Source organism: Pseudomonas sp. MAG733B, assembly GCF_036884845.1.
In the GTDB taxonomy this organism is placed as follows: Bacteria; Pseudomonadota; Gammaproteobacteria; order Pseudomonadales; family Pseudomonadaceae; genus Aquipseudomonas.
Window position 1 is genome coordinate 1,608,902 of record NZ_CP145732.1, and the last position, 56,416, is coordinate 1,665,317.

General features: G+C 58.0%; 56 protein-coding genes and 1 tRNA gene (2 of these 57 cut by a window edge). 43 read left to right on the forward strand and 14 right to left on the reverse strand.

Annotation, left to right across the window (positions count from 1 at the left end):
* Positions 1–115, forward strand: partial view of a PH domain-containing protein gene (locus V6Z53_RS07270; protein WP_338584874.1) — the 3' portion only. Its footprint begins 254 nt before the window's first position; 115 of the gene's 369 nt are visible here — the last part of the coding sequence; its start codon lies beyond the left edge, outside the window; it ends in the stop codon at positions 113–115.
* A gap of 126 nt (positions 116–241) precedes the next feature.
* Here the strand turns inward: V6Z53_RS07270 and V6Z53_RS07275 are convergent, their stop codons facing one another.
* The 4 genes from V6Z53_RS07275 to V6Z53_RS07290 are packed head-to-tail and all read right to left on the reverse strand — an operon-like array spanning position 242 to position 5,365.
* Complete coding sequence (locus V6Z53_RS07275) at positions 242–463, reverse strand: formate dehydrogenase subunit delta (RefSeq protein WP_338584875.1); 222 nt, start codon at positions 461–463, stop codon at positions 242–244.
* A complete protein-coding gene (gene fdhF, locus V6Z53_RS07280) occupies positions 460–3,336 on the reverse strand; it encodes a formate dehydrogenase subunit alpha (protein ID WP_338584876.1) in 2,877 nt (958 codons plus the stop codon). Before fdhF ends, V6Z53_RS07275 begins: the two co-directional genes overlap by 4 nt.
* Positions 3,333–4,889, reverse strand: a complete 1,557-nt coding sequence (locus V6Z53_RS07285; protein WP_338584877.1) for an NADH-ubiquinone oxidoreductase-F iron-sulfur binding region domain-containing protein — start codon at positions 4,887–4,889, stop codon at positions 3,333–3,335. The genes fdhF and V6Z53_RS07285 overlap by 4 nt, the downstream gene beginning before the upstream one ends.
* On the reverse strand, positions 4,889–5,365 hold the full coding sequence (locus V6Z53_RS07290) for a formate dehydrogenase subunit gamma (protein ID WP_095061763.1): 477 nt from the start codon (positions 5,363–5,365) through the stop codon (positions 4,889–4,891). The genes V6Z53_RS07285 and V6Z53_RS07290 overlap by 1 nt, the downstream gene beginning before the upstream one ends.
* Positions 5,366–5,949: 584 nt before the next feature.
* Between V6Z53_RS07290 and V6Z53_RS07295 the strand changes: the two genes are divergently transcribed.
* The 3 genes from V6Z53_RS07295 to V6Z53_RS07305 all read left to right on the forward strand — a co-directional run bounded on the left by V6Z53_RS07295 (position 5,950) and on the right by V6Z53_RS07305 (position 8,907).
* The gene (locus tag V6Z53_RS07295) at positions 5,950–6,438 is read left to right on the forward strand and encodes a type VI secretion system tube protein Hcp (protein ID WP_338584878.1); all 489 of its coding nucleotides are present in this window, start codon (positions 5,950–5,952) and stop codon (positions 6,436–6,438) included.
* 11 nt (positions 6,439–6,449) lie between these two features.
* Complete coding sequence (locus tag V6Z53_RS07300; RefSeq protein ID WP_338584879.1) at positions 6,450–7,421, forward strand: hypothetical protein; 972 nt, start codon at positions 6,450–6,452, stop codon at positions 7,419–7,421.
* A gap of 739 nt (positions 7,422–8,160) precedes the next feature.
* Positions 8,161–8,907, forward strand: a complete 747-nt coding sequence (locus V6Z53_RS07305; RefSeq protein WP_338584880.1) for a hypothetical protein — start codon at positions 8,161–8,163, stop codon at positions 8,905–8,907.
* A 441-nt stretch (positions 8,908–9,348) separates the two neighbouring features.
* On the opposite strand, the gene V6Z53_RS07310 is transcribed toward V6Z53_RS07305, so the two are convergent.
* Positions 9,349–9,660: a DUF3077 domain-containing protein gene (locus V6Z53_RS07310; protein WP_338584881.1), complete on the reverse strand. Its 312-nt coding sequence runs from the start codon at positions 9,658–9,660 to the stop codon at positions 9,349–9,351.
* 811 nt (positions 9,661–10,471) lie between these two features.
* Here V6Z53_RS07310 and V6Z53_RS07315 point away from each other — a divergent pair.
* The 3 genes from V6Z53_RS07315 (at position 10,472) to V6Z53_RS07325 (ending at position 13,211) form a co-directional block, all read left to right on the forward strand.
* Positions 10,472–11,668 (forward strand): reverse transcriptase family protein, encoded by a 1,197-nt coding sequence (locus V6Z53_RS07315; protein ID WP_338584882.1) that lies wholly within the window; start codon positions 10,472–10,474, stop codon positions 11,666–11,668.
* A complete protein-coding gene (locus V6Z53_RS07320) occupies positions 11,652–12,389 on the forward strand; it encodes a retron Ec48 family effector membrane protein (protein WP_338584883.1) in 738 nt (245 codons plus the stop codon). The genes V6Z53_RS07315 and V6Z53_RS07320 overlap by 17 nt, the downstream gene beginning before the upstream one ends.
* 366 nt (positions 12,390–12,755) lie before the next feature.
* The gene (locus V6Z53_RS07325) at positions 12,756–13,211 is read left to right on the forward strand and encodes a hypothetical protein (protein ID WP_338584884.1); all 456 of its coding nucleotides are present in this window, start codon (positions 12,756–12,758) and stop codon (positions 13,209–13,211) included.
* Between the two features lie 49 nt (positions 13,212–13,260).
* Here V6Z53_RS07325 and V6Z53_RS07330 read toward each other — a convergent pair whose 3' ends face one another.
* A complete protein-coding gene (locus tag V6Z53_RS07330) occupies positions 13,261–13,590 on the reverse strand; it encodes a hypothetical protein (protein WP_338584885.1) in 330 nt (109 codons plus the stop codon).
* 159 nt (positions 13,591–13,749) lie between these two features.
* Positions 13,750–13,834: transfer RNA gene (locus V6Z53_RS07335), tRNA-Leu, on the reverse strand.
* Between the two features lie 108 nt (positions 13,835–13,942).
* Here V6Z53_RS07335 and queA point away from each other — a divergent pair.
* The 6 genes from queA to V6Z53_RS07365 all read left to right on the forward strand — a co-directional run bounded on the left by queA (position 13,943) and on the right by V6Z53_RS07365 (position 20,048).
* A complete protein-coding gene (queA, locus tag V6Z53_RS07340; protein ID WP_150718723.1) occupies positions 13,943–15,007 on the forward strand; it encodes a tRNA preQ1(34) S-adenosylmethionine ribosyltransferase-isomerase QueA in 1,065 nt (354 codons plus the stop codon).
* 14 nt (positions 15,008–15,021) lie between these two features.
* Complete coding sequence (gene tgt, locus V6Z53_RS07345; protein WP_160387208.1) at positions 15,022–16,137, forward strand: tRNA guanosine(34) transglycosylase Tgt; 1,116 nt, start codon at positions 15,022–15,024, stop codon at positions 16,135–16,137.
* A gap of 43 nt (positions 16,138–16,180) precedes the next feature.
* On the forward strand, positions 16,181–16,519 hold the full coding sequence (gene yajC / locus V6Z53_RS07350; RefSeq protein WP_305498975.1) for a preprotein translocase subunit YajC: 339 nt from the start codon (positions 16,181–16,183) through the stop codon (positions 16,517–16,519).
* A 64-nt stretch (positions 16,520–16,583) separates the two neighbouring features.
* Entirely contained in the window at positions 16,584–18,452 is a 1,869-nt protein-coding gene (secD, locus tag V6Z53_RS07355; RefSeq protein ID WP_338584888.1) for a protein translocase subunit SecD, read from the forward strand.
* Between the two features lie 9 nt (positions 18,453–18,461).
* Positions 18,462–19,376 (forward strand): protein translocase subunit SecF, encoded by a 915-nt coding sequence (gene secF / locus V6Z53_RS07360; protein ID WP_338584889.1) that lies wholly within the window; start codon positions 18,462–18,464, stop codon positions 19,374–19,376.
* A gap of 120 nt (positions 19,377–19,496) precedes the next feature.
* Positions 19,497–20,048: a glycine zipper 2TM domain-containing protein gene (locus V6Z53_RS07365; RefSeq protein ID WP_338584890.1), complete on the forward strand. Its 552-nt coding sequence runs from the start codon at positions 19,497–19,499 to the stop codon at positions 20,046–20,048.
* A gap of 255 nt (positions 20,049–20,303) precedes the next feature.
* Here the strand turns inward: V6Z53_RS07365 and suhB are convergent, their stop codons facing one another.
* Positions 20,304–21,122: an inositol-phosphate phosphatase gene (gene suhB, locus V6Z53_RS07370; RefSeq protein WP_016984379.1), complete on the reverse strand. Its 819-nt coding sequence runs from the start codon at positions 21,120–21,122 to the stop codon at positions 20,304–20,306.
* Between the two features lie 146 nt (positions 21,123–21,268).
* Here suhB and trmJ point away from each other — a divergent pair, with 146 nt between their 5' ends.
* The 21 genes from trmJ (at position 21,269) to V6Z53_RS07475 (ending at position 40,351) form a co-directional block, all read left to right on the forward strand.
* Complete coding sequence (trmJ, locus tag V6Z53_RS07375; protein ID WP_008025492.1) at positions 21,269–22,039, forward strand: tRNA (cytosine(32)/uridine(32)-2'-O)-methyltransferase TrmJ; 771 nt, start codon at positions 21,269–21,271, stop codon at positions 22,037–22,039.
* Positions 22,040–22,041: 2 nt separating this feature from the next.
* Positions 22,042–22,818, forward strand: a complete 777-nt coding sequence (gene cysE, locus V6Z53_RS07380; protein ID WP_338584891.1) for a serine O-acetyltransferase — start codon at positions 22,042–22,044, stop codon at positions 22,816–22,818.
* A gap of 238 nt (positions 22,819–23,056) precedes the next feature.
* Entirely contained in the window at positions 23,057–23,548 is a 492-nt protein-coding gene (iscR, locus tag V6Z53_RS07385) for a Fe-S cluster assembly transcriptional regulator IscR (protein ID WP_007903581.1), read from the forward strand.
* A gap of 50 nt (positions 23,549–23,598) precedes the next feature.
* A complete protein-coding gene (locus V6Z53_RS07390) occupies positions 23,599–24,813 on the forward strand; it encodes an IscS subfamily cysteine desulfurase (protein WP_338584892.1) in 1,215 nt (404 codons plus the stop codon).
* Positions 24,814–24,914: 101 nt separating this feature from the next.
* Entirely contained in the window at positions 24,915–25,301 is a 387-nt protein-coding gene (gene iscU, locus V6Z53_RS07395; protein ID WP_007974006.1) for a Fe-S cluster assembly scaffold IscU, read from the forward strand.
* Positions 25,302–25,328: 27 nt separating this feature from the next.
* On the forward strand, positions 25,329–25,652 hold the full coding sequence (gene iscA / locus V6Z53_RS07400) for an iron-sulfur cluster assembly protein IscA (RefSeq protein ID WP_003227904.1): 324 nt from the start codon (positions 25,329–25,331) through the stop codon (positions 25,650–25,652).
* A gap of 8 nt (positions 25,653–25,660) precedes the next feature.
* Positions 25,661–26,182, forward strand: a complete 522-nt coding sequence (gene hscB, locus V6Z53_RS07405) for a co-chaperone HscB (protein ID WP_110660597.1) — start codon at positions 25,661–25,663, stop codon at positions 26,180–26,182.
* Between the two features lie 51 nt (positions 26,183–26,233).
* Complete coding sequence (gene hscA / locus V6Z53_RS07410) at positions 26,234–28,096, forward strand: Fe-S protein assembly chaperone HscA (RefSeq protein WP_338584894.1); 1,863 nt, start codon at positions 26,234–26,236, stop codon at positions 28,094–28,096.
* Between the two features lie 2 nt (positions 28,097–28,098).
* Positions 28,099–28,440, forward strand: coding sequence for an ISC system 2Fe-2S type ferredoxin (gene fdx, locus V6Z53_RS07415; RefSeq protein ID WP_338584895.1), 342 nt, complete (start codon positions 28,099–28,101; stop codon positions 28,438–28,440).
* Positions 28,441–28,454: 14 nt separating this feature from the next.
* On the forward strand, positions 28,455–28,655 hold the full coding sequence (iscX, locus tag V6Z53_RS07420; RefSeq protein ID WP_162438249.1) for a Fe-S cluster assembly protein IscX: 201 nt from the start codon (positions 28,455–28,457) through the stop codon (positions 28,653–28,655).
* An 88-nt stretch (positions 28,656–28,743) separates the two neighbouring features.
* The gene (gene ndk / locus V6Z53_RS07425; RefSeq protein ID WP_007916882.1) at positions 28,744–29,169 is read left to right on the forward strand and encodes a nucleoside-diphosphate kinase; all 426 of its coding nucleotides are present in this window, start codon (positions 28,744–28,746) and stop codon (positions 29,167–29,169) included.
* Between the two features lie 28 nt (positions 29,170–29,197).
* Positions 29,198–30,340, forward strand: a complete 1,143-nt coding sequence (gene rlmN / locus V6Z53_RS07430) for a 23S rRNA (adenine(2503)-C(2))-methyltransferase RlmN (RefSeq protein WP_150701938.1) — start codon at positions 29,198–29,200, stop codon at positions 30,338–30,340.
* Positions 30,341–30,356: 16 nt separating this feature from the next.
* Positions 30,357–31,115: a type IV pilus biogenesis/stability protein PilW gene (gene pilW / locus V6Z53_RS07435; protein ID WP_338584896.1), complete on the forward strand. Its 759-nt coding sequence runs from the start codon at positions 30,357–30,359 to the stop codon at positions 31,113–31,115.
* Positions 31,115–32,155: a RodZ family helix-turn-helix domain-containing protein gene (locus V6Z53_RS07440; RefSeq protein ID WP_338584897.1), complete on the forward strand. Its 1,041-nt coding sequence runs from the start codon at positions 31,115–31,117 to the stop codon at positions 32,153–32,155. Before pilW ends, V6Z53_RS07440 begins: the two co-directional genes overlap by 1 nt.
* 3 nt (positions 32,156–32,158) lie before the next feature.
* Positions 32,159–33,268 carry a flavodoxin-dependent (E)-4-hydroxy-3-methylbut-2-enyl-diphosphate synthase gene (ispG, locus tag V6Z53_RS07445; protein WP_103394292.1) on the forward strand — a complete coding sequence of 370 codons (1,110 nt, stop codon included), beginning with the start codon at positions 32,159–32,161 and terminating at the stop codon, positions 33,266–33,268.
* Between the two features lie 37 nt (positions 33,269–33,305).
* A complete protein-coding gene (gene hisS, locus V6Z53_RS07450) occupies positions 33,306–34,595 on the forward strand; it encodes a histidine--tRNA ligase (RefSeq protein ID WP_008057744.1) in 1,290 nt (429 codons plus the stop codon).
* 42 nt (positions 34,596–34,637) lie between these two features.
* Positions 34,638–35,279, forward strand: coding sequence for a tetratricopeptide repeat protein (locus V6Z53_RS07455; RefSeq protein ID WP_338584898.1), 642 nt, complete (start codon positions 34,638–34,640; stop codon positions 35,277–35,279).
* On the forward strand, positions 35,272–36,423 hold the full coding sequence (gene bamB / locus V6Z53_RS07460; protein ID WP_338584899.1) for an outer membrane protein assembly factor BamB: 1,152 nt from the start codon (positions 35,272–35,274) through the stop codon (positions 36,421–36,423). The genes V6Z53_RS07455 and bamB overlap by 8 nt, the downstream gene beginning before the upstream one ends.
* A gap of 239 nt (positions 36,424–36,662) precedes the next feature.
* Positions 36,663–38,132: a ribosome biogenesis GTPase Der gene (gene der / locus V6Z53_RS07465; RefSeq protein ID WP_017340309.1), complete on the forward strand. Its 1,470-nt coding sequence runs from the start codon at positions 36,663–36,665 to the stop codon at positions 38,130–38,132.
* Positions 38,133–38,423: 291 nt separating this feature from the next.
* Positions 38,424–39,572: a pyridoxal phosphate-dependent aminotransferase gene (locus tag V6Z53_RS07470; RefSeq protein ID WP_338584900.1), complete on the forward strand. Its 1,149-nt coding sequence runs from the start codon at positions 38,424–38,426 to the stop codon at positions 39,570–39,572.
* Positions 39,560–40,351 (forward strand): amidohydrolase, encoded by a 792-nt coding sequence (locus tag V6Z53_RS07475; protein ID WP_338584901.1) that lies wholly within the window; start codon positions 39,560–39,562, stop codon positions 40,349–40,351. Before V6Z53_RS07470 ends, V6Z53_RS07475 begins: the two co-directional genes overlap by 13 nt.
* A gap of 185 nt (positions 40,352–40,536) precedes the next feature.
* Here the strand turns inward: V6Z53_RS07475 and leuA are convergent, their stop codons facing one another.
* Positions 40,537–42,216 carry a 2-isopropylmalate synthase gene (leuA, locus tag V6Z53_RS07480; protein ID WP_338584902.1) on the reverse strand — a complete coding sequence of 560 codons (1,680 nt, stop codon included), beginning with the start codon at positions 42,214–42,216 and terminating at the stop codon, positions 40,537–40,539.
* Between the two features lie 387 nt (positions 42,217–42,603).
* On the opposite strand from leuA, the gene V6Z53_RS07485 reads away from it, so the two are divergent.
* On the forward strand, positions 42,604–42,960 hold the full coding sequence (locus V6Z53_RS07485; protein ID WP_338584903.1) for a hypothetical protein: 357 nt from the start codon (positions 42,604–42,606) through the stop codon (positions 42,958–42,960).
* Between the two features lie 108 nt (positions 42,961–43,068).
* Here V6Z53_RS07485 and V6Z53_RS07490 read toward each other — a convergent pair whose 3' ends face one another.
* Both V6Z53_RS07490 and xseA read right to left on the reverse strand, forming a co-directional pair.
* Positions 43,069–43,890 (reverse strand): peptidoglycan DD-metalloendopeptidase family protein, encoded by an 822-nt coding sequence (locus V6Z53_RS07490; RefSeq protein ID WP_338584904.1) that lies wholly within the window; start codon positions 43,888–43,890, stop codon positions 43,069–43,071.
* 3 nt (positions 43,891–43,893) lie between these two features.
* A complete protein-coding gene (gene xseA / locus V6Z53_RS07495; RefSeq protein WP_338584905.1) occupies positions 43,894–45,273 on the reverse strand; it encodes an exodeoxyribonuclease VII large subunit in 1,380 nt (459 codons plus the stop codon).
* Positions 45,274–45,459: 186 nt separating this feature from the next.
* On the opposite strand from xseA, the gene V6Z53_RS07500 reads away from it, so the two are divergent.
* Complete coding sequence (locus V6Z53_RS07500) at positions 45,460–46,227, forward strand: sulfite exporter TauE/SafE family protein (protein ID WP_338584906.1); 768 nt, start codon at positions 45,460–45,462, stop codon at positions 46,225–46,227.
* Between the two features lie 115 nt (positions 46,228–46,342).
* Here V6Z53_RS07500 and V6Z53_RS07505 read toward each other — a convergent pair whose 3' ends face one another.
* The 3 genes from V6Z53_RS07505 to V6Z53_RS07515 are packed head-to-tail and all read right to left on the reverse strand — an operon-like array spanning position 46,343 to position 48,722.
* On the reverse strand, positions 46,343–46,735 hold the full coding sequence (locus tag V6Z53_RS07505; RefSeq protein WP_338584907.1) for a DNA polymerase III subunit chi: 393 nt from the start codon (positions 46,733–46,735) through the stop codon (positions 46,343–46,345).
* 8 nt (positions 46,736–46,743) lie between these two features.
* A complete protein-coding gene (locus V6Z53_RS07510) occupies positions 46,744–47,172 on the reverse strand; it encodes a DNA polymerase III subunit chi (RefSeq protein WP_338584908.1) in 429 nt (142 codons plus the stop codon).
* A gap of 59 nt (positions 47,173–47,231) precedes the next feature.
* Entirely contained in the window at positions 47,232–48,722 is a 1,491-nt protein-coding gene (locus tag V6Z53_RS07515) for a leucyl aminopeptidase (RefSeq protein ID WP_338584909.1), read from the reverse strand.
* A gap of 309 nt (positions 48,723–49,031) precedes the next feature.
* Between V6Z53_RS07515 and lptF the strand changes: the two genes are divergently transcribed.
* The 7 genes from lptF to recO all read left to right on the forward strand — a co-directional run.
* A complete protein-coding gene (lptF, locus tag V6Z53_RS07520) occupies positions 49,032–50,150 on the forward strand; it encodes an LPS export ABC transporter permease LptF (RefSeq protein ID WP_338584910.1) in 1,119 nt (372 codons plus the stop codon).
* Complete coding sequence (gene lptG / locus V6Z53_RS07525; protein WP_338584911.1) at positions 50,143–51,204, forward strand: LPS export ABC transporter permease LptG; 1,062 nt, start codon at positions 50,143–50,145, stop codon at positions 51,202–51,204. Before lptF ends, lptG begins: the two co-directional genes overlap by 8 nt.
* A gap of 171 nt (positions 51,205–51,375) precedes the next feature.
* The gene (gene lepA, locus V6Z53_RS07530; RefSeq protein ID WP_338584912.1) at positions 51,376–53,175 is read left to right on the forward strand and encodes a translation elongation factor 4; all 1,800 of its coding nucleotides are present in this window, start codon (positions 51,376–51,378) and stop codon (positions 53,173–53,175) included.
* A 5-nt stretch (positions 53,176–53,180) separates the two neighbouring features.
* Complete coding sequence (gene lepB / locus V6Z53_RS07535) at positions 53,181–54,035, forward strand: signal peptidase I (protein WP_338584913.1); 855 nt, start codon at positions 53,181–53,183, stop codon at positions 54,033–54,035.
* A 184-nt stretch (positions 54,036–54,219) separates the two neighbouring features.
* Positions 54,220–54,909, forward strand: a complete 690-nt coding sequence (rnc, locus tag V6Z53_RS07540; protein ID WP_338584914.1) for a ribonuclease III — start codon at positions 54,220–54,222, stop codon at positions 54,907–54,909.
* Positions 54,902–55,804 carry a GTPase Era gene (gene era / locus V6Z53_RS07545; RefSeq protein WP_008056597.1) on the forward strand — a complete coding sequence of 301 codons (903 nt, stop codon included), beginning with the start codon at positions 54,902–54,904 and terminating at the stop codon, positions 55,802–55,804. The genes rnc and era overlap by 8 nt, the downstream gene beginning before the upstream one ends.
* 133 nt (positions 55,805–55,937) lie before the next feature.
* A protein-coding gene (gene recO, locus V6Z53_RS07550) for a DNA repair protein RecO (RefSeq protein ID WP_338584915.1) crosses the window boundary here: on the forward strand, positions 55,938–56,416 show its 5' portion. It continues 205 nt past the right edge of the window; 479 of the gene's 684 nt are visible here — the first part of the coding sequence; it begins with the start codon at positions 55,938–55,940; the stop codon falls past the right edge of the window.

Below are 56,416 nucleotides of genomic sequence, written 5' to 3' on the forward strand. Positions count from 1 at the left end.
TCTGGATTCCGAACTGGAAATCTATTTTTCGTCGTTGGGGAAAGTGAAGTTCGAATTCACCGGGAAGACCTCGATGGTCGAGGTCTCCAAGCTGATCTCCCAGCACCTGCTCTGAGCAACACACAGCTTTTGTAGGAGCTGAGCTTGCTCGCGATGAGGCCAGTACATTCAGCATCAATGTTGCCTGAACTGACGCTATCGCGAGCAAGCTATGCTCCTACAGGTTTTTCAACCAGCAGGCCTAAGCCTCCCAACCTGCCCCACTCACCGCCGCCTGCACCAACGGATGCAAATCCGCCCCGTTGTGCTCCGTCTGCCACGCCAGCAACTCCTTGCGCATGCTCGGCGCCCAGAACATTTGCAGATGATTACGCACACTAAGTACCGCCTGTTCCTGGTCCGGTTGCGTCGCAAAGTACTGGCCGATCTGGTTGGCCATCTTGATCAGGTTGTCCGTACTCATTTACGCACCTCGGCTTTCTCGGGATGCCGACGTTCCTTCAGCAAACGATGCTGCTCATCACTGAACTCCTGAAAGCGTTTTTGCCACTCCGAAGGGTGATAAACGCGGCTGACCTCCACGGCCGTGACCTTGTACTCCGGACAGTTGGTGGCCCAGTCCGAGTTGTCGGTGGTGATCACGTTGGCCCCCGATTCCGGGAAGTGGAACGTGGTGTACACCACGCCCGGCGCAACCCTTTCGGTAATCCGCGCACGCAACACGGTCTGCCCGGCGCGGCTGCCGATGCCGACCCAATCGCCCTCGTTGATGCCACGGCTCTCGGCGTCGGTCGGGTGGATTTCCAAGCGGTCTTCGTCATGCCAGGCAACGTTGTCGGTACGCCGGGTTTGCGCGCCGACGTTGTACTGGCTGAGGATGCGCCCGGTGGTCAGCAGCAGCGGATAGCGAGCGTTGACCTTCTCCTCGGTCGGCACGTAGCCGGTGAGCATGAAGCGCCCCTTGCCGCGCACGAATTCTTCGATGTGCATGGTCGGCGTGCCGTCCGGTGCCGCCGCGTTGCATGGCCATTGCAGGCTGCCGTGGCGGTCCAGTTCGGCGTAGCTGACGTTGGTGAAGGTCGGCGTCAGGCTGGCGATTTCATCCATGATTTCCGACGGATGTTTGTAATTCATCGGGTAGCCCAAGGCATTGGCCAGGGCCACGGTGCCTTCCCAGTCGGCCTTGTCTCCCAGCGGCTCCATGACCTTGCGCACCCGAGAGATGCGTCGTTCGGCGTTGGTGAACGTGCCGTCCTTTTCCAGGAACGAACTGCCCGGCAAAAACACGTGGGCGAATTTGGCGGTTTCGTTAAGGAAAATATCCTGCACCACCACGCACTCCATGGCCGAGAGGGCCGCAGTCACGTGCTGGGTATTCGGATCGCTCTGGGCGATGTCTTCGCCCTGGCAATACAAACCTTTGAAGCTGCCGGCCAGTGCCGACTCGAACATGTTGGGAATGCGCAAGCCCGGCTCGGATTGCAGGGTGACGTTCCAGGCCTGTTCGAACTGCGTGCGCACAACTTCGTTGGAGATGTGCCGGTAGCCGGGCAGCTCATGAGGGAAAGAGCCCATGTCACAGGAACCCTGCACGTTGTTCTGCCCACGCAGCGGGTTCACGCCCACGCCTTCGCGGCCAATGTTGCCGGTGGCCATGGCGAGGTTGGCGATACCCATCACCGCTGTGCTGCCCTGGCTGTGTTCGGTAACGCCCAATCCGTAGTAGATCGCCGCGTTGCCGCCAGAGGCATACAGACGCGCAGCGGCACGGATGTCGGCAGCGGGCACGCCGCAGATCGCGCCCAGCACTTCCGGCGAGTTTTCCGCGCGGCTGACGAACTCGCGCCAGTTAGCGAAATCGCTACCCTCGCAACGGGCATCGATAAAGGCCTGATTGAGCAAGCCTTCGGTGACAATCACATGAGCCAGCGCATTGAGCATGGCGACGTTGGTGCCGGGACGCAGCGCCAGGTGCACTTCGGCGCGGGCGTGCACCGAGTCCACCAGATCAATGCGACGCGGATCGATAACAATCAGCCGCGCGCCTTCACGCAGTCGACGTTTGAGCTGCGAAGCGAACACCGGGTGAGCGTCGCTAGGGTTGGCGCCCATCACCAGAATCACGTCGGCCTGCATCACCGAGTCGAAACTCTGCGTACCAGCAGACTCGCCAAGTGTTTGTTTCAGGCCATAACCGGTCGGCGAGTGGCAGACCCGCGCACAGGTGTCGACGTTGTTGTTGCCGAACGCGGCGCGCACCAGTTTCTGCACCAGATAGGTTTCTTCGTTGGTGCAACGGCTGGAGGTAATGCCACCAATGGAATCGCGGCCATATTTTTGCTGCAACCGACGGAATTCGCTGGCGGCGTAAGTCACCGCTTCATCCCAGCTGACTTCCTGCCACGGGTCGCTGATGTGCTTGCGGATCATCGGTTTGGTGATGCGATCCGGGTGGGTGGCGTAGCCCCAGGCAAAGCGCCCTTTGACACAGGAGTGGCCGTGGTTGGCCTGGCCGTTCTTGTCCGGAACCATGCGTACCAGTTTGTCGCCCTTCATCTCGGCACGGAACGAACAACCCACACCGCAATACGCGCAAGTGGTGATCACGCTGCGTTCCGGCTGGCCCAGTTCGACCACGCTTTTTTCCATCAGCGTCGCGGTAGGACAGGCCTGCACACAGGCGCCGCAGGACACGCATTCCGAATCGAGGAAGTTATCCCCACCAGCAGCCGAAACACGGGACTCAAACCCGCGCCCGGTAATCGTCAGGGCGAAGGTGCCTTGGGTTTCTTCGCAGGCGCGCACGCAGCGGTTGCAGACGATGCACTTGCTCGGGTCGTAGTCGAAGTAGGGGTTGGACGTGTCCTTCACGTCGGCCAAATGGTTGTCGCCTTCGTAGCCGTAACGCACTTCCCGCAGGCCGACCTGACCGGCCACGGTTTGCAGCTCGCAGTTACCGTTGGCCGAGCAGGTCAGGCAGTCCAGCGGGTGGTCGGAAATGTACAACTCCATGACGTTGCGCCGCAGCGTCGCGAGCTTCGGCGTCTGGGTGTGCACGCTCATGCCTTCGCTGACCGGCGTGGTGCAGGACGCCGGATAACCGCGCATGCCGTCGATCTCCACCAGGCACATGCGGCAGGAGCCGAAGGCTTCCAGGCTGTCGGTGGCACAGAGTTTTGGAATGGTGGTGCCCAGCATCGCGGCGGCGCGCATCACCGAAGTGCCTTCGGGCACGCTGATGCTGCGGCCGTCGATGTTCAGGGTGACTTGCACCTGGCTGTCGCGGGCCGGAGTACCAAGGTCAATGTCTGTTTTCGGGTCGAAGAGAGTAATCATTGCTCGGCCTCCGAGGCGTGCAGACCGAAGTCGGCAGGGAAGTGCTTGAGGGCGCTGGCCACGGGATAAGACGTCATGCCGCCCAACGCGCAGAGCGAACCGTATTGCAGGGTGTCGCACAGGTCCTTGAGGATGATCACCTGCGCATCGCGACTGTTCTGGTCCGGCGCGGCCAGCAGACGGTCGATCACCTCGACACCACGGGTCGAACCGATGCGGCACGGCGTGCATTTGCCGCAGGATTCCTCGGCGCAGAACTGCATGGCGAAACGCGCCATGTGGGCCATGTCGAGGCTGTCGTCAGCCACCACCACACCACCGTGACCGAGCATCGCACCCATGGCGGCGAAGGCTTCGTAATCCAGCGGCGTGTCAAATTGCGAGGGCGGAACCCAGGCGCCTAACGGGCCGCCAACCTGCGCAGCCTTCAGCGGACGACCACTGGCGGTGCCGCCACCATAGTCTTCCACCAGTTCGCGCAAGGTCAGGCCAAAGGCCCGTTCCACCAGACCGCCGTGACGAATATTGCCCGCCAGTTGAAACGGCATGGTGCCCAGGGAACGGCCCATGCCGTAATCGCGGTAGAACTGCGCCCCCTTGGCCAGAATCAGCGGCACCGAGGCCAACGTCAGCACGTTGTGCACCAGCGTCGGCAAGCCGAACAAACCCTGCAACGCCGGAATCGGCGGCTTGGCGCGAACGATCCCGCGCTTGCCTTCGAGCGAGTCCAGCAGCGCGGTTTCTTCTCCGCAGATGTAGGCACCGGCGCCGACACGCACTTCCATATCGAAGGCCAGGCCACTGCCGCCAACATTGGCGCCTAGGTAACCGGCAGTTCGGGCAATGTTCAACGCGGCACGCAGCGTGGCCACGGCATCCGGATATTCCGAACGCACATAGATGTAGCCAAAGGTGGCGCCGGCGGTAATGCCGGCAATCGCCATACCTTCGATCAGCAGGAAGGGGTCGCCTTCCATCAACATGCGGTCGGCGAAAGTGCCGGAGTCGCCTTCGTCGGCGTTGCAGACGATGTACTTTTGCGCAGCTTCGGTCGCGCGCACCGTGCGCCACTTGATCCCGGCGGGGAAGGCCGCACCGCCACGGCCACGCAGGCCCGAATCGAACACCGCCGTTGCAGTCTGTTCACCGCCAATGCTGACGGCCCTGGTTAAACCTTCGAAACCGCCATGGGCCCGGTAATCGTCCAACGACAGCGGCCGGGTAATGCCAGCGCGGGCAAACAGCAGGCGTTGTTGAGACTTGAGATAAGGCAACTCTTCTACCAGCCCCAAGGCCAGCGGATGAGCGGATGAATTGTTAAGCGCTTCAAGCACCGACGGCACATCGTCAGCCGTCAGCGGACCAAAACCGATACGGCCCTGCGGCGTGTCCACTTCCAGCAACGGCTCCAGCCAATACAAACCGCGAGAACTGGTGCGCTGCAACTCCAGCGGCAAATTACGTTCCTGAGCCTGCGTGATCAGCGCCACCGCCACCTCATCGGCCCCCACGGCACGAGCCAGCGAATCACAAGGCAAATAAAGAGTCGGCATCACGCGTCCTCCCGGCAAGCATCGAGCAACGCATCCAGCCGCTCGGCACTGAGCCGCGCATGCACCCGGCCATCCAGCTCCAGCGCAGGCGAACAAGCGCAGGCGCCGAGGCAATACACCGGGCGCAAACTGATGCTGCCATCGGCGCTGCTACCGTGATCATCCAGTTGCAGACGCTCACGCAACTGCGCGGCCAACTGCTCAGCACCACGGCTCTGACACGACTCGGCCCGGCACAGCCGCAAGATATGCCGCGCGGGCGGCGCAGTACGGAAGTCATGGTAAAAACTGATCACCCCACGCACCTCGGCCTGGCTCAGGTTGAGGGCATGGGCAATCTCGGGGACGGCGGCATCGGGGACGTAACCGATGCGCTCCTGAATATCATGAAGAATGGGCAACAGCGCACCCGGGGTGCCCTTATGGCGCTCCAGCAGACTGTTGACCACAGGCAGGTGCAACAACTCATCAGGCATTCAGCAATCCTCACGGTCACGGACAAACCAGAAGGTCGTCGGTCGTCCGAAAGTGTCGGCTGCGGCACTCACACCACGTCACGGTATCGTGGATTTCAGGCCGGTGGCCAGGGCACCCTTGGCGGGCATCTTGTTGTGCCCGATGCGATCTCTGTCGCACATCTTTCAGGGCATAAAAGGCAGATTGCCACGCGGCTGTTGATCGAACTGCACCAAAGCGACGTGTTCAGTTCTGTCTACGACTATCCATTAAGTCTAGATGAGCGCCGCAAGGGCGTTCACACACCGGCCTAATGCCCGGAGGGCTTGTCGATGGGGGATGTATAGCAAGCATTACAGGTGAGAAGAAGCATCAGAATCGAGGGTAATTCTACGGAGCAGATGTGTCGATTCTTCCGCTGCACCCCCAAACCCGCTCCAATGCCTAGTGAGCGGAAATGTCCTACATCCGTCTGCCCAAACAGAATCGGAAGCATCTGATTCTGTTTTTTGGCGATGTCTGAATGAGTCAACGCTTATCCCGAACGGCGTAGATTTCCTGCTCCTTTAAAAAGACAAACTACCCACTGCCAAGGAGCGGTCTCATGGCGTTCGACGCTTTTATCAAAATTGAAGGTATTCCTGGCGAAGCGCTGGACGAGCAACATAAGGATTGGATAGAAATTACCGGATACAACTTCGGCACTCATCAAAGCGCTTCCGCTACAGCCAGCTCGGCAGGTGGCGCCTCATCGGGGCGCACGACCGTTAGCGACTTCACGTTCACCAAGAACCTGGACAAATCCAGTTGTAAGCTCATAGAGATCAGCTGCGCAGGTGATCATCTGAAGGAAGTTGTTTTGACATTACATCGCGCCGGAGGCGAGAAGCAGAAGTATTTTGAGATCACATTGGAAGAAGTCATCATTTCGAGCTACTCACAAAGTGCAAATGATGGCGTGCCTACTGAAAGCCTCAGCTTGAACTATGGGCGTATTAAGACGATCTACACCCAGCAAAAACGAACGGATGGTTCCGGCGGAGGTAACGTAGCGGGTGGTTGGGATCGTATCAGTAATAAAAAATATTCCTGAGGTCGCCACTAATGTCAGCGATTTTTATAAATTCAAGAGTGCAGCCTTATTCATATTTGAAATCGATGCTGCAGCTTGGCAAGAACTCAATGTCAAAATTTGATGTATTGAATGCGCATGTTATTAATACGGTGGTGCTGCCAGGCGAGCTAATCATTTTCGGTGATAATTCGACACCGTCCTGTACGGCCGAAGAAGCGTTCTACATGAAGAAAGCCTCTGAAATCCACTCGGCACTGGTGGTCAATGGAATGCAGGGTGATGGGTTTTTAGTGGAGAATCATGAACTCATAACAAGAGCGCTTGGGTATTCATCTATTGGCGTAGGCAGCGTTGGCGGTGCTTGGAGTAGGCACCTCGATGGTATCAAACAAACTCTCGAAGAAATTGAAGCAACTCATCGTTATCACATCAGAAGTGGGACGGCTCAGGCTCGAACTGATTTCTTAATGAAGCGCGAGTTATTGTTTAAACAGCTCGATGATCAGCTGAACGGCTTTGCCAAATATGGCTCAGGCTTACGCAATCAACGCTCGATAAGAAATATGATTGAGATGTCCACGCAAAGCTATTTGCATTCAGGGGTAATAGCAGGTTACGCAGAAACTATTAGCGGCGTGGCGAGAGCTTCGAATATCCTGAAAAAAGGTACGTACTTAGGTATCGGTTTGAGTGTAACTGCTGCTGGAGCCTCTATTTACACCGCATGTACGACTGGGCGCGAAACGCAATGCAGGAAGGCAAAATATGTTGAGGGTGGTAAGTTGTCTGGAAGTCTTGCACTCGGAGCTTTTGGAGGTAAGGTTGGAGGTACTGCGGCTACGTTCGGATGTGCTGTGGCTTTTGGGGTTGTTACAGGGGGCGCGGGTGTGCTGGGGTGCGCGGTGATTGGCGGTGGGCTTGGCGCGTGGGCTGGAGGCGAAGTTGGAGGTAGTGCTGGGGAATGGGCGGGTGAAGTAATTTATGAGTCATTGATCCAATGAGTGATATTGCGCTGGCATGTATCGCAATATTCATAATTTTTTCCTCTCTAGTGGTCTCTTGCTGGATATATGTGTTCTCTTATTTGTTTACGGAGTTGATAGAGGGTTACCTAAATAGGAGTAAGTTTGTAGCAAGCAATCGTAAGGCTTTGTCTGGTTTGGGGTTGCTAGGTAAACCGGTCAGGAACGGTTCGATAGCATTGATGTTTTTGTTTCCGGAGCTCTGTGAGAGACGTGGCTTAATAGAAAAAGGTGAGCTACTAAATTTGCCAGTGCACCTGAAATGGAAATTGTTGGTGTCATGGATTATTGGTGTGTTCTTGTTGTTCGCAATATTCATTTTTTGGCTTTTTGTCGTTTAATTTTATTGTTATTGATGCTGAATTGGTTGTAAGGGGATTTATAAAGGGGGGTGTGATGAGTGAACTTAATCTGGCGTATGCTGGGCTAGTTGCAATGGTATTTCTATTTCTTTCGCTTTGCTGGATATTTGCATCCTCGTACCTGCTTGCCGAACGAATTGAAAAGCATCTCGGAAGAAGTAGATTTGTTGCGAATAATCGAGAAGGTTTGTCAGGTTTGACTGCAAAAAGGGGACAGATTTATTTCTTTGAAATCTGTCTCCTTTTTTTTCGCAATGTTCTGCACTGAACTCCAACCCCTGTACGCAGCCAGTGGACAGCAAATTGGCAAAACAGTAGCGTTGCGCTACTGCCTTCAACTCTGTAACGGACTACACATGCTCACTGCCGCTCCAGCCTCGCGCCTATTCTGCGCAATCACTTTCGCCGTCGTGATGACCCCGGCACTCGCCGACTGGGAAGAACCCCCGGAATACGCCTGGAAGACCTACCTCTCCGATTGCCAGCAATTACAGCGGGATGTGACCGATGTACAGAACGGGCAAAAGATGGCCATGGATGTCCTGCCCAACATCCAGGGCTTTCTGCGAACCATTACGGTACACCGCAAGAACCTGGCCCAGCCAAGCCTCAGCTCCCCCGATTACGCCCGTTGTGAAAACGTCGTCTCCCAAGCCAAAGACACAGTGGCCAAGGGCAGTGCTGAAAACGACGAGGCGATGGATCAACATTTCCGCCAAGCCCAGACCGAGCACCTGAACTCCCCGGAATACAAACGTGCTCGCTCTCTGGGCTTCACCGACGTCGGCGAAATCGGCGACCTCGACCAGCACGCCGAACTGGATGGCGAAGCAAATCTGAAAACCTTGATGCTCACTGTCGATTTTGGCTGCGGCCGCCATTTCCGCGCCGCGCATTACATCAAACCCTACGTGGTGTACACCGTCCATCGTTCGGACGGCAGCTGCGGCGTCTACAAGCACGTCGCCGTGCTGGGCGGTGAAACCGTGGAGCGGGGCGACTACATCAATCCGAAAGGGGTTTTTCAGTACGTGGGATGGAAGAAATTGGCCGGTGCGGATGGCTTTCCCATCGACGTTCGAGTCGTAAAAGCGCTGAAGTAACCCTCAGGATTTTTCTGGGGAAGGATGGCTGGTGATAACGCCAGCCCAACCACCCTCAATCCCGAAGATGCACCACAAACCCACTGTGGGAGCCAGCCTGCTGGTGATAACGCCAGCCCAACCACCCTCAATCCCGAAGATGCACCACAAACCCACTGTGGGAGCCAGCCTGCTGGTGATAACGCCAGCCCAACCACCCTCAATCCCGAAGATGCACCACAAACCCACTGTGGGAGCCAGCCTGCTGGCGATAGCGCCATCCCAACCACCTCAATGCCGAAAATGCACCAAGAACCCACTCACACCCCGAGGCCAACCAACCCCCGATAGCCCACCGCAATACCCTGTGGGAGCTGGCTTGCCAGCGATAGCGCCCACTCAGCCAACACAAATGCCGAATCAGCCACCACCCTCACAAACCACCCCCACAGGCCTCAACCACTAACCCTCAGCCTTAGCCCCCGCCCGCTTGGACACCGGCACAAAAGCCCGATCCCGAGTCAGCACCTTCACCGCATCATCCACCAACGCCTTACTCATCGAAGTCAAATAATGCGCAGCCCAGGCATGTCGATCAGTGTCTCTGGCATAAGCAGCATCTTCAGTGAGCGTCTTGGCCAGGAACAGAAAATCGGAAGCCATGGACAACGCATCACCCAGCGGCACCCCGCGAGTGACATGAAACAGCGGTTGATCCGCGCAGTAGATCGCGGGTGTCAGACCGATGGTTTTGAGTTCAGGTTGTTCAGTCATTGGCCACCTCCGGGGATGGAGAGGCAATGGGGGAGGGTGTTACGCGATTGGGAACTGCGTAGAGGGGAAAGCCAAATTTCAAACGGATTGATACTGCGCATTATCCAACTCCTTGATATGAGGAGCTGCCACGTTCGTTTCCACACGAATGGGTGACAGCTGTGCGCAGGGTGGAAAACCGGGAATCAAGGAAACCGGCACGCCCGAAGACGTCCCACGCACAGCCGCCATAACTCACGCTGTAGGCATAAAAAAAAGCGCCGGCAGACGTGATGGGGGCGCTGTTGCGCCTTGAATTACACGAGTTTCCACACCCGGTCGCTGAATTGGCAGCGACGGTGGGAGGTTATCGTGCGGACCCGTTCCCTGCAACCTTTGAGCGCTCCTAGCTCAAGCTCTGCAGCTGGAAATTGTGGGCTTAAGGTTGCGATCTATAAACGGTTTTTTGTGTATGAGTATGATTTTAAATACAATTAATTTTTATAGCGAAACAATAGATGATTCCGTATTGCCATCCATTGCAAATAAAGGGTATTTTGCTCTGGCGTAAGCGTACCGCTTATTTGCGGCAATCGAAATTAGACATCTGCTGATTAGCTCGGATGTTCGAGCATTCAACGTTCAGGCGTTGAACAGAAGGGGAGACGGCCTCGGCAGTCTCCGACCCCCGCGTCCCGCTGGAGTGCTTCACGGTGGGCCAACTATGAGAAAGATGGTGGTTCTCAGCGGATGGTTTCGATGAAAGCAACATCTTTCTCTTGACCCTTTGTATTGGGTTGGTTTGGCCCACATTTATTCCTATGGATAGGATATGGAACTATCAAATCCAATAAAAATTTCGTCAAGATCGATTTCCACGAAAGAAAATCTGTGCTCGATTTTGCGTATAGAGTCGGCACTTCTAGATGAAGTTCTAGGCCTTTCTGAAGATCAGCGATACACAAAAATCGAAACTGTAAGGAAAGCTGGTGGGGAGTCACGTCCGATTTATAATCCTCACCATCTTCTTCGTCGTGTCCAGAAAAAAATCAACGATACGATCTTCTCTAATTATTATGTGATTAGGTGGCCGGATCATTTGTATGGGTCTATTCCCAATCAAAAAGATTCGGCTGGGAAGAAGTTAAGCAAGGACTACGTTTCGTGTGCTGCAAGGCATTGTGGTGCTAAAAGTCTTTTGAAAATAGACGTCTCTAGTTTTTTTGACAATATTCATCAGGATATTGTTTATAGTATTTTCAATGACTTTCTAAAGTACACTGATGAGGTGTCTAGTATCTTGGCACATATTTGCTGTCATAGATCTCACTTGGTGCAGGGAGCTTTAACGTCAAGTTATATTGCGTCCTTATGTTTGTACGATGTTGAGGGGGCTGTAGTAGAGCGGTTGCGGAGAAAAGGTTTGGTTTACACTAGGCTGGTTGATGATATAACTGTTTCTTCACAAGCCTTAGCTACGGACTTTTCATATGCCTTAAAAATCGTCGGCGATATGCTGGTAGCTAAAGATTTGCCGATTAATGAGCGTAAAACAAAAGTATATCGAACTTCAACCGAACCGCTGACGGTGCATGGCTTAAGAGTTTGTTTTTCATCCCCAAGACTTCCGGCTGACGAGGTTGGTCGTATTAGAGCAGCTGTCCAGAATGTTGAGTCTTTGGCTCGAGAGCCTAACTATCGAACCTCTCATTTGTATAGGCATGATTTCAATAGGTGTATGGGGCGGGTCAATAAACTGTTGCGTGTGGGCCATGGGCAGCATAAAAAGCTTCTTGCGCGTTTAAATCAAGTAAAGCCGCTACCTTCACGGCGCGATGTCAACCGTGCCAAAGATATGGTGGCTAGATTAGAGAGGGATCACGATTCGAAGAATGCAACTCATTGGTATCGAGGGCGGTACTATCGCGTTTTGGAACGTTTGATTGTTTTGGGTAGAACCTATCAAAAGACAACAATTGTTTTGAGGGCGAAATTGAAAAGGCTGCGACCTGATGAAAGTGGACGCTAGAGATTTGTGGGTAGGGCTCAATCCTTCATTGAAACGACTGATTATTTTGTTGATTTCAATAGGGGCTATTGGTTTTGCACTTTCGATATGCTTGTTTGTTTTGGTTGGAGTCGCCGGTGGGGTCTTCTCCTTGCCGTTCTGCTTTAGGGATGATTGCTTTATTTTGTTTTTTGCGAAAATTAGTTCAGCTGTTTACCTTGCAAAGTTAACGGTGGATTTGATTGTTTTTGTTGCTACTATCGGCGGTATTGTAGTGGCACTCCTAAGTTATTTGTCTAGTGTGGCATCCTCGCGTTTCGCAAATCATATTTCTCATTTGACACTCTTCCAGGCTTTTTTTATTGAGGAGGTAAGGAAGCGAGATGCACTTGTACTATCCTCGTTTGATATTCATAAATTGTATTCTATGATTTATGAAGGGTCGAGAGGTGGCGTTATGACCATTTCTTCTCCTTACCTATCGTTTATTAGTTCTTTAAACTCCGAAATTGCGGCCTCAAATCTTAAAGCTACTAAGGCTTTTGGCGGGGCGTTTATCTATCAGGAACATCAGGCTCGAATGATTGCGGTTCTGAAACAGTTAGGGTTTACTTTGCAGTATATGCCAAAAAAAGATTTTTATGAGATTGAGACTCAAGTATTATCTTTGTTGGATAGCGTTAATGGCTCGTTTTGCGGTTCATTGCCAGAGTTGGTAGTTAGTTTGAGGATTTATAGATAGGGTAAAAGGAAAAAAGAAAAAGGAAAAAGGAAAAGGGGATGAGTTTATTTTCGGCTAAGATAAATCAATCTGTCCCTTTGTTGTCTTGAAGCCTCTTCGTGCTCTAAGTCGAATTAGTTGGTCTGCCTTGTCTGTGCAGAATTTTTTTCTCTAAAGCTATGGAGGGAATTAGGGCGCCTTTTTTCTGGTTTCCTCCCTAAATACGTAACTTCAATGTAGTTAATTTTAAAAAAGGAGTTCGTTGTGAACGGGTGGTCGACTGAGGCTTGGCAAAAAATTGGGATTATTTTTGCGGTTATTTTCGGAGTTTGGGGCGCTGGACTTAGTACGTATCAGGAATATCGTAGCTACATGAAGGGAGCTCCCATGATCTATACACAGCTGAGTTTGACTCGGCCAAATTTTAAGGAGGGGGATAAACATCGAGCTGCCACGTTTGTAGTTACGATCCAGAATTCCGGCCAAACATCGTTGACATTTTTACCCGCAGTCTCAGTTGTAGTATTTAACCCGGAGTCTAGCTTCAGCCAGACGCTGAGTGGGCAATTAGCTACGACAGAAGCGTACGGTCTGCCGAAAACCTTAAAGCCGGGAGAGCAAACTGCAGCGACCTTCGCGGCTGAAGATTCGGACTCTGTATTCGGCCCGAATTTGCGCTACTCCATCATTCTGCAGTCGGTGGAAGGGCCTCTTTATTTCGCAGAGAACATGGCGGGCCCTATCAAAGATTCTGAGACATACAAAGCTTTAATGGAAAATGTTAAGTATCAGTCTAAGGCTGAGTTTCAGAGTCGCCCGACGGTAATGGTGCAGTCCAGATAATTAAATACCTTGTGAACGTGGCGGGTCATATTAATTTTCCAGCCACTGTTTACAGTACGGTTTTTAAGTAGTCCTTGATTGCGATTAGCGGCGTATTCATTTGATCTATCGTTTGGATGCTTTCGAATTCATCGATCAGCCGTTTCAGTTCTCGCCCTAGCGGTTTATCCACACCACCTAGCGCTTCCAGCGCCAACCCCATGCACTCATCCACCTTCACCTGAATCCCCTCAACATCCCCCCGCCGCACCAGCAACTCAAACACATCCCGCTGGTAATCCCCCATCACCAAATCATCCCGCAAAATCGGGCTTGAACCTTCCGCTTCATAAGCCAGTTTGAGGGAGAAGAGGGCGACGGTTTCCAGGTGCAATTCCATGGGGGAATCCTTGTGAAATGTTCTGGCGGTGCGGGTGGTGTGTAAGGGCAAGGGGCAAAAGCATCGCCAGCAGGCTGGCTCCCACAGGGTGTGTGGTGGGCCAGGCACATTATCGCGGGCGAAAAAAAAGGCCTTGCTAAGCAAGACCTTTCTTAATTTTGGTGCCCCGAGGGAGACTCGAACTCCCACTCCTTTCGAAAACGGATTTTGAATCCGCCGCGTCTACCAATTCCGCCATCAGGGCTCAATGGCGGCGAAGTATAGAGATGAGATAACCGCTGGTCAATCAGGTACATGGAGAATTTTTGATATTTCCGCTAGACTTCCCGGCCCTGCTAGACGACACCCCATCATGCGCGTTGCTGACTTTACTTTTGAGCTCCCTGATTCGCTGATCGCCCGCCATCCGCTGGCCGAGCGGCGCAATAGTCGACTGCTGACCCTGGATGGGGTCAGCGGCGCCCTGGCACACCGTCAATTCACTGATTTGCTGGAGCATTTGCGCCCCGGCGATTTGATGGTGTTCAACAATACCCGGGTGATTCCGGCGCGGCTGTTTGGCCAGAAGGCTTCCGGCGGCAAGCTGGAAATCCTGGTGGAGCGGGTGCTCGACAGTCATCGCGTGCTGGCCCATGTGCGTTCCAGCAAGTCGCCCAAGCCAGGGTCGAAGATCCTCATCGACGGCGGTGGCGAGGCCGAGATGCTGGCGCGGCACGATGCGTTGTTCGAGCTGGGATTTGCTGAAGAGGTGTTGCCGCTGCTCGACCGCGTCGGGCACATGCCGCTGCCTCCTTATATAGACCGCCCGGATGAAGGCGCCGACCGTGAGCGTTACCAGACCGTCTACGCCGAGCGTTTGGGCGCGGTGGCGGCGCCGACGGCGGGGCTGCATTTCGATCAGGTGCTGATGGAGGCGATTGCCGCCAAGGGCGTCGAGACCGCGTTCGTCACCCTGCACGTCGGCGCAGGCACGTTCCAGCCGGTGCGCGTCGAGAAGCTTGAAGACCACCACATGCACACTGAATGGCTGGAAGTCGGCCAGGATGTGGTCGATGCCGTGGCTGCCTGCCGCGCTCGCGGTGGTCGCGTGGTGGCCGTGGGGACCACCAGCGTGCGTTCCCTGGAAAGCGCCGCCCGCGATGGCGTGCTCAAGCCGTTCAGCGGCGATACAGACATTTTCATTTACCCTGGCCGGCCGTTTCATGTGGTCGATGCCCTGGTCACCAACTTCCATTTGCCCGAATCCACGCTGTTGATGCTGGTTTCGGCGTTCGCCGGTTATCCCGAAACCATGGCTGCCTACAAGGCCGCGGTCGACAACGGATACCGCTTTTTCAGCTACGGTGATGCGATGTTCATCACGCGTAATCCTGCGCCGACTGCCCCTAAAGAATCGGGCCCCGAGGAAACTGTATGAGTCGCACCTGTCGTATGTCTTTCGAGCTGCTGGCCACTGATGGAAAGGCTCGTCGCGGTCGTTTGACCTTCCCGCGCGGTACCGTCGAGACCCCGGCCTTCATGCCGGTGGGCACCTACGGCACGGTCAAGGGCATGCTGCCACGGGATATCGAGGCGACTGGCGCTGAAATCATTCTGGGCAACACCTTCCACCTGTGGCTGCGCCCGGGCACGGAAGTGATCAAGAAGCACGGCGACCTGCACGATTTCATGCAGTGGAAAGGCCCGATTCTGACCGACTCCGGCGGTTTCCAGGTGTTCAGCCTGGGCGCCATGCGCAAGATCAAGGAGGAGGGCGTGACCTTCGCTTCCCCGGTCGACGGCGCCAAGGTGTTCATGGGGCCGGAAGAGTCGATGCAGGTCCAGCGCGACCTGGGCTCCGACATCGTGATGATTTTCGACGAATGCACGCCGTACCCGGCCGACGAAGACGTTGCCCGTATTTCCATGGAATTGTCCCTGCGTTGGGCCAAGCGTTCGAAAGAAGCCCATGGCGAGAACACGGCGGCGTTGTTCGGCATCGTTCAGGGCGGCATGCACCAGGACTTGCGCATGCGCTCCCTGGAAGGCCTCGACCAGATCGGCTTTGACGGCCTGGCCATCGGTGGCCTGTCGGTGGGCGAGCCCAAGCACGAGATGATCAAGGTGCTGGATTATCTGCCGGGCATGATGCCGGCTGACAAACCTCGTTACCTTATGGGCGTTGGCAAACCGGAAGACTTGGTTGAGGGTGTGCGCCGCGGTGTGGACATGTTCGATTGCGTGATGCCAACCCGTAATGCCCGCAATGGGCATCTGTTCATTGATACCGGCGTGCTGAAGATCCGAAACGCGTTCCATCGCCATGATGATTCGCCGCTCGATCCGACCTGCGATTGCTATACCTGCCAGAACTTCTCCCGCGCTTATCTGCATCACCTGGACAAGTGCGGCGAAATGCTGGGAAGCATGCTCAATACCATCCATAACTTGCGTCATTATCAAGTGCTTATGGCTGGTTTGCGCGAGGCTATTCAACAGGGTACATTGGCCGCCTTTGTCGATGCCTTCTACGCCAAACGCGGGTTACCTGTTCCGCCTTTGGACTGAGTTTTCTGACCCCAAGATTCAACATTTGCAACTGGAGTGCTAAATGAGCTTTTTTATCTCTAACGCCATGGCTGACGCCGCTGCACCTGCTGCTGCCAGCCCAATGGGCGGCGGTTTCGAGTGGATTTTCCTGGTCGGCTTCCTGGTCATCTTCTACCTGATGATCTGGCGTCCACAGGCCAAACGCGCCAAAGAGCAGAAAAACCTGCTGGGCAGCCTGCAAAAAGGCGACGAAGTTGTGACCACCGGCGGCATCGCTGGCAAGATCACCAAAGTGGCTGACGATTTCGTTGTTCTGGAAGTTTCCGACACCGTCGAAATGAAATTCCAGAAAGGCGCCATCGCCGCCACGCTGCCAAAAGGCACGCTGAAAGCGATCTAAGTTTCAACTTCATATTCAATCGACGGGGCGCGCAAGGCGCCCCGCGTCATAAACGGGCGGCGTGATGCTGAACAAATATCCTCTGTGGAAATACATTCTGATCCTGGCGGTGCTGGCGATTGGTCTGATTTATTCCGCTCCCAATCTTTATCCTGATGACCCGGCCATTCAGGTCAGCGGTGCAAGCACTGCGCTGCAAGTCAATCAGGCTGATCTGGATCGCGTGAGCGCTGCGCTCAAGGAATCCGGGATCAACGTCAAGGCTGCCACTTTGGCTGCCGGCGGCAAGGGCGGGCTGATTCGCCTGACCAAGGCTGAAGATCAGCTGCCGGCCAAGGACGTTGTGCGTAAGGCATTGGGTGATGACTACGTCGTCGCGCTGAACTTGGCGCAAACCACCCCGCAATGGCTGCGCAACCTCGCTGCGCACCCGATGAAGCTGGGTCTGGACTTGTCCGGTGGTGTGCACTTCCTGCTGGAAGTGGACATGGACAAAGCCCTCGACGCACGCCTGAAAGTCTACGAAGGCGACGTCAAGAGCCTGTTGCGTAAAGAGAAACTGCGCTATCGCAGCCTGCCGCAAGTGGGCGGTGCCATTCAGCTGGGCTTCTCTGATGAAGACAGCCGCGAACAGGCCCGCAGCCTGATCCGCAAGAATTTCAACGATTTCGACATTGTTCCGGCCGACCTGAATGGCCAGCCGGTACTGCGTCTGGCGATGACCCCGGCCAAGCTGGCGGAAATCCGTGAATACTCCATCAAGCAGAACTTGACCACGGTACGTAACCGCGTCAACGAGCTGGGTGTTGCCGAGCCAATCGTCCAGCGTCAGGGCGCCAACCGCATCGTGGTTGAGCTGCCGGGCGTGCAGGACACCGCCGAAGCCAAGCGTATCCTCGGCAAGACGGCAAACCTTGAGTTCCGTCTGGCCGCTGAGCCTGGCGCTTCGAAAGCTACTTCCGAAGAATTCGAATTCCGTGAAGGCAAGCGTCCTCCTGCGTTGATCGAGCGTGGTCTGATCATCACTGGTGACCAGGTGACTGACGCCAAGGCTGGCTTCGGCGAGCACGGTACGCCAGAAGTGAACATCCGTCTGGATGGCCACGGTGGCGAGCTGATGAGCCGCGCAACCCGTTCGAACGTTGGCCGTAGCATGGCGGTGATCTTCATCGAGCAGCGTCCGGTGACCACCTACACCAAGCAGATGGTCAACGGCGTAGAGAAAGACGTAGCGGTTCAGACCTTCAAGGAAGAGAAGAAGATCATCAGCCTGGCGACCATTCAGTCGCCGCTGGGTGCTCAGTTCCGTATCACTGGCTTGAACGGCCAGGGCGAGTCGTCCGAACTGGCGTTGCTGCTGCGTGCCGGTGGTCTGGCTGCACCGATGTACTTCGCTGAAGAGCGCACCATTGGTCCAAGCCTGGGTGCCGACAACATTGTCAAAGGTATCGACGCATCGTTGTGGGGCATGCTGTTCGTCTCGCTGTTCATCATCGCCATCTACCGCTTCTTCGGCATCATCGCTACCGTCGCGCTGGCGGTGAACATGGTGCTGCTGCTGGCTCTGATGTCGCTGCTGGGTGCAACGCTGACCCTGCCGGGTATCGCCGGTATCGTATTGACCATGGGTATGGCGGTCGACGCCAACGTGCTGATCTTCTCGCGGATTCGTGAAGAGATCGCCGCTGGCATGACCGTACAACGGGCAATCAACGAAGGCTTCGGCCGGGCATTCACCGCGATTCTCGACGCCAACCTGACAACACTGTTGGTCGGCGGGATTCTCTTTGCGATGGGCACCGGCCCGGTCAAAGGCTTCGCAGTGACCATGTCCCTCGGGATCTTTACCTCGATGTTCACGGCCATCATGGTGACCCGCGCGATGGTCAACCTGATCTTCGGCGGTCGTGACTTCAAGAAGTTGTGGATTTAAGGGGCTGCCATGTTACGTACAATCAACTTCATGGGCGTTCGCAACTTCGCGTTCGGCGTCACATTGTTCCTTACCGCGCTGGCCTTGTTCAGCGTCGCCACCAAGGGCATGAACTGGGGTCTGGACTTCACCGGCGGTACGCTCATCGAGCTGACCTACGAGCGTCCGGCCGATGTCACCAAGGTGCGTGAGCAACTGGCCACTTCGGGTTATCACGAGGCCATCGTGCAGAGCTTCGGTGCGACTACCGATTTGTTGGTGCGCATGCCGGGTGAGGATCCTCAGTTGGGTCATCAAGTGGCAGAAGCGCTGCTGAAGGTCGGTGGCGACAACCCGGCGACGGTCAAGCGCGTCGAGTTCGTCGGCCCGCAGGTGGGTGAAGAACTGCGCGACCAGGGCGGCCTCGGCATGCTGATGGCGCTGGGCGGCATCCTGATCTACCTGGCTTTCCGCTTTCAGTGGAAGTTTGCGGTCGGTGCGATCGTTTCCCTGATCCACGACGTGATCGTGACCATCGGTATCCTGTCGTTCTTCCAGATCACCTTCGACCTGACGGTGCTGGCGGCGGTACTGGCGATCATCGGTTACTCGCTCAACGACACCATCGTGGTATTCGACCGGGTTCGCGAGAACTTCCGTGTGCTGCGCAAGGCCAGCCTGATCGAGAACATCAACATCTCGACCACGCAAACTCTGCTGCGGACCATGGCGACGTCGATCTCCACTTTGCTGGCAATTGCGGCACTGTTGTTCTTTGGTGGCGATAACCTGTTCGGCTTCTCCATCGCCCTGTTCATCGGTGTTCTGGCGGGTACTTACTCGTCGATCTACATCGCGAACGTGGTGCTGATCTGGCTGAACCTGAGCACTGAAGACCTGATTCCTCCGGCGAATACCGAGAAGGAAGTCGACGACCGTCCATAACGGCCATCGCGTTTCCAGTAGTCAGCCGAAAAAGGCGCGAGTTGAACTCGCGCCTTTTTTTATGCTCCAAGGCTGGGAGAAGCGCGGACATGTTCCGCATGTGATGGTCAGGAGGTTCATGTGAACAAGTCGATGCTGGTTGGTGCGGTATTGGGTGCTGTCGGTGTTACTGCCGGGGGTGCTGTGGCCACCTACAGCCTGGTTAAAAATAACGGTCCTGAGTATGCGCAAGTACTCGCCGTTGAGCCGGTCAAGACACAAATCAAGACTCCACGTGAAGTGTGCAAGGACGTCACGGTCACCCGGCAAGCGCCGGTGAAAGATCAACACCAGATCGCCGGTACCGTGGTTGGTGCACTGGCTGGTGGTCTGCTGGGTAACCAGATCGGCGGCGGCACCGGCAAGAAGATTGCCACGGTGGCAGGCGCGGTCGGCGGTGGTTATGCCGGTAACAAGGTTCAGGAGGGCATGCAAGAGCGTGACACCTACACCACGACCCAGACCCGTTGTAATACGGTGAATGACATCAGTGACAAGGTAGTGGGTTACGACGTGCGCTATTCGCTGGATGGCAAGGAAGGCAAGGTGCGCATGGATCGTGATCCAGGCAACCAGATTCCGGTGGATAAGGAAGGCAAGTTGATCCTGTCTCAGAACGAGCCGGCTCAGTAAGTAGCTCAGCTAAAAAAGAAGCACCCTGCGGGGTGCTTTTTTTGTGCCCACGATTTATGCACCACCGCCAATCTCCTGTAGGAGCGAGCCTGCTCGCGAAAAACCCGAGGGCGCCGTGTTTATCCAGAATGCCCGCGTTATCGTTATCGACCATCGCGAGCAGGCTCGCTCCTACAGTGGGTTGGGGTGTTTTCGAGGGAAAATTCCAGCCATAAAAAAAGCACTCCGAAGAGTGCTTTTTCTGTCGCCGGAAGCTTAGCGCTTCAGCGAAGCCGGCAGGTGCGGCTGGATCGCCGTCAGTACTGCCTTGAAGCATTTGGTATTGCCGGCAACGATGTGGCCTTTTTCAAGGAAATCGTGACCGCCGGTGAAGTCGCTCACCAAGCCGCCAGCTTCCTGGATCAGCAGGGCGCCTGCAGCCATGTCCCACTCGGACAGGCCCGACTCCCAGAAGGCGTCGAAGCGGCCGGCAGCCACGTAGGCCAGGTCCAGGCTCGCCGAGCCAGCGCGGCGAATGCCGGCAGTCTGGCCAACTAGGGCGCGGAACATGCCCAGGTAGTTGTCGAGGTTGTCCATCTGGTCGTCACGGAACGGGAAGCCGGTACCCAGCAGGGCGCCGTCGAGGCTGGTGCGACCGCTGACGCGCAGGCGACGACCGTTCAGTTGAGCGCCGCGACCGCGGCTGGCGGTGAATTCTTCTTGGCGAACCGGGTCCAGAACAACAGCGTGCTCAAGACGACCGCGGTATTTGCAGGCGATGCTGACAGCGAAATGAGGAATGCCGCGCAGGAAGTTGGTGGTGCCGTCCAGCGGATCGATGATCCACAGGTACTCTTCGCCTTCGATGCCGGTGCCGGCGTGCAGGCCGGTTTCTTCACCGCGGATCGAGTGATTCGGGTAAGCCTTGCGCAGGGCGTCGATGATTTTCTGTTCAGCGGCGCGATCCACCTCGGATACGTAATCCTTGGCGTCTTTTTCGTCGACCTTGATGGTATCCAGGCGCTCGATGGAGCGGAAGATCAATTCACTGGCGCTGCGGGCGGCGCGCAGCGCGATATTCAGCATGGGCTGCATGGATGTGTCACCTAAGGTTGTTAAAGAAAGCCGGGCATTCTATCAGAAAGTTTCTACAGGAGAAGGACGACGTTCGCTTTCATGGCTTAACGGTAGCTAGCGCTGTAAGATTCCGCTCCCGATTATCGTGTTCGAGAGCGCCTCCCTTGCTGCAAAACATTCGTGTCGTCCTGGTCAATACCAGCCATCCGGGCAATATCGGCGGGGCTGCGCGTGCCATGAAGAACATGGGCCTGTCGCGGCTGGTGCTGGTCGAGCCTCGTCTGTTCCCGCATCACGAAGCCGATGCTCGTGCTTCCGGTGCCGGTGACATCCTTGAAAACGCTCAAGTCGTCGCCACCTTGGAAGATGCCTTGGTCGGCTGCAACCTGGTGCTCGGCACCAGCGCTCGCGACCGCCGCATTCCCTGGCCATTGCTCGATCCCCGCGAATGCGGAACGAAGGTGGTCGAGGAAGCAGGGCAGGGTGCGGAAATCGCCCTGGTGTTCGGTCGTGAAGATTCCGGCCTGACCAACGAAGAGCTGCAGCGATGTCATTATCACGTGCACATCCCATCAGACCCTGAGTTCAGTTCGCTGAACCTTGGGGCGGCGGTGCAGGTGTTGAGTTATGAAGTGCGCATGTCCTGGCTCGCGGCCCAAGGCCAGCCGAGCAAGGTCGAGAAGGAAGAAGTGGCCTCGGTCAAAAGCGCTGAGCTGGCGACCATGGACGAGCTGGAGCGATTCTATGAGCACCTGGAGCAAACCCTGGTGGCCATCGAATTCCTCGACCCGGAAAAACCACGGCACTTGATGGCGCGCCTGCGCCGGTTGTACGGACGCAGCTCGGTCAGCCGGGCGGAAATGAATATATTGCGTGGCATCCTCACGGAAACCCAAAAAGCGGCCCGTGGTGAGCTTCTTAAGCGGAAGGATTAATGATGTTTGAGCGTTTGCGTGAAGATATCCAGAGTGTTTTCCATCGTGACCCGGCGGCGCGTAACGCTTTTGAAGTCCTGACTTGCTACCCGGGCATGCACGCCATCTGGATTCACCGTTTGTCGGGGATGTTGTGGCGTGCGGACCTGAAATGGCTGGCGCGGCTGGTGTCGAACTTCGGTCGCTGGTTGACCGGGATCGAGATTCATCCGGGTGCCAAGGTTGGTCGACGCTTCTTTATTGACCATGGCATGGGCATCGTCATCGGTGAAACCGCCGAAATCGGCGACGACGTGACTATTTATCAGGGTGTGACCCTAGGCGGTACCAGCTGGAACAAGGGCAAGCGTCACCCGACGCTGGGCGATGGCGTTGTGGTCGGGGCGGGCGCGAAGGTGCTCGGTCCGTTCACGGTCGGTGCCGGGGCCAAGGTCGGTTCCAATGCCGTTGTGACCAAAGAAGTACCGCCGGGTGCCACGGTGGTGGGGATTCCGGGGCGGATCATCGTCAAGTCGGACGAAGAGCAGGATGCCAAGCGCAAGGCCATGGCCGAGAAAATCGGTTTTGATGCCTACGGCGTGACCGAAGACATGCCTGACCCGGTGGCTCGCGCCATTAACCAGTTGCTTGATCACTTGCAGGCGGTCGATGGTCGTCTGGAGGGGATGTGCGGGGCGCTGAAGGATCTGGGCAGTAACTACTGTGCGAAAGATCTGCCTGAACTGCGTGAAGAAGACTTCGCCTGCGTGAAGGACAAGGATCAGAGTCAGGCCAGCTAGATCGAGTCGACTTCATCGCGAGCAGGCTCACTCCTACAGGAGAACGCATTTCAATTGTAGGAGTGAGCCTGCTCGCGATGAACGATAACGCGCAATCACTGGCTGTAACCGGCCAGCCTTTGCTATGATGCGGCCGCTCTTTTGCGGCTAAACCTGACTAAAGTACTAGGTCTTATAGTTGACTTAAATACTCGGGAATTGCATACTCGCCCCATTCCGAACTCCGTGGTAATTGTCCATGCGACTGACTACAAAAGGCCGATACGCCGTGACCGCCATGCTCGATCTGGCGTTGCACGCGCAGCACGGGCCCGTGTCCCTGGCCGATATCTCCGAGCGCCAAGGCATTTCCCTGTCCTACCTCGAACAGCTTTTCGCCAAGCTGCGCCGCAGCAACCTGGTGTCCAGCGTTCGCGGTCCAGGCGGCGGCTACCAGCTGTCTCGCGACATGCAGGGTATCCAGGTCGCCCAGGTGATCGATGCGGTGAACGAATCGGTCGATGCAACCAAATGCCAGGGCCAGGGTGATTGCCATCAAGGTGACACCTGTCTGACCCACCACTTGTGGTGCGATCTGAGCCTGCAGATTCACGAATTTCTGAGCGGTATCAGCTTGGCTGACCTTGTGACTCGCCGTGAGGTGCAAGAAGTAGCCCAGCGTCAGGATCAACGCCGTTGCAACAGCAAGGCGCCACGCCTGGACAAGATTGAAGCGTCCGCCGTCGAATGACAGCCACAGAGCAAGCGGCGCGCCAGCCAGCCTGATTTAGGAGATAGTCCATGAAATTGCCGATTTACCTTGATTACTCTGCGACTACCCCGGTTGATCCGCGTGTCGCGCAAAAGATGAGTGAATGCCTGCTGGTCGACGGAAACTTCGGTAACCCGGCGTCCCGTTCTCACGTGTTCGGCTGGAAAGCTGAAGAGTCCGTCGAAAACGCCCGTCGTCAGGTGGCCGATCTGGTCAACGCCGATCCGCGTGAAATCGTCTGGACCTCCGGCGCCACCGAGTCCGACAACCTGGCAATCAAGGGTGCGGCACATTTCTATGCCACCAAAGGCAAGCACCTGATCACCACCAAGATTGAGCACAAGGCTGTCCTCGACACCATGCGCCAACTGGAACGTGAAGGTTTTGAAGTGACCTACATCGAGCCTCGTACCGACGGCTTGGTAACCCCGGAGATGATCGAAGCCGAACTGCGCGACGACACCATCCTGGTTTCGGTCATGCACGTGAACAACGAAATCGGCACCGTCAACGACATCGCTGCAATCGGCGAGTTGCTGCGTTCCAAGGGCGTCCTGTTCCACGTCGACGCCGCTCAGTCCACCGGCAAGGTCGAGATCGACCTGCAGAAGCTGAAAGTCGACATGATGTCGTTTTCTGCCCACAAGACCTACGGTCCTAAAGGCATCGGCGCCCTGTACGTAAGCCGCAAGCCGCGCGTACGTATCGAAGCGACCATGCACGGTGGCGGTCACGAGCGCGGCATGCGTTCCGGTACCCTGGCCACTCACCAGATCGTCGGCATGGGTGAAGCTTTCCGTGTAGCCAAGGAAGACATGGCTGCCGAGAACGTGCGCATCAAAGCCTTGAGCGACCGTTTCTACAAGCAGGTCGAGCATCTGGAAGAGCTGTACGTCAACGGCAGCCTGACCGCCCGCGTTCCGCACAACCTGAACCTGAGCTTCAACTACGTTGAAGGCGAGTCGCTGATCATGGCGCTCAAGGATCTGGCGGTTTCGTCCGGTTCGGCTTGCACCTCGGCTTCGCTGGAGCCTTCGTACGTACTGCGCGCCCTGGGCCGCAACGACGAACTGGCACACAGCTCGATCCGCTTCACCTTCGGTCGCTTCACCACCGAAGAAGAAATCGATTACGCCGCGCAGAAAGTTTGCGAGGCCGTTACCAAGCTGCGCACTTTGTCGCCGCTGTGGGACATGTACAAAGACGGCGTCGATATCTCGAAAATCGAGTGGGCGGCACACTAACTATAGAAGCCGCCGGATACAGGTCCTGTAGCAGCGCGGCGGTAAACGCAGCGCAACTACAGGGTCTCAAGAGCGGCCCTGATGAGTGAGGATTGAGAATCATGGCTTACAGCGAAAAGGTCATCGACCACTACGAAAACCCGCGCAACGTCGGCAAGATGGACGCGGAAGATCCTGATGTCGGCACCGGCATGGTCGGCGCTCCGGCGTGCGGCGACGTTATGCGCTTGCAGATCAAGGTCAACGACGCCGGCATCATCGAAGATGCCAAGTTCAAGACCTACGGCTGCGGTTCGGCTATCGCTTCCAGCTCCCTCGCCACCGAGTGGATGAAGGGCAAGACCCTGGACGAAGCGGAAACCATCAAGAACACTCAGCTGGCTGAAGAACTGGCCCTGCCGCCAGTGAAAATTCACTGCTCGGTACTCGCTGAAGACGCTATCAAAGCGGCCGTTCGCGACTACAAGCAGAAGAAAGGCTTGATCTGATTTTTGGCGACGAGTAAGGAGTCACCGATGGCTATCAGCATGACAGAAGCGGCTGCTCGACACGTGCGGCGCTCCCTCGACGGGCGCGGCAAAGGTGAAGGGATTCGTCTGGGTGTTCGCACCACAGGCTGTTCCGGCCTTGCCTATGTGCTGGAGTTTGTCGACGAGGTGGTTGCAGAGGATCAGGTGTTCGAAAGTCACGGCGAAAAAGTGATTATCGACCCGAAAAGCCTGGCCTACCTGGACGGCACCGAGCTCGATTTCGTCAAGGAAGGGTTGAACGAAGGCTTCAAGTTCAACAACCCCAACGTACGCGGTGAATGTGGCTGCGGCGAAAGCTTCAACATCTGAGGCTTGTCGTGGGTACTCCTTGTCATTTCGCTTTATTTGAGCTGCAACCGAGTTTCGATCTGGACCTCGACCAGCTGGCTACGCGCTACCGTGAGTTGGCGCGCAGTGTTCATCCGGACCGCTTTGCCGACGCTTCCGAGCGTGAGCAGCGGCTGGCGCTAGAGCAATCCGCGAGCCTCAACGAGGCCTACCAGACGCTCAAGAACCCACCCAAGCGCGCGCGTTACTTGCTCGCCTTGAATGGTGGCGAGCTGCCGCTGGAGGTCACGGTGCATGATCCGGAGTTTCTTCTGCAACAGATGGAGTTGCGCGAAGAGCTCGAAGACCTGCAGGACAGCGCCGACCTCAAGGGCGTTGCCGTCTTCAAGCGTCGCCTGAAGGCTGCCCAGGATGAACTGAACCAAAGCTTCGCAGCTTGCTGGAACGATGCCGCGCAACGCGAAAAGGCCGAACGCCTGATGCGGCGCATGCAGTTCCTCGACAAGCTCACCTACGAAGTGCGCCAGTTAGAAGAGCGCCTCGACGATTAACCCAGTGCCGCTCCGGTCGCACGCCTGATATACAGATAAGTCCTGATAACGATGGCCCTACTGCAGATCGCCGAACCCGGCCAAAGTCCTCAACCGCACCAGCGTCGTCTGGCTGTGGGGATCGACTTGGGCACTACCAATTCGCTGGTCGCTGCATTGCGCAGTGGTCTTTCCGAGCCGCTTGCCGACGCAGAAGGGCGGGTCATCCTGCCGTCTGCCGTGCGCTATCACGCTGATCGCGTCGAGGTTGGCGAATCCGCCAAACTGGCTGCAGCTACCGATCCCTTGAATACCGTGCTGTCGGTCAAGCGCTTGATGGGTCGTGGTCTGTCCGACGTCAAGCAATTGGGCGACCAACTGCCGTACCGCTTTGTCGGTGGCGAGTCGCACATGCCGTTCATCGAGACGATCCAGGGTCCGAAAAGCCCGGTGGAAGTCTCCGCCGATATCCTCAAGGTTCTGCGTCAGCGCGCTGAAGCGACCTTGGGTGGTGAACTGGTCGGCGCGGTGATCACCGTTCCGGCCTATTTCGATGACGCTCAGCGTCAAGCCACCAAGGATGCGGCCAAACTGGCCGGTCTGAACGTGCTGCGCTTGCTCAATGAGCCGACCGCAGCCGCTGTGGCTTATGGTCTGGATCAACACGCCGAAGGCCTGGTCGCGATTTACGACTTGGGTGGCGGTACTTTCGATATTTCGATTCTGCGCCTGACCGGCGGTGTCTTCGAAGTCCTGGCTACCGGTGGCGACAGCGCCCTGGGCGGCGATGACTTCGATCACGCCATTGCTGGCTGGATCATCGAGAGCGCGGGTCTGTCCGCCGATCTCGATCCGGGCGCGCAGCGTCAACTGCTGCAAACTGCCTGTGCAGCCAAAGAAGCGCTGACCAATGCCCCGTCGGTCGAAGTGGCCCACGGCGACTGGAAAGCCGAGCTGACCCGCGAAGCCTTCGATGCGCTGATCGAGCCGATGGTCGCGCGCAGCCTGAAAGCCTGCCGTCGCGCTGTTCGCGATTCCGGTGTCGAGCTGGAAGACGTGCACGCCGTAGTCATGGTCGGTGGTTCGACTCGCGTGCCTCGTGTTCGCGAAGCTGTCGCCGAAGCTTTCGGTCGCCAGCCGCTGACTGAAATCGACCCGGATCAAGTGGTAGCCATTGGTGCTGCGATCCAGGCCGATACCCTGGCCGGCAACAAGCGCGATGGCGATGAACTGCTGTTGCTTGACGTGATCCCGTTGTCCCTGGGCCTGGAAACCATGGGCGGCCTGATGGAGAAGGTGATTCCACGCAACACCACCATCCCCGTTGCCCGCGCCCAGGACTTCACCACTTATAAAGACGGCCAGTCGGCCATGGCGATCCACGTGGTGCAGGGCGAGCGCGAGCTGATCAGCGACTGCCGCTCCCTGGCGCGCTTCGAATTGCGCGGTATTCCGGCGATGGTTGCCGGTGCAGCGAAGATTCGCGTGACCTTCCAGGTCGATGCCGACGGTCTGCTCAGTGTTTCCGCCCGCGAATTGGGTTCGGGCGTCGAGGCCAGCATCCAGGTCAAGCCGTCCTACGGCCTGACCGACGGCGAAATCGCCAAGATGCTCAAGGATTCGTTCCAACACGCCAACGACGACAAGGTTGCCCGCGTATTGCGCGAGCAGCAGGTCGATGCCCAGCGTCTGGTTGAGGCCGTGCAGGCTGCGCTTGAAGTCGATGGCGAACGCCTGCTCGACGCCGAAGAGCGCATGGTGATCGACATGCAGGTGCAGGAATTGACCGAACTGATGAAAGGCACCGATGGTTTCGCCATCGAGCAGCAGACCAAGCGTCTGTCGCAAGTGACCGATGCTTTTGCCGCCCGTCGTATGGATTCGACCGTGAAAGCCGCTTTGGCGGGCCGCAACCTGAATGAGATTGAGGAATAACGATGCCGCAGGTCATTTTTCTGCCACACGAGAAGTTCTGCCCTGAAGGCATGGTTGTTGAGGCTGAGACTGGTACGTCCATCCTCGAACTGGCCCACGCACACCACATCGAGATGGAAAGCGCTTGCGGCGGCGTCTGCGCCTGCACCACTTGCCACTGCATCATCCGCGAGGGTTTCGACTCGCTGGAAGAGGCCGACGAGCTGGAAGAAGACTACCTTGATAAAGCTTGGGGTCTTGAGCGTGAGTCGCGTCTGGGATGCCAGGCCAAGGTCGGTACCGAAGACCTGACCGTCGAAATTCCGAAATACTCGCTCAACCACGCAGCCGAAGCGCCGCACTGATTCAAGGAATTGTCATGAGTCTCAAGTGGACTGATGTGCTGGAAATCGCGATCCAGCTGGCTGAAAGCAAGCCCGACGTGGACCCTATGTCGGTCAACTTCGTCGATCTGCGCAAATGGGTGATGGAATTGCCCGAGTTCGACGACAAGCCTGAGCATTGTGGCGAGAAGGTCCTGGAGGCCATTCAGGCCAACTGGATTGAAGAACGCGACTGAGCCACGCTGCAGGTTAGGCAATACCCAAGAACCCGCGTATAATTCGCGGGTTTAATTTTTCGCAAATTACCGTTTCTGGAGTTACACCATGGCTGTTCAACGTACTTTCTCCATCATCAAGCCTGACGCAGTTGCAAAAAACGTTATCGGCGAGATCACCACTCGTTTCGAAAAAGCTGGCCTGCGCGTTGTAGCTTCGAAACTGAAGCAACTGTCCAAAGCTGAAGCTGAAGGCTTCTACGCTGAGCACAGCGCTCGTGGTTTCTTCGGCGACCTGGTTGCTTTCATGATCTCCGGTCCGGTTGTCGTTCAGGTTCTGGAAGGCGAAAACGCTATCGCTCTGAACCGTGAGCTGATGGGCGCTACCAACCCTAAAGAAGCTGCTGCCGGCACCATCCGCGCTGACTTCGCTGATTCCATCGACGCCAACGCTGTACACGGTTCGGACTCCGAAGCCGCTGCTGCTCGCGAAATCTCGTACTTCTTCGCAGCTACTGAAGTAACCACTCGCTAAGCATTGGCTTAAGAGTGAAGGTGAATCCATGACTACATCGACTGTAAAAACTAACCTGCTGGGTCTGACTCAACAGGAAATGGAAAAATTCTTCGACTCAATCGGGGAGAAGCGTTTCCGTGCCGGTCAGGTAATGAAATGGATTCACCACTTTGGTGTCGATGATTTCGACGCCATGACGAACGTCAGCAAGGCCTTGCGCGAGAAGCTCAAGGCTGTTGCTGAAGTTCGCGGTCCGGAAGTGGTCAGCGAGGATATCTCCAGCGACGGCACCCGTAAGTGGGTGGTGCGCGTGGCGTCCGGCAGCTGCGTCGAGACCGTTTACATTCCCCAGGGCAAACGCGGCACCTTGTGCGTTTCGTCCCAGGCAGGCTGTGCCCTGGATTGCAGTTTCTGCTCCACCGGCAAGCAAGGCTTCAATAGCAACCTCACCGCCGCCGAAGTCATCGGTCAGGTGTGGATTGCCAACAAATCCTTTGGTAGCGTCCCGGCAACCGTCGACCGTGCCATCACCAACGTGGTGATGATGGGCATGGGTGAGCCGCTGCTGAACTTCGACAATGTCATCGCGGCCATGCACCTGATGATGGACGACCTGGGCTACGGCATTTCCAAGCGCCGCGTGACCCTGTCGACCTCCGGCGTGGTACCGATGATCGATGAGCTGTCCAAGCACATCGACGTCTCCCTGGCGTTGTCCCTGCACGCACCGAATGACGCATTGCGTAACCAATTGGTGCCGATCAACAAGAAGTATCCGCTTAAGATGCTGCTCGAGTCGTGCCAGCGCTACATGTCGTCCCTGGGCGAAAAGCGCGTGCTGACCATCGAGTACACCTTGCTCAAAGACGTGAACGACAAGGTCGAGCACGCCGTGGAAATGATCGAGCTGCTCAAGAACATCCCGTGCAAGATCAACCTGATTCCGTTCAACCCGTTCCCGCACTCCGGGTACGAGCGGCCTAGCAACAACGCCATTCGTCGGTTCCAGGATCAGCTTCATCACGCCGGCTTCAACGTCACTGTCCGCACCACCCGTGGTGAAGACATCGACGCAGCCTGTGGTCAACTGGTAGGGCAGGTGCTGGATCGCACCCGTCGCAGCGAACGTTATATCGCCGTGCGTGAACTCAACGCCGAAAACGATGTAGCGCAAAACGCCGCGAAATAACCAAGAGAGGATCTCTATGTCCCTGCGCTTTGCGCTGCTTTTGCTGTTGGCCAGCCTGTGTGCTGGCTGCGTGCTTTCGGGAGATTACAACCCGATGAAGACCAGCAAGGGCCGTGATGAAGCGCGGGCGGCCTATGTGCAACTCGGTATCGGTTATCTGCAACAAGGTATGACCGAACGCGCCAAAGTCCCCTTGAAGAAAGCGCTGGAGCTCGACAGCTCCGACCCTGACGCCAACGCGGCGCTGGGGTTGGTGTTCCAGGCCGAGATGGAGCCGGAGCTGGCCGACGAGCATTTTCGCAAGGCGCTGTCTTCCCGTTCCGGCGATGCGCGTATCCTCAACAATTACGGCAGTTTTCTGTTCGAGCAAAAACGTTACAAGGAAGCCTACGAGCGCTTTGAGCAGGCCGCCGCCGATACGCTGTATCCTGAGCGTTCGCGAGTGTTCGAGAACCTTGGCATGACCGCTTCAATGCTTGGCCAGCGTGATCTGGCCCAGCAGCAACTGGAAAAAGCCCTGCGTTTGAACCGCCAACAACCACGCGCATTGCTGGAAATGGCTGAGTTGTCTTACGAAGACAGGCATTATGTGCCCGCGCGTGACTATTACGACCGTTTTAGCCTGCTCACCGAGCAAAATGCACGTAGTCTATTGCTCGGCGTTCGGCTGGCAAAAGTGTTTGAAGATCGCGACAAGGCAGCCAGTTTTGGCCTGCAATTAAAACGACTCTATCCCGGTACACCGGAATATCAGCAATACCTGTCGGAGCAATGATGAAAGCGGCGCATCCCGAAGTTGTAGCAGCGAATCGCGTTAACCCCGGTGAGACCTTGCGCCAGGCCCGCGAAAGCAATGGCTGGTCGCTGGCCGAAGTGGCCCTCAAGCTCAACCTCACCACCACTTCCCTGAGCAATCTGGAAGCCGGTGCGTTCGACAAGCTGCCTGGGCATACCTTTGCTCGCGGTTACATTCGCGCCTATGCCAAATTGCTCGGCATGGATCAGGCCGTTCTGGTTCAGCAATTCGATCAATCCACCGGTACCGACTCCCAAGGCAGCAGCGTGCATAGCCTGGGTCGTATCGAAGAGCCGGTACGGGTTTCCCACACCATTTTGCGTATCGTCAGCCTGTTGCTGCTGGTGGCGGTGATTGGCGGTGGTTTCGTCTGGTGGCAGGATCAAACCTCGCTGCGCACCAAGGACCTGATCGGCCTGACCCCGGAACACGTTGAGGTCGAGGGCGCCGACGGTACTACCCAGATTCATCCGCTGGACGAGCCGGAAGACCAGGCTGTCGCGGAAGGTCAGACCGAAGGCGCCACTGCGCTTGCATTGCCTCAGGCCGAGACTTCGGCTGAAGCACCGGCCGAAACCCCGGCGACCGCGCCGGCTGCCGCACCTGTTGCGCCAACCACCCCGGCACCTGCTGCGCCAGTTCACAGCGCTGCCCCGATTGTCGCGACTCCGGCGACTCCAGCTCCGGCAGTGCCTGCCGTTCCGGCTCCGGTTGTGACTGCTCCTGTTGCCCCGAGCGCAGCAGCTCCAGCCCCGGTGGCTGCAGCTCCGACTGCCGGTCAAGGCCAGGTTCAGCTGCAATTCACCGCTGATTGCTGGACGCAAGTCACCGACGGCAGCGGCAAGGTGCTGTTCAGTGGTCTCAAGCGCAAGGGCGATAGCCTTTCCGTCAACGGCAAGCCACCGTTCGCCGTCCGCCTGGGCTTCGCCCGTGGCGCACAGGTCAGCTACAACGGTCAGTCGGTTGATGTAGCTCCGTTCACCAGTGGCGAGACTGCTCGCCTGAAGTTGGGTCAATAAGTCATGCACGGCGAATCTCCAATCAAACGTCGCGAATCGCGCAAGATCTGGGTCGGTAACGTGCCTGTTGGCGGCGATGCGCCTATCGCTGTGCAGAGCATGACCAACAGCGACACCAATGATGTCGCGGCGACCGTCGCACAGATCAATCGTCTGGAAGCGGCCGGCGTCGACATCGTGCGGGTTTCCGTACCGGACATGGACGCTGCCGAAGCGTTCGGCAAGATCAAGCAACTGGTCAAAGTGCCGTTGGTTGCCGACATCCATTTCGATTACAAGATCGCCTTGCGCGTCGCCGAACTGGGCGTCGACTGCTTGCGGATCAACCCGGGCAATATCGGTCGTGAAGACCGGGTGCGCGCGGTGGTCGATGCCGCCCGTGATCGCGGGATTCCGATCCGTATCGGCGTGAACGCCGGTTCCCTGGAAAAAGACCTGCAAAAGAAATACGGCGAGCCGACTCCAGCCGCGCTGGTCGAATCGGCCCTGCGCCACGTCGAGCACCTTGAACGCCTGAACTTCCAGGACTTCAAGGTCAGCGTGAAGGCTTCCGACGTGTTCATGGCCGTCGAAGCCTACCGCCTGCTGGCGAAAGAAATCGTCCAGCCGCTGCACCTGGGCATCACCGAAGCCGGTGGTTTGCGTTCCGGCACAGTGAAATCTGCCGTGGGCCTCGGTATGCTGCTCGCCGAAGGGATTGGCGATACTATCCGCATCTCGTTGGCGGCCGACCCGGTCGAGGAAGTGAAAGTCGGCTACGACATTCTCAAATCCCTGCACCTGCGTTCCCGTGGCATCAACTTCATCGCCTGCCCGAGCTGCTCGCGGCAGAACTTCGATGTGGTCAAGACCATGAACGAGCTGGAAGGGCGCCTCGAAGACCTGCTGGTTCCGCTGGATGTTGCGGTGATTGGCTGTGTGGTCAACGGCCCGGGTGAAGCCAAGGAAGCCCATATCGGCTTGACCGGCGGCACGCCCAACCTGATTTACATCGACGGCAAGCCGTCGCAGAAACTGACGAATGACAATCTGGTGGATGAGCTTGAACGCTTGATCCGCCAGAAAGCGGCCGAGAAGGTCGAAGCTGACGCTGCGGTTATTGCGCGCGGCTGATACTGACTGAAGCGCCGAACGAATTTAAGGATTTAAAGTGAGCAAGTCTCTGCAAGCCATTCGTGGCATGAACGACATCCTGCCCGAACAGACTCCCCTGTGGCGTCATTTCGAGGGCACCGTATCGCGTCTGCTCGATAACTACGGTTACAAGCAGATCCGCATGCCGATCGTCGAGTTCACCGAACTGTTCAAACGCTCCATCGGTGAAGTGACCGATATCGTCGAAAAAGAGATGTACACCTTCGACGACCGCAACGGCGATTCCCTGACCCTGCGTCCTGAAGGCACGGCCGCCTGCGTGCGCGCAGTGCTCGAGCACGGCATCACCGGCGGTGGTCAGGTGCAGAAACTTTGGTACATCGGTCCGATGTTCCGCCACGAGCGTCCGCAGAAAGGCCGTTATCGCCAGTTCCACCAGATCGGTGTCGAAGTGTTCAACCTCGACGGTCCGGACATCGACGCCGAACTGATCGTGCTGACCTGGCGCCTGTGGGGCGAGCTGGGCATCCGCGATGCGGTCAAGCTCGAACTCAACAGCCTGGGCACCAGCGAATCCCGTGGTCGTTATCGCGAAGCACTGGTCGAGTTCCTGTCCGGTCACCTGGACAAGCTGGACGAAGACAGCCAGCGCCGCCTGAAGACCAACCCGTTGCGCGTCCTGGACACCAAGAACGCCGACACACAGGCAATCCTGGTCGATGCGCCGAAAATGGCCGACTACCTCGACGAAGAGTCCCGCGTGCACTTCGAGGGCCTCAAGGCTCGCCTGGACGCCGCCGGCATTCCTTACGTGATCAACCCGAAGCTGGTGCGCGGGCTGGACTACTACAGCAAGACCGTTTTCGAATGGGTCACCGACAAGCTTGGCGCCCAAGGCACCGTGTGTGCCGGTGGTCGTTACGATGGCCTGGTCGAGCAGATGGGCGGCAAGCCTACGGCGGGCGTTGGTTTCGCCATGGGCATCGAGCGTCTGGTGCTGCTGCTGGAAACCCTGGAGCAGATTCCGGAAGAGATCTCCCGTCAGGTCGACGTGTACCTCTGCGCTTTCGGTGAAGAAGCCGAGCTGGCCGGTCTGGCCCTGGCCGAGCGTGTACGCGATCAATTACCCAACCTGCGTCTGCAAGTGAATGCCGGCGCCGGCAGCTTCAAAAGCCAGTTCAAGAAAGCCGACAAGAGCGGTGCGCTGTATGCACTGATCCTCGGTGACGACGAGATGGCCCAGCAAGTGGTAGGTTTCAAACCCCTGCGTGGCCAGGGCGAACAACAAAGCATTGCCTGGGATGCGCTTGCCGCTCACCTGGCCACCTGCGTCGTGCAGGGTTGAAGCTGTCTTAAACAGCCGAATTAGCGATTAAGGAGTATTGGGGTGTCGAGTACCGAAGACGAAAATTTGGCGGATTTGAAGGATTGGTGGTCACGCAACGGCAAGCCCCTGGTCACTGGTGGCCTGTTGGCGCTGGTCATCGTGTTCGGCTGGCAGGCGTTCCAGAAATATCAGAGCAACCAGTCGCAAGGCGCCTCGGTGCTCTATCAGCAATTGCTGGAAACCACGCTGACGCCTGACGGCAAGCCAGATGCGGCCCGTGTTTCGGACCTCGCCGGCAAGCTCAACAGCGAGTTCGGCGGCAGCGCCTACGCGCAGTACGGCAGCCTGTTCGTGGCGAAAGTCGCCGTCGATAGCGGCAAGCTCGATGACGCAGCCAGCGAATTGAAAGCCATCGTTGCCAAGCCGGCCAACCCGGCGCTGGGCGAAATCGCCCGTCAGCGTCTGGCGCAGGTACTGGCCGCGCAGAACAAGACCGATGAAGCCCTGAAACTGCTTGAAGGCGATGCCGACAAGGCATTCCTGGCGACTCGTGAAGAACTCAAGGGCGACCTGCTGGTGCAGCTGGGTCGTACCGATGAAGCACACGCGGCGTATCAAAAAGCCAAGGCGGCACTGTCGGATGAAGCGGCGGTCGGTGGCCTACAAATCAAGCTGGACGACCTGGCCAAAGGGGATGCGTGACGTGATCCGTTGGAAACATGCAGCATTGCTGGCTCTGGCCATTTTGGCCGCGGGTTGCAGCAGCAACAGCAAGAAAGAATTGCCACCGGCCGAGTTGACCGACTTTAAAGAAGAAGTGGTTCTGCAGAAGCAGTGGAGTCGTTCGATCGGTGACGGTCAGGGCGAAACCTACAACATGCTGGTTCCGGCGATCGATGGCGACACCATCTACGCCGCCGATGTGACCGGTGTGGTGATGGCGCTGGATCGCAGCAACGGCGACGTCAAGTGGAAGAAAGATCTCGAACTGCCTGTTTCCGGCGCCGTTGGCGTGGGTTACGGTCTGCTGACGATCGGTACGATCAAGGGTGAAATCGTTGCCCTGGACGCCATCAACGGCGAAGAGAAATGGCGCGCTCGCGTGTCCAGTGAAGTCCTCGCACCACCCGCCAACAATGGTGATGTGGTTGTGGTTCAGACCCAGGATGACCGTCTGATCGGTCTGGATGCCGCAACCGGCAACCAGCGCTGGTTGTATGACAGCACCCCGGCGGTGCTGACCCTGCGCGGCACCAGTGCGCCGATCGTCACCAACCGCCTCGCGGTGGCTGGCCTGTCGACCGGTAAAGTGGTCGCTCTCGATATTTCCAACGGCGTGCCGGTGTGGGAACAGCGTGTAGCGATTCCGCAAGGTCGTTCGGAACTGGAGCGTGTTGTCGATATCGACGGCGGCCTGCTGCTGTCCGGCGAGACCATTTACGTCGCGAGCTATCAGGGTCGCGTTGCGGCGCTGGACCTGCAAAGCGGTCGCCAGTTGTGGCAGCGTGATGCTTCCAGCTATGCCGGTGTCGCCCAGGGTTTCGGCAGCGTCTACGTGAGCCTGTCTTCGGGCACCGTTGAAGGCGTCGACGAGCGTTCCACCACAGCTTTGTGGAGCAACGATTCGCTGGCCCGCCGCCAACTGTCGGCTCCGGAAGTGTTCTCCAGCTACGTTGCAGTCGGTGACCTGGAAGGTTACCTGCACCTGCTGAGTCAGGTGGACGGTCGATTCGTCGGCCGCGAACGCATCGACAGCGACGGCCTGCGTGCCCGTCCGCTGGTGGTGGGTGACACGATTTATGTGTATGGCAACAGTGGCAAACTGGAAGCCCTGACCATCAAGTAAAGGTTTGACTATGCTTGGGGTTAACACCCCAGGCTGCTTCACTTGTGGGTATGAATGTGGGAGCGAGCCTGCTCGCGAAGGACGTCAACGATAACGTTTGCGGCCTGAATGAATGCGGTGCCTATGCGTTTATCGCGAGCAGGCTCGCTCCCACAAAAACACCCACAGTGTTGCCCCGAGCACCAGCCGCTGCCTGCAGCGGCTTTTGTATTTTCTGAAATAACGAAGTGGAGAGCCGCATGGTTCCCGTAATCGCCCTGGTGGGCCGACCGAACGTCGGCAAGTCCACCTTGTTCAACCGCCTGACCAGGACTCGCGACGCCATCGTCGGCGACTTGTCCGGTCTGACCCGTGATCGCCAATACGGTGAGGCCAAGTGGCAAGGGCGTTCCTACATTCTGGTCGACACCGGCGGTATCTCCGGTGACGAGCACGGTATGGACGAAAAAATGGCCGAGCAGTCGCTGCTGGCCATTGAAGAAGCGGATGTCGTTCTGTTCCTGGTAGATGCCAAGGCCGGTTTCACCGCCGCCGACCAGATGATCGCCGAGCATTTGCGCAAACGTAACAAGCGTTCCTACGTGGTTGCCAACAAGGTCGACAACATCGACCCAGAAATGGCCCGTGCCGAATTCGCTCCGTTGGGCATGGGCCACGCGATTCCTATCGCCGGTGCTCACGGCCGTGGCATCACCCAGATGCTGGAAATCGCCCTGAGCGACTTCCCGAAAGACGAAGAAGAGCCGGAAGACGGCGAGGAAGAGATCGTTGCCGAAGGCGAGGAAGCCAAGCGCATTCCTGGCCCGAGCGAAAAAGACGGGATCAAGATCGCCATCATCGGCCGTCCGAACGTTGGCAAGTCGACCTTGGTCAACCGCATGCTCGGTGAAGACCGGGTTATCGTTTATGACCAGCCCGGCACCACCCGCGACAGTATCTACATCCCGTTCGAGCGTAACGACGAGAAGTACACGCTGATCGACACCGCCGGTGTGCGCAAGCGCGGCAAGATCCACGAAGAAGTCGAAAAGTTCTCCGTGGTCAAAACCCTGCAGGCGATCAAAGACGCCAACGTGGTGATCTTCGTGATGGACGCCCGCGAAGGCGTGGTCGATCACGACCTCAACCTGCTGGGCTTCGCCATTGAGTCGGGCCGTGCGCTGGTCATCGCGATCAACAAGTGGGACGGCATGACCCCGAGCGAGCGCGACTTCGTGAAGGTCGAGCTGCAACGTCGCCTGTTCTTCGTTGACTACGCCGACATCCACTTCATCTCGGCGCTGCACGGTACTGGCGTGGGCAACCTCTACGCCTCCGTTCAGAACTCGTTCAAGTCCGCGGTCACCCGCTGGCCGACCAACCGTCTGACCCAGATCCTGGAAGATGCGGTCGGCGAGCACGCGCCACCGATGGTCAACAACCGCCGGATCAAGCTGCGTTATGCCCACTTGGGTGGTGCGAACCCGCCGATCATCGTGATCCACGGTAACCAGATCGAGAAAGTGCCGAAGTCGTACGTGCGCTATCTGGAGAACACTTACCGTCGCGTGCTGAAGCTGGTCGGTACGCCGATCCGCATCGAGTTCAAGGGCGGCGAAAACCCGTACGAAGGCAACAAGAACTCGCTCACCGACCGTCAGGTCAACAAGAAGCGTCGTTTGATGTCGCACCACAAAAAGGCCGACAAGAAGCGCCGCGACAAGCGCTGATTCAAACCCGCCCACACATTCGTGAGTGGGGACTCTGTGGCGAGGGAGCTTGCTCCCGCTCGACTGCGCAGCAGTCGCAAAACCAACCCGCGCGTTCTACCTGAACGATCATGGTTGGAGATTTTGGGACCGCTTCGCGGTCCAGCGGGAGCAAGCTCCCTCGCCACAGGTACAGCGGTGATCAAATGAGGAAGGGCGTCTTTATGGCGCCCTTTTTCATGCTTGCCGTTTGGGCTATCCTCGGATTCCCCGCGCCGCCGTTAGAGCCGGGTGTAGAGCAGGGAATCACCGATGATCACCAGTAAGCTGCCGAATGTCGGCATCACCATCTTCACTCAGATGTCTCAGCTCGCGGCGCAAACCGGGGCAATCAACCTGTCCCAGGGTTTCCCCGATTTCGATGCCCCGCAGGCGCTGTGCAATGCGGTCGGGCGTCACGTTGCCAATGGTCACAACCAGTATTCACCGATGACCGGCCTGCCGGCATTGCGTCAGCAAGTGGCGGCGAAAATTGCTCGCAGCTACGGCGTCATTGTCGATGCGGACAACGAAGTGACCATCACTCCCGGCGCCACCCAAGCGATCTTCTGCGCGATTCAGGCGGTTATCCACAGCGGCGACGAAGTGATCGTTTTCGATCCGTGTTACGACAGTTACGAGCCCTCGGTGGAACTGGCCGGTGGCCGTTGCGTGCATGTGCAACTGGGGCTGAATGATTTCTCGATCGACTTCCAGAAACTGGCGGAGGCCATTACGCCGCGTACGCGGATGATTGTGTTGAACACACCGCACAATCCGAGTGGCGCACTGATCAGCCGGGCCGAACTGGATCAATTGGCGGATTTGATCCGTGATCGCGATATCTATCTGGTCAGCGACGAAGTCTACGAACACCTGGTGTTCGACGGCGTACCGCACGTCAGCGTGCTGAACCATGATGAGCTGTATCAGCGGGCCTTCGTGGTCAGCTCGTTCGGCAAGACCTATCACGTTACGGGCTGGAAAACCGGCTACGTGGTCGCGCCACCGGCCCTGACGGCGGAGCTGCGCAAGGTTCACCAATACGTGAGCTTCTGCGGTGTGACACCACTGCAATACGCGTTGGCTGACTTCATGGCCGAACACCCGGAACACGTGGAAGAACTGCCGGCGTTCTATCAGGCCAAGCGTGATCTGTTCTGCGATCTGCTGGTGCCGTCGCGTTTTAGCTTCACTCGCGTGACCGGCACCTATTTCCAGTTGGTCGATTACTCGCAGATTCGTCCGGACCTCAACGACGTCGAAATGTCACTGTGGATGACTCGTGAACATGGCGTGGCCAGTATCCCGATTTCGGTGTTCTACCAAACGCCGCCAGAAGGCCAGCGCCTGGTGCGACTGTGCTTTGCCAAACGCGAGGAGACCCTGCGTGAAGCAGCGGAAAAACTATGCGTGATCTGAGCGCACTGCCGAACCTGACCGTTGCGCTGATCCAGACTTCCCTGGCCTGGCATGACCGCCAGGCCAATCTGGAGCATTTCGAGCCTTTGCTGGAGCAGGCTCGTGGCGCCGACCTGATCATCCTGCCGGAGATGTTCACCACCGGTTTCTCGATGGAGTCCGAGACCCTCGCCGAGGCCGAAAACGGGCCGACCAGCAAATGGCTGCGGGCTCAGGCGGCGAAGCTGGATGCGGTGATCACTGGTAGCGTCATCGTTCAGGCCGCCGACGGCAGTCATCGCAATCGACTGTTGTGGGCGCGGCCGGATGGCGAAGTCTTGCACTACGACAAGCGTCACCTGTTCCGCATGGCCGGCGAGCACAATCACTACACACCTGGCGAACGTCAGGTGCAGTTCGAACTCAAGGGCTGGCGAGTGCGGCCGCTGATTTGCTACGACTTGCGCTTCCCGGTGTGGAGTCGTGACGCTCAGGACACCGATCTGCTGCTGTACACGGCGAACTGGCCGGGTGCGCGGCGCCAGCACTGGAACCGTTTGTTGCCGGCGCGAGCCATCGAGAACCTGTGCTATGTCGCTGCGGTGAATCGCATCGGCACCGATGGTAAAGGCTTTGCGTATACCGGTGACAGTCAGGTGCTGGATTTCCAGGGTGAGACGTTGCTCAGTGCGGGGGAGGCGGATGGGGTGTTCACGGTGACGCTGGATGCGGCGGAATTGGCGGCGTACCGCACGCGGTTTCCGGCGAATCTGGATGCCGATACTTTCGAGTTCACCTGAGATTTTTCTTACCTGACAGGGCCTCATCGCTAGCAGGCTAGCTCCCACATTGGATGGATGTGAACGCGGACACTGTGGGAGCTAGCCTGCTAGCGATGGGGCCGGCACCGACAACACAAAAAACATCAGGCAAACAAAAAGGCCCCGAGGTTCACACCCCGGGGCCTTTTGCATTTCAGCGATGCTTAGGCAGCTTTCGCTTCCGGCTGGCTCAACGAGCGGTTCAGCGCGCTGAACAGTGCCTTGAAGCTGGCCGTGGTGATGTTTTCATCGATCCCCACGCCGTGCACCGCACGTTCGCCGTTCACGCGCAGTTCAATGTAGGCCGCAGCCTTGGCATTGGTGCCCGCGCCGATGGCGTGTTCGTTGTAGTCCATGATTTCTACAGGGATCGGCAGACCGGCCACCAATGCTTCCAGGGCGCCGTTGCCCTTGCCGCGCCAGTGCAGGTTGGTTTCGCCCTGACCTTTGCTCGCCACTTCCACTTCGACGGCGCTGTTGCCGTTTTCTTCCTGCAGGCGATGGCTGACCAGCGCATACGGGGTGTTGGCTTGCAGGTACTCGCTAATCAACAGCGAGTGAATCTGCTTGGCGGTCATTTCCAGGCCCAGGCGATCGGTTTCGCGCTGCACGACCTGGCTGAACTCGATCTGCATGCGACGCGGCAGGCTGATGCCGTATTCCTGCTCCAGGAGGTAAGCGATACCGCCCTTGCCCGACTGGCTGTTGACGCGGATGACTGCCTCGTAGCTGCGGCCGATGTCGGCCGGGTCGATTGGCAAGTAAGGCACTTCCCACAATGCATCGGATTTCTGCTGGGTAAAGCCCTTGCGGATCGCATCCTGGTGCGAACCGGAGAACGCGGTGTGCACCAGGTCGCCAACGTACGGGTGACGCGGGTGCACCTGGATCTGGTTGCACTCTTCGACGACTTTACGCACGCCGTCGATGTCGGAGAAGTCCAGCTGAGGATCGAGGCCTTGGGTGTACATGTTCAGGGCCACGGTCACGAGGTCGACGTTACCGGTACGCTCGCCGTTGCCGAACAGGCAGCCTTCGACACGGTCGGCGCCGGCCATCAGGCCCAGCTCGGTGGCGGCAACGCCAGTGCCACGGTCGTTGTGGGTGTGCAGGCTGATGATCACGCTGTCACGACGGTTGATGTGACGGCCGAACCATTCGATCTGGTCGGCATAGATGTTCGGGGTCGCGCATTCGACGGTGGCCGGCAGGTTGAGAATCATCTTGTGCTCAGGCGTCGGGTTCCAGACTTCGATCACCGCGTCGCAGACTTCCTTGGCGAACTCAAGCTCAGTGGCGCTGAAGGTTTCTGGCGAGTATTCGAAGGTCCACTCGGTGTCCGGCTGCTGGGCGGCGAATTTGACGAACAGCTTGGCCGCGCTCACGGCGATTTCCTTGATCCCGTCCTTGTCCTGGTTGAAGACAATGCGGCGGAAGGAAGGGGAGGTCGCGTTGTACAGGTGAACGATGGCTTTCTTCGCGCCGCGCAGTGACTCGAAGGTGCGCTCGATCAGGTCTTCACGGCCTTGGGTCAACACCTGGATGGTGGTGTCGTCCGGGATGTGGTTGCCTTCGATCAGGGTGCGGACGAAATCGAAGTCGGTTTGCGAAGCGGCCGGGAACGACGCTTCAATTTCTTTCACGCCAACCTGAACCAGGGTTTTCCAGAAGCGCAGTTTCTTGACCGCGTCCATCGGTTCGATCAGCGACTGGTTGCCATCACGCAGGTCGGAGCTGCACCAGATCGGCGCGGCAGTGATGGTTTTCGACGGCCAGGTGCGGTCCGGGATGTCGATGGTCGGGAACGCGCGGTATTTCGAAGACGGGTCTTTGAGCATGCTCATCGGGAAATCCTTATTGTGTGGGCCGAAAAAAGGCGGCCTGCCGGTGGATCAAAAGTTCTTGGGTAACGCTTGGGACGAGGCGCCGCGATTCAGCCCGGCAGTCGTGCGCTGACAAGGCACAAGCTGCGGTGCTGGCGGAGCTGAATGAGGGTGTGTGAGGTTTTCATGCCTTCAACCCTAACCTTGGGGGTGAAGGATGGCAAGCAGTCGAAAAAAATTGAGAGGAATCCTCGTCAGGACATATTTTGCGAGATTTTATTGCTGTGAATCGTGATGATCTTCTGCTTGTTTGCGCGTGGTTTGAGCGATGCGCAATCGAAGGATTGAGCGGCGGCTCCGACGACGGAGGCTATTCTTAAAGCCTCGGTTGGCAGGCAGGAGTCGGCAATGAACGAGTCCGATTGGAAATGCTATTGCGTGTTGCGCCCGGTGGCCCATGAGCGGATGTGCACCCGCATCATGACCGACGTCGAAAAGATCGTGCTGGACAAGAGCGTCGCGCCCTACGAGCGGATCGATGCCAGCGAAGAATTGCTCAAGGCCGGGCAGAAAGAGCTGTACTGGGCGTTTGGCGTCTTCAGGTTTTCACGGCATGAGGCGCGATCGCACTTGCTGGGGTTGTGTGCGCGGGAGTTGATCATGGCTGAAGAGTTGGCCGGGTTCTCGCTGGAGACTCAGGAGTGGATCAAGCATTGTCTGGCGGATCGGGAGGTGCATGGGATCGAGGATTTGGAGGCGGAATAGGTGGCGCCTGCCATGCCGCCTTCGCGAGCAAGCCCGCTCCCACCTTTGATTGCATTCCAATGTGGGAGCGGGCTTGCTCGCGAAGAGGCCATCAGCCTCACTAGAGATCTAAGGTTGAAACGCCCCGATAAAAATCGCCGGATCCACCCGCGCATCATTCAGGCTGACATTCCAGTGCATGTGCGGCCCGGTCGCCCGGCCAGTCGCCCCGACCTTGCCCACCACGCCACCGCGCGCCAGTTGCTGCCCAACCTTCACATCGATTTTCGACATGTGGCAAAACATGCTGATAAAGCCCTGGCCGTGATCGACAAACACCGTGTTGCCATTGAAGAAATAATTGCCGATCAGAATCACCTTGCCGGCGGCCGGGGTCTTGATCGGTGTGCCAGCGCCCACGGCGAAATCCAGGCCAGAGTGGGGGTTGCGCTCTTCACCGTTGAAGAACCGGCGCACACCGAACTTGCTCGACAGCGGACCATTGACCGGTTTGTCCAGCAGCAGGTTGCTTGGGGTGTTCGGGCTGAAGGTGCGGTAGGCGGCGATCTGTTCGGCCAGTTCACGCTCGATGCGCTTGAGATTCTCCGGGTCCGGATTGACCTGCTGGGTGTTCTTCAGGGTGATGCGCTGTTCCGGGTATTTCTTGTTGCCGACGGTGAAACTCAGATTGCGACCGCCGCTGCTGATGGACTGAGTGCCGGGTTTAACAGTCAACGGCACGCCGACAATGGCCAGCCAGTTGTTCTGCTCCTTGACCACCAACACCGGTTTACCTTGATAACTGGCTTTCGGTGCCTGCGCGGAAGCACCCAGATCCACGACGGCCACGCCACCCGGCACCGGTTTGTTCAGCAAACGGGTGATGTAACTGTCGGCGTGGGCGTTGAAGGTCAGGCACAGCAGCAACAGCGAAGCAAAAAAACGCGGCATGGATCAATCCAGTAAAGAGAGGGTGACGGGCGTCAGGTGATTGTCTTCGACCCGCACTTGCAGTTCGCCTTCACCCAGCTTGGCCTTCAGGCGCTGGCCGGTATGAGTCTGGCTGGCGTTGCGGATCGCGTTGCCGCGCTCGTCGAGCAAAATGCTGTAGCCACGGCCGAGCGTCGCCAACGGGCTGACCACATGCAGCGTCTGCATCTGGCTTTGCAGTTGCAGGCGACGGCTTTTCAATCCTTCGCGGATGGCGCGGGGCAGGCGTTCGGCGAGGCTGTCGAGGCGTTGGCGGAGCATCGCCAATTGTCGACCCGGATGTTGCCCGGCCAGACGGGTCTCCAGACGGATCAGCCGCTCGCGACGGGTATTGAGGCTGCGTTCGAAGGCGCGGCGCATGCGCATGTCCAGATCATCCAGACGCTGGGCTTGCTGGCGCAGACGTTCGCCGGGATGACGCAAACGGCGCGAAATACCTTCCAGACGTAACCGGTCACGCATCAGGCGATCGCGCATGCGCATCACCAGTCGGCGATGCAGGCTTTCGACGCGGCGCACCAGATCGCTGGAATCCGGTGCCAGCAGTTCGGCGGCGGCCGACGGCGTGGGCGCGCGGACGTCGGCGACGAAGTCACTGATCGAGACATCGGTTTCATGGCCGACAGCGCTGACGATGGGCGTCACGCAAGCGTCTACCGCACGGGCCACGGCTTCTTCGTTGAAACACCAAAGGTCTTCCAGCGAACCGCCGCCACGGGCCAGGATCAACGCGTCGAAACCACGAGCGTCCGCCAACTTCAGTGCACGGACAATCTGCGCGGTGGCTTCGCGACCCTGTACGGCGGTGGGGATCAGTGTCAGTTGCACTTGCGGTGCGCGGCGGCGGAACACGCTGATGATGTCGCGAATCACCGCGCCGGTCGGCGAGCTGATGATACCGATGCGTTGCGGGTGCGCCGGCAGCGGCACTTTGCGCTCGGCACTGAACAGGCCTTCGGCGCTGAGTTTTTCTTTCAAGGCATCGAAAGCCAGGCGCAACGCACCATCGCCGGCCGGCTCCACGGTGTCGAGAATCAGCTGATAATCGCCACGGCCCTCGAACAACGAGACCTTGCCGCGCACCTTGACCGCCAGGCCATCCTTCAACGCCTGACGCACTCGCGCGGCGTTCTGCCGGAACAGCGCGCAACGCACCTGGGCGCCGCTGTCCTTGAGGGTGAAATACACGTGGCCGGACGCCGGGCGGGCGAGGTTGGAGATTTCGCCTTCGACCCAGATGTTGCTGAACACGTCTTCGAGCAACACCCGCGCGCGGCCGTTGAGCTGGCTGACAGTCAGGACTTCGCGGTCCAGGCCGAGTCTTGCAAAGGGATCTTTAATCATGGGGCGCAGTTTAAAGGCATTCGGTGATCAATCTCCATGATCCTGCACAATTCCCTTGTGGGAGCGGGCTTGCTCGCGAATACGGTTTAACATTCGGCATCTTAATCGACTGAAACACCGCATTCGCGAGCAAGCCCGCTCCCACAAGGGGATAGTTGTAAGCAAATATCAAGGAAGACGGGGGAAATGAGTGTGCTCGAATTGTTAAACCAATGGCCCTTCAGCGCCACGGACTGGCTGATCATCGGTTCAGGCATCGCCCTGGCCTACATCGTGTTCGGCATCGCCGGCTTCGGCACGGCGCTGGTCGCCGGGCCTATTCTGATTTTGTTTATGCCGTTGTCGAAAATCGTCCCGCTGCTGGTGCTGCTGGATTTCGTCGCGGCATTCGGCAATTTGTTGCCCTCGCGGCGTGATGTGGCGAAACCGGAGCTGCTGCGGTTACTGCCGTGTATGGCGGTGGGCTGCACGTTGGGCGTGATTTTCCTGCTGAACCTGAAATCCGATCTGTTGCTGCTGATGATGGGGGTGTTTATCAGCGCCTATGCGATCTACAGCCTGTGGATAAAAGTCCGTCCGGCGCAGTTGTCCGCCGCGTGGGCGCTGCCGATGGGCACGATAGGCGGGATGTTCGGCGCGTTGTTTGGCAGTGGGGGCTTTTTGTATGCGATCTATCTGAACAGCCGCTTGCCCAAAGACGAAGCGCGGGCGACGCAAAGCGCGCTGATCAGTTGCAGCACGGTGGTGCGTTTGAGTCTGTTTGCTGTCGCGGGCGTGTATGCCGAACTGCCGTTGCTGGTGTTGGCGCTGTGCTTGCTGCCGGCCATGGCGCTGGGACTGTGGATAGGCCGACGACTGACCATGCGCTTGTCCCGCGAAGCGTTCGTGCGGTTGGTGACCTGGTTGGTGCTGGCCAGCGGGATCGCCTTGATCGGCCGATATCTCAGTGCATGACGCCGTCCCGTTCTTCTGTAGGAGCAAGGTTTGCCCGCGATGGCGTTCTTGAGGACGCTATCGCGGGCAAGCCTTGCTCCTACAGAGGGCAGCGTGACGTTTGGCTGTTTCGGCGTCAGTCGTTGTACTGACTCAGCAACCGTTCAAGCCGTGCGCTCAGGCGTCGTTTGATTTCGGTTTCGATGTGCGGCGCGAAGTCGTCGATCACGTCTTGCATGATCAATTGCGCGGCGGCGCGCAGTTCGCTGTCGAGGTACAGCAGCGCGTCAGCGTTCTTGTCGGCGCTCGGTGCCGGTTCGGCGGCAGGCTTGGCCGCAGGTGTCGGTGCGACGGTCGACGCGGGTTCGCTGACGGTGTCGAACAACATCGGAATCTGTTCCTGGTCACCGTCTTCGACCGTGTCGGTCAGCAGCGGTGGTTGCAGGTTGTCATCGCCGAGCAATTGGCGGATCGACTCAAGGTCGTCCAGCAGGTGCACGGACTGTTGCAGCGGTTTTGGAGTGTCCATCGGAATGCTCAGAGTCGCTGTAAACGGTGATCTTGCAAAGGATAGCCCTGTTCGCGGTAGAAACGGAAACTCTCCCGCGCGGCCGCTCTGATCGTCGGATCTTCGACCACCACTTCCGCCACGCGGGCGAAACGTTGGGCAAAGGCCGGGACTTTCAGGTCGAGGTTGACCAGCAAATCCTGGTGCTGACCGCAGTCATCGCCAAAACCCAGCACGATCAGGCTGTCCGGTTCGCTTTCAGCAGGGCCGTGGGGCACGAAACTTTCGCCCTTGAACGCCCACAGGCGCGCATCGAGATCATCGCGCTGGGCGGCATCGCTGCAATGCAGGTAGATGCGGTGGCCCATGCGCCAGGCTTTTTCGGTGAGCTTGCAGGCGAAGTCCAGGCGTGCCGAAGGATCGGCGCTGGGCAGGATATAGAAGTCGACTTTGGTCATTGCGGTTCCTGAGCCGGAGCGGCGTCACCCGAAAGTAACGCCGCCCAGGTTCATTGGTTTCAGGCTTTGGCGCGGTCCAGCAGGTATTGGGTCAGCAGGGGAACCGGACGGCCAGTGGCGCCCTTGTCCTTGCCGCCGCTGGTCCAGGCCGTGCCGGCGATGTCGAGGTGCGCCCAGTTCAGGTTCTTGGTGAAGCGCGACAGGAAGCAGGCCGCAGTGATGGTGCCGGCTTTCGGGCCACCGATGTTGGCGATGTCGGCAAACGGGCTGTCCAGCTGCTCTTGGTACTCATCGAACAGCGGCAGTTGCCAGGCGCGGTCGTCGGCAGCCGTGCCGGCGCTCAGCAGTTGGCCGATCAGCTCGTCGTTGTTGCCCAGCAGGCCGGAAGTATGGGAACCCAAGGCAACCACGCAAGCACCGGTCAGGGTGGCGATGTCGATCACTGCTTGCGGCTTGAAACGCTCGGAGTAGGTCAGGGCGTCGCACAGCACCAGACGGCCTTCGGCGTCGGTGTTGAGGATTTCCACAGTCTGGCCGCTCATGGTGGTGACGATGTCGCCCGGACGCGAAGCGTTGCCGCTCGGCATGTTCTCGGCGCAGGCCAGGATGCACACCAGGTTGATCGGCAGCTTCAGTTCGAGCACGGCACGCAGGGTGCCGAACACGCTGGCGGCGCCACCCATGTCGTACTTCATTTCATCCATGCCGGCGCCCGGTTTCAGGCTGATGCCGCCGGTGTCGAAGGTGATGCCCTTGCCGACCAGCGCGTAAGGCTTCTCGGATTTCTTGCCGCCGTTGTATTGCATGACGATCAGGCGCGGCGGCTGGGCGCTGCCCTGGCCGACGGCGTAGAACGAACCCATGCCGAGTGCCTTGATCTTCTTCTCGTCGAGGACTTCGACTTTCAGATCCTTGAACTCTTTGCCGAGGTTCTTCGCCTGCTCACCGAGGAACGTCGGGTGGCAGATGTTCGGCGGCAGGTTGCCCAGATTGCGGGTGAACGCCATGCCGTTTGCGATCGCGGTAGCGTGGGTCACGGCGCGCTGCACTTCAGCCTGGGCGGCCTTGATGGTCAGCAGGGTGATTTTCTTCAGGGCGCGGGGTTCGGCTTTCTGGCTCTTGAACTGGTCAAACTGGTATTCGCCGTCGACCAGGGTTTCGGCCAACAGACGGGTCTTGCCGTAGCTGTCGCGACCTTTCACCGCGATTTCGTCGAGGGCCAGTACTGCGTCGGTGCCGCCCAGGCCTTTCAAGGTGTTGAGTACGCCGGCGATGATTTTACGGAACGGGCGGTCGCCCAGTTCTTCATCCTTGCCCACGCCCACCAGCAGCACGCGATCGGCTTTCAGGTTCGGCAGGCTGTGCAGCAACAGGCTCTGGCCGACTTTGCCGGCCAGGTCGCCGCGTTTGAGAACGGCGCTGATTGCACCGCCGCTGAGTTCGTCGAGTTGTTTGGCGGCAGCGCCGAGCTTGCGGCCTTCACCGACGGCAACCACCAGCGTGGCGGTCTTCAACGTTTCCGGGTTAACGCTTTTTACAACCAGTTCCATGTCCGGGTCCCTGAATTTGATGGTCAACACGCAAGCGCTCGACGACGTATGTGCGTCGCTCGCTTATAGATAGAGAGGCGCCGGTCACGACCGGCGACGAAGGCCGCAGTTTGAACCTCGCTACCGGCGCCTGACAACCCTCGGTTGTACGATCTTCAGCGCTTTGACAGCCTGCGTGAGCGTGCGCAGTGACAGGCGCACCCAATCACAGGATAATGCGCCATCTTTTTTCGGCGGCTCTGCCTTGCGGGCTGTCTGATATGTTTGCTTGTTTGGCCGCCTTAGCCTGACAACCCTGGAGTGTCTGGTTTGATCGTCTTCCGTTATCTATCCCGCGAAGTCCTGTTGACCTTGAGTGCCGTGAGCGCCGTGTTGCTGGTCATCATCATGAGCGGACGCTTCATCAAGTACCTCGCCCAAGCAGCTTCGGGCCAACTGGATCCGGGCTCGCTGTTCCTGATCATGGGCTTTCGCCTGCCGGGCTTCCTGCAACTGATTTTGCCGCTGGGCCTGTTTCTCGGGATCCTGCTGGCCTACGGTCGCCTGTACCTTGAAAGCGAAATGACCGTGCTCTCGGCCACCGGCATGAGCCAGCAACGCCTGTTCCGCATGACCTTGTTCCCGGCCACGCTGGTGGCGCTGGTGGTTGCATGGTTGAGCCTGAGCCTGGCACCACAGGGTGCCAATCAGTTCCAGCTGCTGCTGAACAAGCAAGACGCCCTGACCGAGTTCGATACCCTGGAGCCCGGTCGTTTCCAGGCCCTGCGCGACGGTACGCGAGTGACGTACACCGAGCAGTTGTCGGATGACCGCATCAATCTGGGTGGTGTATTCATTTCGCAGAAGAACGTCAATTCCGACAAGAAGGATCGCGGGATCTCCGTGCTGGTGGCCGAGAAGGGCCGCCAGGAAATCCGCCCTGACGGCAACCGCTACCTGATCCTCGACAACGGCTACCGTTACGACGGTAATCCGGGGCAGGCCGACTATCGTGCGATCAAGTACGAAGAGTACGGCGTGTTGCTGCCCAAGCCGGATGTCAGTGACGAAGTGACCGATCGCGATGCAATGACCACCGCGTCCTTGCTGGGCAGCGACGACATTCGTTCGCGCACCGAGCTGCAATGGCGCCTGTCCCTGCCATTGCTGGTGTTCATCGTGACCCTGATGGCGGTGCCGCTGTCGCGGGTCAACCCGCGCCAGGGCCGTTTCCTCAAGCTGCTGCCGGCGATTCTTCTTTATATGGCTTACCTGACCATCCTGATTGCCGCTCGCGGCGCCCTCGAAAAGGGCAAGATTCCGCCAGCGCTGGGCTTGTGGTGGGTGCACGCGATCTTCCTGGTCATTGGCCTGGGCCTGCTTTACTGGGAGCCCCTGCGCTTGAAGATGGCGAGTCGCCGCAGCGCGCTGGAGGTGGCCCGTGGTTAAGCTCGACCGCTACATCGGTAGCAGCGTGTTCATGGCGATCCTCGCGGTACTGGGGATTATTCTCGGGTTGGCGACCTTGTTCGCCTTCATCGATGAGATGAGCGAAGTCAGCGACACCTACACCCTGGTCGATATTTTGAGCTACGTGTTGCTGACCGCGCCGCGTCGTCTGTACGACATGCTGCCGATGGCCGCGTTGATCGGCTGCCTGATCGGCCTCGGCAGTCTGGCCAGCAACAGCGAACTGACCATCATGCGCGCCGCTGGCGTGTCGATCGGGCGGATTGTCTGGGCGGTCATGAAGCCAATGCTGATCCTGATGGTGGTGGGCGTGTTGATCGGTGAGTACGTCGCGCCGGCAACCGAAAGCACCGCTCAGGCCAACCGTTCGCTGGCCCAGGGCAGTGGCGACGCGCAAAGCGCCAAGCACGGTCTGTGGCACCGCCAGGGTGACGAGTTCATCCACGTCAACTCCGTGCAACCCAACGGTATTTTGTATGGTGTGACCCGTTATCGCTTCGACGATCAACGCCACATGCTGTCCTCGAGCTTTGCCAAGCGCGCAGAGTTCGACAAGGATCACTGGCAGTTGAGCGATGTGACCACCACGGTGTTTCATGAAAAGAACACTGAAGTAGTCACTACCCCGGTTGAGCGCTGGGAGGTGGCCTTGAGCCCGCAGTTGCTGAGTACGGTCGTTATGGCGCCTGAATCCCTGTCGATCACTGGCTTGTGGGGCTATATCCACTATCTGGCGGACCAGGGGCTGAACAATGGCCGTTACTGGCTGGCGTTTTGGGTCAAGGTGTTGCAGCCGCTCGTCACCGCTGCTCTGGTGCTGATGGCGATTTCCTTCATTTTCGGCCCGTTGCGCTCCGTGACCCTTGGTCAGCGGGTATTTACCGGGGTTCTGGTAGGTTTCACCTTCCGCATTGCCCAGGATTTGCTGGGGCCTTCGAGCCTGGTGTTCGGTTTCTCGCCGCTGTTTGCGGTGCTGGTGCCAGCCAGTGTCTGTGCCCTGGCCGGGGTCTGGTTGTTGCGTCGCGCCGGTTGATGACGGCTGCTTCCTGACCTCGCTGCTGATAAAAAACGCCCCAGTCGCAAGACCGGGGCGTTTTTGTACGCGCCGTCTGACCTGCGAACGTGACGCTTGCGCCGTGGATCAGGTACAATTCCCGGCTATTTTTCGGCGGGCTATGCCTGCAGCCTTTTTGAGTGTTGATCCGTGAGTGATTTGAGTCATATCCGCAATTTCTCCATCATCGCCCACATTGACCATGGCAAGTCGACGCTGGCCGATCGCTTCATCCAGATGTGCGGCGGCCTGGCCGAGCGTGAAATGGAAGCCCAGGTACTGGATTCCATGGACCTTGAGCGTGAGCGCGGGATCACCATCAAGGCTCACAGCGTTACTCTGTATTACAAAGCCAAAGATGGTATCAACTACCAGCTGAACTTCATTGACACCCCCGGCCACGTTGACTTCACCTACGAAGTCAGCCGCTCGCTGGCGGCCTGTGAGGGCGCGCTGCTGGTGGTCGACGCCGGTCAGGGCGTGGAAGCCCAGTCCGTTGCCAACTGCTACACCGCGATCGAGCAGGGCCTGGAAGTGATGCCGGTGCTGAACAAGATCGACCTGCCACAGGCCGATCCGGACCGCGTTAAAGAAGAAATCGAAAAAATCATCGGCATCGATGCCACCGACGCGGTCACTTGCTCTGCCAAGACCGGTCTGGGCGTCGATGAAGTGCTTGAGCGCCTGGTCGCCACCATTCCCGCGCCGACCGGCAATATCGAAGATCCGCTGCAAGCGTTGATCATCGACTCCTGGTTCGACAACTACCTGGGCGTTGTCTCCCTGGTGCGTGTGCGTCACGGCCGCGTGAAGAAGGGCGACAAGATTCTGGTCAAGTCCACCGGTAAGATGCATCTCGTGGACAGCGTCGGTGTATTCAACCCGAAACACACCGCTACCGTTGACCTGAAGGCCGGTGAAGTAGGTTTCATCATCGCCGGTATCAAGGACATTCACGGTGCGCCGGTGGGTGACACCCTGACCTTGAGCTCCACGCCGGATGTCGACGTGCTGCCAGGTTTCAAACGCATTCAGCCGCAGGTGTACGCTGGTCTGTTCCCGGTCAGCTCCGACGACTTCGAAGATTTCCGTGAAGCGCTGCAAAAGCTCACCCTGAACGACTCGTCGCTGCAATACACGCCGGAAAGCTCCGACGCGCTGGGCTTCGGCTTCCGTTGCGGCTTCCTCGGCATGCTGCACATGGAAATCATCCAGGAGCGCCTGGAGCGCGAGTACGACCTGGACCTGATCACCACCGCGCCAACCGTAATCTTCGAGCTGCTGCTCAAGACCGGCGAGACGATCTACGTCGATAACCCGTCGAAACTGCCGGACCTGTCTTCCATCGAAGACATGCGCGAGCCGATCGTGCGGGCCAACATTCTTGTGCCGCAAGAGCACCTCGGCAACGTCATTACGCTGTGCATCGAAAAACGTGGTGTGCAGGTCGACATGCTGTTCCTCGGCACTCAGGTCCAGGTGACCTACGACCTGCCAATGAACGAAGTGGTGCTGGACTTCTTCGATCGCCTGAAATCCACCAGTCGCGGCTATGCTTCGCTGGACTACCATTTCGATCGTTACCAATCGGCTAGTCTGGTGAAACTGGACGTGCTGATCAACGGCGACAAGGTCGACGCCCTGGCGTTGATCGTGCACCGTGACAACGCGCACTACAAAGGTCGCCAGTTGACCGAGAAGATGAAAGAACTGATTCCGCGGCAGATGTTCGACGTGGCAATCCAGGCCGCCATTGGCGGTCAGATTGTGGCGCGTACAACCGTCAAGGCGCTCAGAAAGAACGTATTGGCCAAATGCTACGGTGGTGACGTCAGCCGTAAGAAGAAGCTGCTGGAAAAGCAAAAGGCCGGTAAAAAACGCATGAAGCAGGTCGGTAACGTGGAAATTCCACAAGAAGCCTTCCTTGCCGTGCTCAGGTTGGATAGTTAGGTCCTATGTCACTAAATTTCCCGCTGTTGCTGGTCATCGCCGTGTTCGTCTGCGGCCTGTTGGCGTTGCTCGATCTGTTGATCCTGGCACCGCGTCGGCGTGCCGCCATCACCTCCTATCAGGGCAGCGTCAGCCAGCCTGATATGGTGGTGGTCGAGAAGCTGAACAAAGAACCGTTGCTGGTTGAATACGGCAAGTCGTTCTTCCCGGTGTTGTTCATCGTGCTGGTGCTGCGTTCGTTCCTGGTGGAACCGTTCCAGATTCCATCCGGCTCGATGAAACCGACCCTGGATGTCGGCGACTTCATTCTGGTGAGCAAGTTTTCTTACGGGATCCGCCTGCCGGTGATCGACAAGAAAATCATCGAAGTCGGTGAGCCACAACGCGGTGATGTGATGGTGTTCCGTTACCCGAGCGACCCGAACGTCAACTACATTAAACGTGTAGTGGGCCTGCCGGGCGACACGGTACGGTACACCGCCGACAAGCGTCTGTTCGTAAACGGTGAGTCGATTGCCGAGCAACTGGTCGGCTCCGAGCCGGGCACGCTGGGCAGCGCCGAGCTCTACAAGGAAAAACTCGGCATCGCCGAGCACCTGATCCGCAAGGAAATGAGCCGCTACCGCGCAACGCCGGACCGTTCGTGGACCGTGCCGGCCGGGCACTACTTCATGATGGGCGACAACCGCGACAACTCGAACGACAGTCGCTACTGGGATGATCCGAGCATTCCCAAGGACCTGCTGGGCATGGTTCCCGACAAGAATATCGTCGGCAAGGCCTTTGCAGTCTGGATGAGCTGGCCGGAACCCAAACTCAGTCACCTGCCGAATTTCTCGCGGGTTGGCCTGATCAAGTAATCAAACACGGCGCTGTTGAACACAGCGCCGAATGCATTTCTGGAACCGGCACAATCGGCGCCAGACGCATGAAAACAATGATATTCAGGACGTTATTTTTGAACACAGCGTTAATTGTCCCAAGCCTGCGCCGACTCTCGGCGATGGCGGTGGAATCCAACCACGAACTCAGCGTGGGTAAACCGTGAGCGTCTCCCTAAGCCGTCTCGAGCGTCAGCTCGGCTACACCTTCAAGGATCAGGAACTGATGGTCCTGGCCCTGACTCACCGCAGTTTTGCCGGGCGCAACAACGAACGCCTGGAATTCCTCGGTGACGCCATCCTCAACTTCGTTGCCGGCGAGGCGCTGTTCGATCGCTTCCCGCTGGCCCGCGAAGGCCAGTTGTCGCGTTTGCGCGCACGCTTGGTGAAAGGTGAGACCCTGGCCGTACTGGCCCGTGGTTTCGATCTGGGCGATTACCTGCGCCTGGGTTCCGGCGAGTTGAAAAGCGGCGGTTTCCGTCGCGAGTCGATCCTGGCCGATGCCCTGGAAGCGCTGATTGGTGCGATCTATCTCGATGCCGGCATGGAAGTGGCGCGCGAGCGTGTGCTCGCCTGGCTGGCCGGAGAGTTCGAAGGCCTGACGCTGGTCGACACCAACAAAGATCCAAAAACCCGCCTGCAGGAATTCCTGCAGTCCCGTGGTTGCGAACTGCCGCGTTACGAAGTGGTGGATATCCAGGGTGAACCGCATTGCCGGACGTTCTTCGTCGAATGCGAAATCATCTTACTGAATGAAAAAAGCCGAGGTCAGGGTGTGAGTCGTCGTATTGCCGAACAGGTAGCGGCCGCCGCAGCACTGATTGCCCTGGGTGTGGAGAATGGCAATGACTGATACAAACGCAACTCGCTGTGGCTATGTTGCCATCGTCGGCCGTCCCAACGTGGGCAAGTCCACGCTGCTGAACCACATCCTGGGTCAAAAGCTGGCAATCACCTCGCGCAAACCGCAGACCACCCGCCACAACATGCTCGGCATCAAGACCGAGGGTGATGTGCAAGCGATCTACGTCGACACCCCGGGCATGCACAAGGGTGGCGAAAAGGCGCTGAACCGCTACATGAACAAGACCGCTTCGGCGGCGTTGAAAGACGTCGACGTGGTGATCTTCGTGGTCGACCGCACCAAGTGGACAGACGAAGACCAGATGGTTCTCGAGCGCGTCCAGTACGTGACCGGCCCATTGATCGTGGCGCTGAACAAGACCGACCGCATCGAAGACAAGGCCGAGCTGATGCCGCACTTGTCGTGGTTGCAGGAACAGCTGCCGAACGCACAGATCATCCCGATTTCCGCGCAGCACGGGCATAACCTCGATGCACTGGAGCGCGTGATCGCCGATCACCTGCCGGAAAACGATCACTTCTTCCCGGAAGACCAGATCACCGACCGCAGCAGCCGTTTCCTCGCCGCTGAGCTGGTGCGCGAGAAAATCATGCGCCAGATGGGCGCCGAGCTGCCGTACCAGATCACCGTTGAAATCGAAGAATTCAAGCAGCAGGGCAAAACCTTGCACATCCATGCCTTGATCCTCGTCGAGCGTGATGGCCAGAAGAAAATCATCATTGGCGACAAGGGCGAGCGTATCAAGCGCATCGGCACCGAGGCGCGCAAGGACATGGAACTGCTGTTCGACTCCAAGATCATGCTCAACCTGTGGGTCAAGGTTAAGGGTGGCTGGTCCGATGACGAGCGCGCGTTGCGTTCGTTGGGTTATGGCGACTTGTAATACACCGCAGCCCCCACTGTAGGAGCGAGCCTGCTCGCGATGGACTTGAAAGCGCCGCGTTCATTCAGAATGCCCGCGTCATCGTTATGCACCATCGCGAGCAGGCTCGCTCCTACAGTTCATTGAGAGCTCCATGTCCCAACCCATCCCCCAACCCGCCTACGTCCTCCACTCCCGCGCCTACCGCGAAAGCAGTGCTTTGGTGGACTTCCTCACGCCGCAAGGTCGGCTGCGGGCGGTGTTGCGCAGTGCGCGGGGCAAGGCCGGGACGCTGGCGCGGCCGTTCGTGCCGCTGGAAGTAGAGTTTCGTGGGCGTGGCGAGCTGAAGAATGTCGGGCGCATGGAAGCTGCAGGTGTTTCTACCTGGCTCAACGGTGAGGCACTGTTCAGTGGCCTCTATCTCAATGAACTGCTGATTCGCCTGTTGCCCGCCGAAGACCCGCATCCTGGCGTATTCGATCACTACGCCGCGACATTGCTGGCGCTGGCTGAAGGTCGTCCGCTGGAGCCGTTGTTGCGTTCGTTCGAATGGCGGTTGCTCGATGACCTTGGTTACGGATTCTCATTGACTACGGACATCCACGCTGAGGTTATCGCCCCTGACGGCCTCTA

Bases quoted from the DNA above. Each gene is read 5' to 3' on its own strand.
- V6Z53_RS07275 (WP_338584875.1), bottom strand. From the start codon at position 463: ATGAGTACGGACAACCTGATCAAGATGGCCAACCAGATCGGCCAGTAC.
- fdhF (WP_338584876.1), bottom strand. From the start codon at position 3,336: ATGATTACTCTCTTCGACCCGAAAACAGACATTGACCTTGGTACTCCG.
- V6Z53_RS07285 (WP_338584877.1), bottom strand. From the start codon at position 4,889: ATGCCGACTCTTTATTTGCCTTGTGATTCGCTGGCTCGTGCCGTGGGG.
- V6Z53_RS07290 (WP_095061763.1), bottom strand. From the start codon at position 5,365: ATGCCTGATGAGTTGTTGCACCTGCCTGTGGTCAACAGTCTGCTGGAG.
- V6Z53_RS07295 (WP_338584878.1), top strand. From the start codon at position 5,950: ATGGCGTTCGACGCTTTTATCAAAATTGAAGGTATTCCTGGCGAAGCG.
- V6Z53_RS07300 (WP_338584879.1), top strand. From the start codon at position 6,450: ATGTCAGCGATTTTTATAAATTCAAGAGTGCAGCCTTATTCATATTTG.
- V6Z53_RS07305 (WP_338584880.1), top strand. From the start codon at position 8,161: ATGCTCACTGCCGCTCCAGCCTCGCGCCTATTCTGCGCAATCACTTTC.
- V6Z53_RS07310 (WP_338584881.1), bottom strand. From the start codon at position 9,660: ATGACTGAACAACCTGAACTCAAAACCATCGGTCTGACACCCGCGATC.
- V6Z53_RS07315 (WP_338584882.1), top strand. From the start codon at position 10,472: ATGGAACTATCAAATCCAATAAAAATTTCGTCAAGATCGATTTCCACG.
- V6Z53_RS07320 (WP_338584883.1), top strand. From the start codon at position 11,652: ATGAAAGTGGACGCTAGAGATTTGTGGGTAGGGCTCAATCCTTCATTG.
- V6Z53_RS07325 (WP_338584884.1), top strand. From the start codon at position 12,756: ATGATCTATACACAGCTGAGTTTGACTCGGCCAAATTTTAAGGAGGGG.
- V6Z53_RS07330 (WP_338584885.1), bottom strand. From the start codon at position 13,590: ATGGAATTGCACCTGGAAACCGTCGCCCTCTTCTCCCTCAAACTGGCT.
- queA (WP_150718723.1), top strand. From the start codon at position 13,943: ATGCGCGTTGCTGACTTTACTTTTGAGCTCCCTGATTCGCTGATCGCC.
- tgt (WP_160387208.1), top strand. From the start codon at position 15,022: ATGTCTTTCGAGCTGCTGGCCACTGATGGAAAGGCTCGTCGCGGTCGT.
- yajC (WP_305498975.1), top strand. From the start codon at position 16,181: ATGAGCTTTTTTATCTCTAACGCCATGGCTGACGCCGCTGCACCTGCT.
- secD (WP_338584888.1), top strand. From the start codon at position 16,584: ATGCTGAACAAATATCCTCTGTGGAAATACATTCTGATCCTGGCGGTG.
- secF (WP_338584889.1), top strand. From the start codon at position 18,462: ATGTTACGTACAATCAACTTCATGGGCGTTCGCAACTTCGCGTTCGGC.
- suhB (WP_016984379.1), bottom strand. From the start codon at position 21,122: ATGCAGCCCATGCTGAATATCGCGCTGCGCGCCGCCCGCAGCGCCAGT.
- cysE (WP_338584891.1), top strand. From the start codon at position 22,042: ATGTTTGAGCGTTTGCGTGAAGATATCCAGAGTGTTTTCCATCGTGAC.
- iscR (WP_007903581.1), top strand. From the start codon at position 23,057: ATGCGACTGACTACAAAAGGCCGATACGCCGTGACCGCCATGCTCGAT.
- V6Z53_RS07390 (WP_338584892.1), top strand. From the start codon at position 23,599: ATGAAATTGCCGATTTACCTTGATTACTCTGCGACTACCCCGGTTGAT.
- iscU (WP_007974006.1), top strand. From the start codon at position 24,915: ATGGCTTACAGCGAAAAGGTCATCGACCACTACGAAAACCCGCGCAAC.
- iscA (WP_003227904.1), top strand. From the start codon at position 25,329: ATGGCTATCAGCATGACAGAAGCGGCTGCTCGACACGTGCGGCGCTCC.
- hscA (WP_338584894.1), top strand. From the start codon at position 26,234: ATGGCCCTACTGCAGATCGCCGAACCCGGCCAAAGTCCTCAACCGCAC.
- fdx (WP_338584895.1), top strand. From the start codon at position 28,099: ATGCCGCAGGTCATTTTTCTGCCACACGAGAAGTTCTGCCCTGAAGGC.
- iscX (WP_162438249.1), top strand. From the start codon at position 28,455: ATGAGTCTCAAGTGGACTGATGTGCTGGAAATCGCGATCCAGCTGGCT.
- ndk (WP_007916882.1), top strand. From the start codon at position 28,744: ATGGCTGTTCAACGTACTTTCTCCATCATCAAGCCTGACGCAGTTGCA.
- rlmN (WP_150701938.1), top strand. From the start codon at position 29,198: ATGACTACATCGACTGTAAAAACTAACCTGCTGGGTCTGACTCAACAG.
- pilW (WP_338584896.1), top strand. From the start codon at position 30,357: ATGTCCCTGCGCTTTGCGCTGCTTTTGCTGTTGGCCAGCCTGTGTGCT.
- V6Z53_RS07440 (WP_338584897.1), top strand. From the start codon at position 31,115: ATGAAAGCGGCGCATCCCGAAGTTGTAGCAGCGAATCGCGTTAACCCC.
- ispG (WP_103394292.1), top strand. From the start codon at position 32,159: ATGCACGGCGAATCTCCAATCAAACGTCGCGAATCGCGCAAGATCTGG.
- bamB (WP_338584899.1), top strand. From the start codon at position 35,272: ATGCGTGACGTGATCCGTTGGAAACATGCAGCATTGCTGGCTCTGGCC.
- der (WP_017340309.1), top strand. From the start codon at position 36,663: ATGGTTCCCGTAATCGCCCTGGTGGGCCGACCGAACGTCGGCAAGTCC.
- V6Z53_RS07470 (WP_338584900.1), top strand. From the start codon at position 38,424: ATGATCACCAGTAAGCTGCCGAATGTCGGCATCACCATCTTCACTCAG.
- V6Z53_RS07475 (WP_338584901.1), top strand. From the start codon at position 39,560: ATGCGTGATCTGAGCGCACTGCCGAACCTGACCGTTGCGCTGATCCAG.
- leuA (WP_338584902.1), bottom strand. From the start codon at position 42,216: ATGAGCATGCTCAAAGACCCGTCTTCGAAATACCGCGCGTTCCCGACC.
- V6Z53_RS07485 (WP_338584903.1), top strand. From the start codon at position 42,604: ATGAACGAGTCCGATTGGAAATGCTATTGCGTGTTGCGCCCGGTGGCC.
- V6Z53_RS07490 (WP_338584904.1), bottom strand. From the start codon at position 43,890: ATGCCGCGTTTTTTTGCTTCGCTGTTGCTGCTGTGCCTGACCTTCAAC.
- xseA (WP_338584905.1), bottom strand. From the start codon at position 45,273: ATGATTAAAGATCCCTTTGCAAGACTCGGCCTGGACCGCGAAGTCCTG.
- V6Z53_RS07500 (WP_338584906.1), top strand. From the start codon at position 45,460: ATGAGTGTGCTCGAATTGTTAAACCAATGGCCCTTCAGCGCCACGGAC.
- V6Z53_RS07505 (WP_338584907.1), bottom strand. From the start codon at position 46,735: ATGGACACTCCAAAACCGCTGCAACAGTCCGTGCACCTGCTGGACGAC.
- V6Z53_RS07510 (WP_338584908.1), bottom strand. From the start codon at position 47,172: ATGACCAAAGTCGACTTCTATATCCTGCCCAGCGCCGATCCTTCGGCA.
- V6Z53_RS07515 (WP_338584909.1), bottom strand. From the start codon at position 48,722: ATGGAACTGGTTGTAAAAAGCGTTAACCCGGAAACGTTGAAGACCGCC.
- lepB (WP_338584913.1), top strand. From the start codon at position 53,181: ATGTCACTAAATTTCCCGCTGTTGCTGGTCATCGCCGTGTTCGTCTGC.
- era (WP_008056597.1), top strand. From the start codon at position 54,902: ATGACTGATACAAACGCAACTCGCTGTGGCTATGTTGCCATCGTCGGC.